A 47,470-nucleotide genomic window follows, 5' to 3' on the forward strand; every position below is an offset into this window, starting at 1 on the left:
TCGGCAGACTGCACGGCCTGACGCTGGTGGAGTTCTTGGTCGTGCTTGCCATCGTCTCCATTCTGGCGGCGATCGCAACCCCGTCGTTTTTGCGCCAGATCGAACGGTCCCGTCTGGAATCCGCCGCCGAGGCCATGTATCAAGTATTCCGCCAAGCGCGGGTTGCCAACGTTCGCCACTCACGCGACGTTTATGTGTTGGTGGACACCGGCACGAACTGGAAAGTATGGGTCAGCCCCGAATCGACGTGCGCCAATCGTGTCCCGACTGAGCCATGTTTGCTGGAAAACATCAAACTGACGTCAGACGACCATGCCAACCTGTCCCTCTCCGTCAGCCCCGGATCGCTTCAGACTGTCACGGTGGATTACCGAACAGGTCGGTATGTGGACAACGCGAACCCAACAAACACCCTTCCCCTGACCTTTACCCTGACCTCGGCGTCCGGTAGCCAGTTAACGGTTCAGGCAATGCCATCCGGACAGATCCGTCTTTGCGACCCCGGCGCGGGCACAACGACCCGATACCCGTCGTGCTAGGCAAAAAGGAGTGAAATGTGAACGGCCAACGTGGCCTCTCCCTGATTGAATTGATGGTGGCCATCACCATCGGGCTCATCATCGTCCTCGGCGCCGCGATGATGATTTTGCCCATCAACCAAACAACCACCTCGACTACACGTGCAAGCCGGATGAATACGGATGCTCGCGCCATGCTCGATTTGTTCACCAATGAGCTACAGCGCGCGGGGTATCAGAGTCCCGCTGCGGATAACCCATATATTCGCATCCAAGAAGACGGGAATTGCATAGTTTATGGCTACGCCGAAAATCCTGGCTCTGCAGTGCTGTGGCACGCCTTTCGCTTCAATGCAAACACCAGACAAATGCAGGCTGTCTACAATCGAGGCACTCCCCCCGCCGCATGTTCCGCCGCCGGACTTCCCTGGATGTCCTTAACCGAATCCAACGCTCTGCCGCTAAGAAGCGATGGATTTTCAGCCCAGTGCCCAAGTCCTGGGAACATATTACGAATCCAGCTTCGTTTCGAACCGCAGGACGGGAACTCTCTACCCGATCAGACCCTAGAAATTCAACCCAGAAACACCACCTGCACCGCGTCATGACACACGGAACTATGGATCAAAACCGGGGTGTCGCATCGCTTGTGACCACCGTCGCCTTGGTGCTCATCGCGAGCATCGGCATCTTCTATCTGTCGCGGAACGTCATCACGGAAACCCGCATCATCGGCAACTCCCTGGCTTCTCAGCGCGCGCTGCTCAATGCAGAACATGTCCTGACTTCAGAGTTTCAAGCTTACTTGAATTCAAACCAAACCCTGACCGCCTATTTTACCAATCGCCCGAATATCCGCGCATGCGCCGCGGATCCCTCGCCCCCCGCACACCCCAACCGGACCATTTTTGACACCACCAATGCGGCGGTGTGCCCGCCCCCAGTGAACGGAAGCCGCGCCTTGCTCGTTGCCCGTGGAACCGACCCGTCCGGCCAAGCGGAACGGTATGTCTCCATGGTCATCTTACCCGCTGGTGGCGGGGCGACCCGGACCCTGGCGCCGATGGTGGTTCAGGGCGCGACCGGCACCTTCGCTGGGAATGCAACCATTTACAACAACGACTCCAATTTTACCATTTGGTCCGGTCGTAGATTGACCGAGATCACCGGCAGCTTCGAGACTAGGATTCAGATCAATGGCATCAACGACCAGAAAAGCTCTGAAAAAACCGGAAATGACTATAACATCGGCCCGGACGTCGTCTTAAATGACTATAACCTGAGAAACCTGAGCGCCGACGAACTCGACCGGATCGCCCTGAACTCCACCCGCGCCGAATTTCGTGCAAGCGCCGAAACGACGATAGACCTGAAAACAGAAACACTTTCAAAACTAACCAGCGCCAACCCTCAACCCAAAACGGTTTATATATTCAATAGCACCCCGGGAGCGACAGTCAACGTCACTATCAACACATCGCTCGGAACGTTGAGTCAGCCCATCATTTTGGCCGTGGATGGCAACGTCAACTTCACCGGCAACCCCACCGTGTACGGGCGTGTTTACGCCACCGGTAACATCGACTTTCAAGGCTCCGGAACCGTCTACGGCTCCATCATCGCAAACAGCACGACGGGCGGATCCAGCGGCTCTGGCAACTTCACCATCCGCGCGAACAGTACCGTCACTACAAGAGTTGATGAAACGCTCAATCCCCCGCGTTTTATGCGCAGCAGTTGGCGCGATTGGTGATGTCATGATACCCAAGAAACCCCAAAAAGGCATCGGCCTTATTGAGTCCCTGATTTCTTTGCTTGTGCTGTCATTGGGTGTCGTCAGCGCTGCTCGAATCCAGTCGACTATACTCGACGCGCACTGCGTCGCCAAGCACAACGCCTTGGCAGCATCGCTCATTGATCGAATTAGATCAGCAGTTGTGGCCGCTGACACATGCCCACCTTCACAGACCCAAACATCCGACAACGTCACGGTCACAGCAACCCCGGTAAACACCCCCAATGTATCCCTGTACTGCGAATACAACTTAACCGTCACCAACAACCGTTGCGTCACAACCCAAAACTGGTCGCTCAATAATATCCGCATCCCACGAAGCCGAATGTATGTCGGCGGTGGCAGCGGTGACGCAGGCATCGAGGTTCCCGACCCCTCCATTGCCAGACGGATCAACGAAGCTGCCGTGGCCACGCCGGTCGGAACGAACCAAAGCAGTCCGACCGACAACGAAATTGGCATTCGTATTACCCGCGACAACACCACGGGAGAGTTTCGACTTTATCGACAGCACGGCACCAACTGGAAGGAAGCCATCCGATCCACCGCTGCTTTTGTTCGCATTTCCGGGGTCGTGGCCTCAACGGATGCGACCATCTCTTCGCTCCGATCGACGTCCGGGAGCAAGCCACCCGGAATGACCATCATTACCACTGGCGTGGGCCAGTGCGAATTTCCGCTGAGTTATTCAAACGCCAATGATGTCAGCACTTACCGTCAAACCGCCCCCCCTGACACCGCCAAAGCGGCGGCTTATGTCTGCTACGTGCCCGAGGGATGGGCAGGCAATGTCGCCGTCGATTTCTCAAATTGGCCCAACAAAACCCACGTTTGTCCAGATTTGAGTCCAAATAACCCTCCTGATCTCCGAGGTGGGTGGCGCTCGCACAAAACCATCTACAGCGACACCATCCCCCCAACCAGCGAGACTCAAATCACCGGACAAACCGGCGTTCGGGTTAGCGACGAGCCGCTTCTTCAAAATCTTCACTTCCTCATTTACGGAAGCAATCAACAGCAACGATGCAACACCGTCGTCTTTGGCTCTGGCGGCGCTGGAGTGACCGTGAGCGGTACGACGACGCCCGTGGTTAGCTTCCGATCACAGGGGTATGGCGAACTTCAGCAGTTTCAAAATATCGTCGGAGCTGGTGCAGACGCGGGTTTGGAGGGCATCACCTGTCGGACAAAAGATACCTGCTTGAAACCCTCCGATTACTGGATTCGGATCGACCGGGCGGGAACCTTGACGGGCACCCTGCAACGATGGGCAGGCAGCAGCTTCAATTGGAACAATATCGCGCTCACGGTCAGCTACAGCAGCGGGAGCAGGGCCTGTGTTCTGGAGCCTGTTGTCAGCGATACACGCAGGTTTGTTTGCCTTGCGTCGCTACCTGGGACATCGACGCTCGCGGTAAGCAGCAGTTCCGGGTCGGTCAGTATCCACTCCGCAACGCCCAATCCGCCCTATCAGCCACCCGTCTCAGGCATCACAATCACGGTTCGCGACGGACCCTGACGCCCATCGCGGCGATATGCTAGCCTGGGCGGGTGCGATTGCGCCACAAGCTGCCCATCGGCATCCAGCCCCTGCGCGACATCCGCGAGGGCGGGCGGCTACGACCTCGTCGACCAGACGCCGCTGATCGCGCGGTTGGTGGACAGCGGCAAGCACCACTTTCTCTCGCGCCCGCACCGCCGATGCCCACAGCCGCCCAGGCCGTGGTGCTGGTCGATGAATACGACAAACCCATCCTCGACGACCTCGAGGCCCCCAACATCGCCCGCGCGATGCGCAAGGGCTTGCGCAACCTTTACAGCGTCATCGAGGGGCGCGATGCCGGACTGCGCTTCGTGCTGCTGACGGGTGCTTCCAAGTTCAGCAACGTCTCCATCTTCTCCGGCCTCAGCAACCTCAACGACATCATCCTGGACGCGCGCTACGGCACGACCTGCGGCTACACCGACGCGGACATCGACACCGTCTTCGCGCCGGAACTACGGGCGGCTGCCACCGAGGGCCAGCCGCCGGATCGGCAGGAGATCCGCTGCCGGCACAACGGCTAGCGCTGGGGCCCCACCAGCGCTTACAACCCGTTCGACGTGTTGCTGCTGTTGGACAAGCGCCAGTTCCGCACGCACTGGTTCGAGACCGGCACGCCCATCACGTCCCCTGACTAATCTTAATCGTCGGAAACTTGCTCGAATAATCCTTGGCCTTCGCAGCCACGGCAATCGCCACCTGCCGCGCCACGGCCTTGTACAGCGCGGCAATTTCGCCATCCGGGTCGGCCACCACCGTCGGGCGACCCGCGTCGGCTTGTTCGCGGATGCTGCGGTTCAGCGGCAGCGCGCCCAGGTAGGCCACCTCCAGCTCGGCCGCCATGCGCTTGCCGCCGTCGGCGCCAAAGATGTGCTCCGCGTGGCCGCAGTGGGGGCAGACGTGCACGGCCATGTTTTCCACGATGCCCAGGATGGGCACCCCCACCTTCTGGAACATGGTGATGCCCTTGCGCGCGTCCAGCAGCGCAATGTCCTGCGGCGTGGTCACGATCACCGCGCCGGTGATGGGCACGCGCTGCGACAGGGTCAGTTGTATGTCCCCGGTCCCCGGGGGCATGTCCACCACCAGGTAGTCCAGGTCCTTCCAGTTGGTCTGGCGCAGCAGTTGTTCCAGCGCCTGCGTGGCCATGGGGCCGCGCCAGATCATGGCCTCGTCCTTGTCCACCAAAAAGCCGATGGACATGACCTGCAGGCCATAGTTTTCCAACGGCTCCATGGTTTTGCCGTCCAGGCTTGCGGGCCGGCCTTCGATGCCCATCATCATGGGCTGGCTGGGGCCGTAGATGTCGGCATCCAGCACGCCCACGCGCGCGCCCTCGGCCGCCAAGGCCAGCGCCAGGTTGGCGGCCGTCGTGCTTTTGCCCACCCCGCCCTTGCCGGAGGCGACGGCGATGATGTTTTTGACCTGCGGCAGCAGTTGCACCCCGCGCTGCACCGCATGCGCCAGGACGCGGGTGTTGATCTGCACGGACACGTTGTCCACCCCGGGCACGCAGCGGGCGGCGGCCACCAGCGCGCGGCGCAGATCGGCCAGCTGGCTTTTGGCGGGGTAGCCAAGCTCCACCTCAAAGGCCACGTCGCCCCCGGCGATTTGCAGGTTTTTCAGGGCACGGGTGGTGACGAAATCCTTGCCCGTGTTGGGATCGACGACGGTTTGCAGCGCTTGCAGCAGCGCCTGTTGGTCTACGCTCATGGGGGTGCAGTCTCCGAAGGTTGGGCCACTGTGGGGCCGCGTTGGGGCCATGTCCGATGGCGCGAGTCTAGCGGCTCGCTCACGGAGCGCTCACCCAGGTGTACGCAGTGTCCTCATTAGAATCCTTGACTTGTCCGCCGATACAGGACTGTTACAGGACCCTTCCATGCCCGCGCGCCGTTTCTTCGTCACCACCGCCTTGCCCTACGCCAACGGCCACTTCCACATCGGCCACATCATGGAGTACATCCAGGCCGACGTATGGGTGCGCACGCAGCGGCTGCTCGGGCACGAGGTGCACTTCGTCGGCGCCGACGACGCGCACGGCGCGCCGATCATGATCGCGGCGGAGAAGGCCGGCAAGACCCCGCAGCAGTTCGTCGCCGACATTGCCGCCGGCCGCGCGGCCTATCTGGACGGCTTTCACATCCGCTTCGACAACTGGCACAGCACCGACGCACCGGAAAACCACGAACTGGCACAGGCCATCTACCGGGCGCTGAAGGCCGGCGGGCTGATCGAGCGGCGCACCATCGAGCAGTTCTACGACCCGGTCAAGGGCATGTTCCTGCCCGACCGCTACATCAAGGGCCAGTGCCCGCGCTGTGGCGCGGCCGACCAGTACGGCGACTCGTGCGAGGCCTGCGGAGCCGTCTACACCCCCACCGAGCTGAAGAACCCCTACTCGGCGCTGTCGGGGGCGACGCCGCAGCTGCGCCAGTCGGAGCACTTCTTCTTCCGGCTGTCCGACCCGCGCTGCGTGCAGTTCCTGGAGGAGTGGACCTCCGAGCCCGGCCGCCTGCAACCGGAGGTGGTCAACAAGATCCGCGAATGGTTCGCCAAGGACGAGGACGGCCGCGGCGGCCTGGGCGACTGGGACATCAGCCGCGACGCGCCGTACTTTGGCATCGAGATCCCGGACGCGCCGGGCAAGTACTTCTACGTCTGGCTGGACGCGCCGATCGGGTATCTCGCCAGCCTGAAGAACCACTTCGACAGGGGTCAGGCCGCCAACCACTGGCACGCGCCGTCGCGCACGACGCAGACGTTCGACGAATTTATCGCCGACCCGGCGGTGGAGCAGATCCACTTCATCGGCAAGGACATCACCTACTTCCACACGCTGTTCTGGCCGGCGATGCTGCACTTCTCCGGCCGCAAGACGCCAACGCACGTGTTCGTGCACGGCTTCATCACCGTCAGCGGCGAGAAGATGAGCAAGAGCCGCGGCACCGGCATCGACCCGCTGCGCTACCTGCGCCTGGGGCTCAACCCGGAGTGGCTGCGCTACTACCTGGCCGCCAAGCTCAATCCGCGCGTGGAAGACGTGGACTTCAACCCCGAGGACTTCGTCGCCCGCGTCAACAGCGACCTGATCGGTAAGTACGTCAACATCGCCTCGCGCGCGGCGGGCTTCATCGCCAAGCGCTTCGAGGGGCGGCTGGGCGCCATCGCGCCGGACGGCGAGGCGCTGCTGGATGCGCTGCAGACCGCGCTACCGGCGGTGGCCGAACTGTGGGCCGAGCGCGAGTACGGCAAGGCCGTGCGCGAGATCATGGCGCTGGCCGACCGCGTCAACGCCCACGTCGACCAGAACAAGCCGTGGGAGCTGGCCAAACAGCCCGAGCTGGCCGCGCGGCTGCACGACGTCTGCACCACCTGCATCGAGGCGTTCCGGGTGCTGACGGCGATGCTCAAACCTGTGCTACCCGCCACCGCCGAGCGGGTCGAGGCCTTCCTGCGCTGCGCGCCGCTGGACTTTGCCAACGCCGCGCGCCCGCTCGGCGCCGGACACGCCATCGCCCCCTACGAGCACCTGATGCAGCGCGTCGACCTCAAGCTGCTGGACGCCCTGTTCGAGCCCCCGGCCGCAGCCCCCGCCACGCCCGCCCCGGCCGCCGATGCCGCGCCCCTGCCCGGCGGCGAAGCCATCGCGCCGCCGATCTCGATCGACGACTTCGCCAAGGTGGACCTGCGCATCGCACGCATCGTCGCCTGCGAGCGCGTCGAAGGCTCCACCAAGCTGCTGCGGCTGACGCTGGACGTCGGCGAAGGCCGCACGCGCAACGTCTTTTCCGGCATCGCCTCGGCCTACGCGCCGCAGCAACTGGTCGGCAAGCTGACGGTGCTGGTGGCCAACCTCGCCCCTCGCAAAATGAAGTTTGGCCTCAGCGAAGGCATGGTGCTGGCCGCCAGCCACGCCGACGGGCAGGCGAACCCGGGTCTGTTCATCCTGGAGCCGCACGCAGGCGCCGAGCCGGGCATGCGCGTGCGGTGATGCGCGCGCTGCATCCGTTTCGCCCCCGTCTGCTCGATGACCTGCGCGCCTACGACCGGGCGCGCCTGATGCGCGACATTGGCGCCGGCATGACCGTCGGCGTCGTCGCCTTGCCGCTGGCCATGGCGTTTGCCATCGCCAGCGGCCTGCAACCCACCGCCGGCCTGTGGACCGCGATCAGCGCGGGTTTCATCATCGCAGCGCTCGGTGGCACATCGGTGCAAATCGGGGGGCCGGCCGGTGCCTTCATCGTCATCGTCTACGGCATTGTCGAGCGCCACGGCGTCGGCGGGCTGCTGGTGTCCACCTTCTGCGCAGGGCTGCTGCTGTTTGCCATGGGCTCGCTGCGCCTGGGGGGGCTGGTGCGCTTCGTGCCGGTCAGCGTCGTCATCGGCTTTACCAACGGCATCGCGGTGCTGATCGGGCTGTCGCAGTTGCGCGACGCGCTAGGGCTGCAAGTGGCCGAGATGCCGGCGGACTTTTTCGGCATCCTGCACACGGTGGGCAGGGCACTGTCCACCGTCAACCCGTACTCGGTGGCACTGGCGGGTCTGTGTGTGCTGGGGCTGTTCGTGTGGCCGCGGCTGTGGGCCACGGATTCGGCCTTTCGCCAGCGGCTGGATGCGCTGGAGGGGGTCGGCGCGCTGCGCGCCACCTCGCGCCTGCCGGCACCGGTGGTGGCCCTGGTCACCCTGTCCCTGCTGGCCTGGGCGCTGCAGTGGCCAGTGGACACGATCGGCAGCCGCTTTGGCAGCATCCCGCAAGGGCTGCCCGCGCTGGTGTGGCCCGACGTGTCCTGGCAGACGGTGCGCCAGCTCGTCACCCCGACGCTGACCATCGCCTTGCTGGGCGCCATCGAGTCGCTGCTGTGCGCGCGGGTGGCCGACCAGTTGCACGGCGGCCGCAAACACGACCCCAACCAGGAACTGATGGCGCAGGGCATCGCCAACGCGGTGGTGCCGTTCATCGGTGGCATGCCGGCCACGGGCACCATCGCGCGCACGGTCACCAACATCCGCAGCGGGGCCACCAGCGGCGTCGCGGGCATGGTGCACACGGCAACGCTGGCGGCCATCGTGCTGCTGGCTGCGCCGCTGGCGCGCCATGTGCCGCTGGCGGTGCTGGCTGGCATCCTGCTGTTCGTCGCATGGAACATGGGCGAGTGGCGCGAGTTTGCGCGCCTCAGGCACTTTAGCCACCACTACCGTCTGATGCTGCTGAGCACCTTTGCCGTGACGGTGATCTTCGATCTGACGGTGGCGGTGGAGCTGGGCTTGGTGCTGGCGGTGGTGCTGTTCGTGCGGCGGCAAAGAAGCCTGTTCCGCGTCACGCTGCACCGGGCCGATCCACAATGCATCGAGGCGCAGTTCTATGGCTCCCTGTTCTTTGGCGCCGTCACCAAACTGGATGCCTTGGTCCAGGCGGTGGAATCGGCCGATGCGGGTGTGCAGGTGCGTTTGGACGCCAGGCACCTGATGCTGTTGGACACCACGGGGCTGGATGCGCTGAGCAGCCTGCACGACGCCATCGAGCGGCGCGGCGGCCAATTGGTCATCGACCACCTGCATGAGCAGCCGCTGTCCCTGCTGCAGCGCACCGGCTTTCTGTCGCGGTTGGCCGGCTGGTCGCCCCTGCCCCCAGCGGCCTAAAATCGGCTGCTGACGCGACGCCCACGAGAACGCCCATGAATCCGCTTGGTCTGCCCGACTACGTCTCCGACGCCACCCAGTTCATCGAATCGCTCAAGCGCAGCAAGCCCGCGCTGGAGGCCGAGCAACGCGCCGGCCGCGCCCTGCTGTGGGACCGCCCGCAGGACCGCGACTTCTGGCGCGAGGCGCAGCGCGCGCGCGTCCCGCAAAAACCCTATGTCTACCAGACCGAGCCGTCGCTGAAGTGAGCGGCCCGCCGGCCGAGCTGCCCCCTGCGCCCGAGGCGGTGACCACGCAGCCCGAGGTCATCGATCGGGTGGCCATCGCGCGCCTGTACGGCGAGCCGCTGTTCGCGCTGCCGCAGGACCTCTACATCCCACCGGATGCGCTGGAGGTGTTCCTCGAGGCCTTCGAGGGGCCACTGGACCTGCTGCTCTACCTGATCCGGCGGCAGAACTTCAACATCCTCGACATCCCGATGGCCGAGGTCACGCGCCAGTATCTCGGCTACGTGGAGCAGGTGCGCGCGCGCAACCTGGAGCTGGCGGCCGAGTACCTGCTGATGGCAGCCATGCTGATCGAGATCAAGTCGCGCATGCTGCTGCCGCCCAAGCCCACGCTGGATGGCAGCGAGCCGGAGGACCCTCGCGCCGAGCTGGTGCGCCGGCTGCTGGAGTACGAGCAGATCAAGCTCGCCTCGCGCAGCCTGGACGCGCTGCCCCAACTGGGGCGCGACTTCTGGCGCGCGCAGGTGCACATCGAGCAGTCGCTGGCACCGCGCTGGCCGGACGTGTCGGTGGACGATTTGCGCGCCGCCTGGCGCGACATCCTGCGCCGCGCCCGCCTGGTGCAGCGCCACACCATCACGCGCGAGGCCCTGTCCGTGCGCGAGTACATGAGTCTGGTGCTGCGCACCCTGCAAGGCCGCCGTTTCGTGGAGTTTGGCGAGCTGTTCGATCCGGCGCGCGGCGTGCCGGTCGCCATCGTCACCTTCATTGCCATGCTCGAACTGGCCAAGGAGCACCTGATCGAGCTGACCCAGGCCGAGGCCTACGCCCCCATCTACGTCCGGCTCGCTTACGTGCCCTCCTGAGCCGCCCTGCCCCGGACCGCGCCATCGCCATGAATCCACCCCCCCCCACAGCCGCCTCGACCCACCACGTCTACGACGCGCTGATCATCGGCAGCGGCCTGGCCGGCCTGACCACCGCGCTGCTGCTGCCGCCGAGCTGGCGGGTTGCCATCGTCACCAAGCGCTTGATCACCGACGGCTCCAGCGGCTGGGCGCAGGGGGGCATCGCCGCGGTGCTGGCGGAGGACGACAGCTTCCAGGACCACATCGACGACACCATGGTCGCCGGGGCCGGCCTGTGCGAGCCTCAGGCGACGCGCTTCACAGTCGAACATGCGCCCGAGGCCATCGCCTGGCTGCGCGAGCTTGGCACGCCCTTCACCGTCGAGGGCGGCGGTCTGCACCTGACGCGCGAGGGCGGGCACAGCCACCGCCGCATCGTGCACGCCGCCGACGCCACCGGCGCGGCCGTACAGCAAACGCTGATCGAGCGCTTGCGCGCCGCCGCCCACATCGACGTGTTCGAAACCCACGCGCTGGTGGACCTGATCCTGAGCGACCGCCACGCCGAGCGCCGCGAGCTGCCCCGGCGCGTGCTGGGCGCCTACGTGCTGGACGTGGCGACCGATCAGGTGGAGGTGTTTGCGGCGCCGCACACCGTGCTGTGCACAGGCGGCGCGGGTAAGGTGTACCTCTACACCTCCAACCCCGACACCGCCACCGGCGACGGCATCGCCGCGGCCTGGCGCGCGGGCTGCCGGGTGGCCAACATGGAGTTCATCCAATTCCACCCGACCTGCCTGTATCACCCCAAGGCCAAGAGCTTTTTGATCAGCGAGGCGGTGCGCGGCGAAGGCGGCATCCTGAAGCTGCCGCCGCACCTCGGCAGCCGCCGCTTCATGCCGGACCACGATCCGCGTGCCGAACTCGCCCCGCGCGACATCGTCGCGCGCGCGATCGACTTCGAGATGAAGAAGCACGGCATCCCGTGCGTGTACCTGGACATCTCGCATCAACCGCCGGCCTTTTTGCACGAGCACTTCCCCAACATCCTCAAGCGCTGCGCGGAGCTGGGCATCGACATCACGCGCGAGCCGATCCCCGTGGTGCCGGCGGCGCACTACACCTGCGGCGGCGTGGTCACCGACCTGCGCGCGCGCACCGACCTGCCGGGCCTGTACTGCGTGGGCGAGGCCAGCTACACCGGTCTGCACGGCGCCAACCGGCTGGCCAGCAACTCACTGCTGGAGTGCATGGTGTTTGCGCGCGCGGCGGTGCGCGACATGGTGGCCCAACCCCGCCCCGCCCCCATCGCCGCACGCCCCTGGGACGACAGCCGGGTAATCGATGCGGACGAGCAGGTCGTCATCAGCCACAACTGGGACGAGCTGCGCCGCTTCATGTGGGACTACGTCGGCATCGTGCGCACCGACAAGCGGCTGGAACGCGCGGCCCACCGCATCGCGCTGCTGCAGGCCGAAATCCAGGAGTTCTATGCCCGCTTCCACGTCAGCAGCGACCTGCTGGAGCTGCGCAATCTGGTGCAGGTGGCGGACTTGATTGTGCGCTCGGCCCAGCAGCGCAAGGAAAGCCGCGGCCTGCACTACAGCCGCGACTACCCCTACACCCTGCCCGAGGCGCGCCCCACCATCCTGGTGCCCGACCCCCGATGACGCCCCCGCGCACCCCCTGGACGGCCTACGGCGCGCTGGCCACCAGCATGGCAATGGTGGGCAGCTATGTAGCCCTGTCCAAACCACTGGTCGCGGCCATGCCGGTGTTTCTGCTGGCGTGGCTGCGGTATTTGATCGGCGCCGCGGCCATGGCGCACTGGGTGCGCCGCCCCGCGCACGAGGCGCCCCCCGGCCGCCGCACGCACGCGCTGCTGTTTTTGCAGGGGCTGCTCGGCAACTTTTTGTTTTCCATTTGCATGCTATATGGCGTGAGCCTGACCACCGCCAGCGCGGCCGGGGTGATCATGGCGGCCATCCCGGCAGTGGTGGCGCTACAGTCCGCACTCTTTTTGCGCGAGCGTCTGGATGGCCGGGCGCTGGCCGCCATCGGGCTGGCGGCCGTGGGGATCGGGCTGTTCTCGCTGGACAAAGGGGCCGCCGCGCACACGGCAACAGCCACCGGCGGCACCTGGATGGGCGTGCCGCTCGCGGTGTGGGGCAACCTGCTGGTGCTGTGCGCCGTCTGCTGCGAGGCCGCCTATGTCGTGATCGGCAAGCGCCTGAGCGCTCAGGTGGGCCCAAAACGCATCGCGGCCCTCATCAACCTGTGGGGGCTGGTGTTGATGACGCCGCTGGGCCTGTGGGCCGCCCTGGACTACGACTGGGGCCGCATGGGTGCGCCGCTGTGGGTGCTGCTGGTGTTTTACGGCTTGGCGGCCAGCGTCTGGACCGTGTGGCTGTGGATGACGGGGCTACGCCACGTCTCCGCCGCGCGGGCCGGCGTGTTCACCGTGATGCTACCCATCAGCGCCGCGACCATCGGCGTGCTGTTCATGGGCGAGCGGCTAACGCTGCTGCAATGGCTGGCCTTTGGCGTCGCGCTGCTCGGTCTGATCGTGGCGACGTGGCCCACACGGGCCACGCAGCCCATCACGCGCACCACAGACCCGTCGGCTGGGTGATACCCATCCACAGCGCCCAGCCGGACGTGGCCGCCAGCGCCAGCCCGGCCAGGCGTATGCCCCACCCGCCGGAGCGGGCATCGCCTAGCCGCAGCAGCAGCCACGGCCCGGCAACCAGCGACACCATGGTCCCGACGGCAAAGGCCGCCATGATCGCCGCGCCTTCCAGCGCCGAGGCGGACAGCGACGCCACCAGCAGCGCCGAGTACAGCAGCCCGCAGGGCATCAGCGCCCAGCCCACGCCCAGCACCGCCGGGGCGCGGGCGCCCAACCGGCTCATCACGGGCCGGGCACGGCGCCAGACGGCCTGGGCCCAGCCGTCCAGAAAGGCCGGCTGACGGGCCTGCACCACCAGCAGCAACCCCAGCAGCAAAGCGGCGATGTGCATCATGGTCCACACCGGGCGCAGCACCACCGTCTGCTGGCCCAACCACCCCATGCCCTGCACCGTGCCCCCGGCCAGCGCGCCGAGCACCGAGTAGCCCACCAGGCGCCCCAGTTGCCACGTCCACAGCGCCTGGCGCGACCTGGGCGCGGCAGCCCGGGCGATCCCGGCGCACGCCGCCCCGCACATGGCCACGCAATGCGGCCCCCCCACAAGCCCCATTACCAGGGCCGACAGCGTCATGGAAGCGAGCATGGGCACATGCTATCAGCCCCGCACGGGCACGGAGCGGGACGGGGGATCAGATGATTTTGGAGAAACGCGCGCGGTCCTGATCGACCTGCAGATAGCGGTCGAACACCATCGCAATCGCCCGCACCAGATACCACCCCGTCGCGGTGACCTCCAGGTGCGCATCGTCCACGCGCACCAGCCCGTCGCGCTCCAGGGCGCGCAATTGCTCCAGCTCCCGCGCAAAGTGCGAACGAAAATCCACCAGATGCGCCAGGTTGATGGACTCGAAGTCCACCAAGCCCTGGCACATAATGGCCATGATGACGCTGCGGCGCAGCAGGTCCTCGCGCGTCAGCGCCAGTCCGCGCACGATGGGCAGCCGCCCCTGGTCGAGCGCGTCGTAGTATTCGTCCAGCGTCTTGGCGTTTTGGCTGTAGGTGGCGCCGATGCGGCCGATGGCCGACACCCCCAGCGCGATCAGATCGCAGTCGGGCTGGGTGCTGTAGCCCTGAAAGTTGCGGTGCAGCCGTCCCTGCCGCTTGGCCACCGCCAGCGCGTCGTTGGGCAGGGCAAAGTGGTCCATGCCCACATACGCATAGCCCGCTGCGCTCAGGTGGTCCAGCGACAGCGACAGCATCGCCAGCTTGTCGGCCGGGCTGGGCAACTCGGCCACGACAATGCGCCGCTGCGGCTTGAAGCGCGCCGGCAGATGCGCATAGGCATACAGCGCAATGCGGTCCGGCCGCAGGCATTCCACCTGCTCCAGGGTGTGATGGAAGGACTCCGGTGTCTGCTGGGGCAGGCCGTAGATCAGATCGACGTTGATGGACTCAAAACCCAGATTCCGCGCCGCGGCGACCAGGGCAAACACTTGCTCGGCCGGCTGGATACGGTGCACGGCCTTTTGCACGGTGGGATCGAAATCCTGCACGCCAAAGCTCAGCCGATTGAAGCCCAGTTGGTGCAAGTGCGCCAGGCGCTCGGGCGTCACCGTGCGGGGATCGACTTCGACCGAATACTCGCCCCCCGGCACCAGCTCGAAGTGGCGGCGGATCATGGCCATCAGGTCGGCCAATTCGGCATCGCTCAGGAAGGTGGGTGTGCCGCCCCCCAGGTGCAACTGACTGACCCGGTGACCACGGCCAAAGTGGTCGGTCTGCAGCTCCAGCTCGCGCGAAAGGTAGCGCAGATACTCCGCCGCTTTGCCGTGGTGCTTGGTGATCACCTTGTTGCAGGCGCAGTAGTAACACAGCGACTCGCAAAACGGGATGTGCACATAGACCGACAGCGGCAGCGCCAGCGAGCCGGCGCGGCGCTGCTCGAGCGCCTGGATGTAATCGCGCTCGGTAAACGCCTCGACGAAGCGGTCCGCCGTTGGGTAGGACGTGTAGCGCGGGCCGGGGATGTCGAACCGGCGCAGCAGGGCTTCATCGATGACGTGCTTCACGGGCATGGGCTCCATCGGGGAGCTAATGTGCCCCAGGACGCCCCCCCGGCCCTTGACGTGAGTCAAACCCCCTGCACGCCGCTGCCCGCAACGCCCGCCGGGACAAAGCCCTGCAGGCACGCCGACCGATTGTTATCATCGGTCGAATTTGGCAGTCCCCCGTTGGACAGTCCCCTTTCGGCCCCCGGGGTCGGCAACGCCACCGCACCCATGGATCTGCACAGCATCAAAGTCGCCTGCTCCAGCTGCAACCTGCGCGAGCTCTGCATTCCCGTCGGCCTCAACCCCGAGGAGTTGGAGCAGCTCGACAACCTGATCGCCAGCCGACGGCGCGTGCGGCGCGGCGCGGCGCTGTTCGCGGCGGGCGATGCGTTCACCTCGCTCTACGCGGTGCGCTCGGGCTTTTTCAAGACCAGCGTGACGACGGCGGACGGGCGCGACCAGGTCACGGGCTTTCAGATGGCGGGGGAGATCTTGGGCCTGGACGGCATCGTGCAGGACAAGCACTCCTGCTCCGCGATCGCGCTGGAGGACGCCGAGGTGTGCGTGCTGCCGTTCGACAAGCTGGAGCAGCTTTCGCGCGAATTCAGCGCGCTGCAGCACCATGTGCACCGCATCATGAGCCGCGAGATCGTGCGCGACCAAGGTGTCATGCTGCTGCTAGGCAGCATGCGCGCCGAGGAGCGGCTGGCGGCCTTTCTGCTGAATCTGGTGCAGCGCCTGCACGCGCGGGGGTTTTCCAAATCCGAGATGGTGCTGCGCATGACCCGCGAGGAAATCGGCAGCTACCTTGGCATGAAGCTGGAGACGGTCAGCCGCACCTTCTCGCGCTTTCAGGACGACGGGATCATCGAAGTCAAGCAGCGCTATGTGAGAATCCTGGATCCCGACGCGCTGGGCGCCATCGTCAACCACGCCTACTCGGGCGAGGACTGACGGCGCCGGCCAATCCCCTTGAGCGCAGTCCTATCGAGCGCAGCCAGCTCAAGCGCAGCCGCCGCAGCGTCCGCCGTCGCACGACGAGCGGGAATTGGCCCCCACCCCATCACCCCGGACACAGTCCGCGGGGCGCTGATCCGGCGGAACCGGGCACCGGTTCACCTCCCACGGCGACAGCGACAGCAGGGTCGTGAGCGCGCCGGCCGCCATGGTCAGGCCCCAGAAGACAAAGAACGCCAGGGTGTAGACGGTCTGCCGCGACCACCCGAGCGATTCCCCCGCCCAATGCAGTTCGCTGGGATCGACGAAGGCGAACACCACCATTTCCATCACCGCCGCCATCAGGAAAGCGGGCCAGGCGATCCACATCACGCGTTGGGCCAACATCATGCACTCCTCTCGGGTGTGGCCCCGGCGGGGCCTCAATCTTTTTCGGGCAATGCCGACGACACCGCATGATTGCGGCCCTGGTTGGCCGGCAGCAGCGCCTTTTCGGCCTGCAGCCGCTCCTCCGGGGTCAGCCGATCGGGTGCCACGACGGCGGGCGCCGGGGCAGCCTCGCGCGGCAGCACCGTATCCGCATTGCGCACCGCGATCATGACCGTCACGAGGGACGCCACCACCACGACCAGCGGCCCACCAATCACCATCCAGACGTACGGTTCACGGTACCACGGGCGCACGGGGGATGGACGGGCGGGTGAAGGGGCGGTCATCGTGGGCATAGTGTAGGCCTTGGTGTATCGATCTTGGGTTCGAAGCCCCCAGGGGGTTTTCCCGGGGGGGGGTGGCGTCAACGGGGCACCACGAAGGTGGTCTTCTCCCGGACATCGATCGCGCCATCCGGCGTGCGGAAGCCGAATGTGATGGGATGCGAGCCGGCCTGCAAACCTGCGGGCACCTGCACCCGCACAGCGACCGAGCGCACCTCGGTAGGCCGCAGATGCACGCTGCGTTCAGAAGTGACCTCGATGCCCGGCAGCCCCTCGACGGTCACGACCAGCTCGCGCTCGTGCTCCGAAGCGTTCATGAACTGGATGCGATAGACGTTTTCGATGCGCCCCATCTCCACCATGCGCGCCAGCGCACCGCGGTCGCGGATCACATCCACCTTCAGCGGCACGCGCAGCCACAGGCTGACCCCCAGCGCGGCGATGATGGCCAGCAGGATAGCGCTGTAGACCAGCACGCGCGGGCGCAGCGCTCGGCGGATCATCTGCGCGCGCGTCCAGCCGTTGGCCATGCCGTTTTGCGTCGAGTATTTGACCAGTCCCTTCGGGTAGCCCATCTTCTCCATCACCTCGTCGCAGACGTCGGCGCAGGCGCCGCAGCCAATGCACTCATACTGCAGGCCGTTGCGGATGTCGATACCGGTCGGACAGACCTGCACGCACAGCGTGCAGTCGATGCATTCGCCCAGACCCAGGGCCTTGGGGTCGGCGGACTTCTTGCGCGCGCCGCGCGGCTCGCCGCGCTTGGCGTCGTAGGTCACGATCATCGTGTCCTTGTCGAACATCGCGCTCTGGAAGCGCGCATACGGGCACATGTACTTGCAGACCTGCTCGCGCATGAAGCCCGCGTTGCCGTAGGTCGCAAAGCCGTAGAAGAAAACCCAGAAGGTTTGCCACGGCCCCAGGCTCCATGCCAAAAAGGCCGCGCCCAGGTCGCGAATCGGCGTGAAATAGCCGGCAAACGTGAAGCCGGTCCACAGACCAAATACGATCCACGCCAGTTGCTTGCCGCCCTTGCGTGCCACCTTGTTCGGGCTCCAGGGCTGCTGATCCAAGCGCATGCGCGCCGAGCGGTCGCCCTCGAAGAGCTTTTCCATCCACAGATAAATTTCGGTGTAGACGGTCTGCGGGCAGGCGTAACCGCACCACAGCCGCCCGGCAATCGCGGTGAACAAAAACAGCGACAACGCCGACACCACCAGAATCCCCGTCAGGTAAATGAAATCCTGCGGGTACAGCACCAGACCAAAAATGTAAAACCGCCGCGCTTCCAGATCGAACAGCACAGCCTGCCGGTCGTTCCAGGCCAGCCAGGGCAACCCGTAAAAAACGATCTGGGTCAGCCACACGAAGACCCAGCGCCACTTGGCAAACAACCCCGTCACCGCCCGCGGATAGATCTTCTTGCGGGCTGCGTACAAGGACACCTCGACCTCTTCATCCGACGGGGTCGGGCTTTGGGGCGTATTGGCTACGCTGGTACCCATGGAAGTATTCGGTGCGAATCAAAAAAACCGGGAGGCGGGCCACAGGTGCCCCCCCCCGGCGACGGGATCAGTTGGGATTCGCCAGCTTCCAGACGTAGCCCGTCAGCACATGGATTTGCGCATCTGTCAGCAGGGCATTTTGCGCCGGCATCGCGTTGGACTTGCCCTCGTTGATGATCTTGATGATCGTCTCCTCACCCCAACCGTGCAACCAGATCTGGTCGGTCAGGTTGGGCGCACCGGTGGCGTGCATGCCCTTGCCATCCGCGCCGTGGCAGGCCGCGCAGGCGCCCCACTTGGCGGCCCCTTGCGTGGCGCGCACACTGTCGTGGGGGCTGCCGGACAAGCTCAGCACATAGTGCGCCAGGTTGCGTACATCCTCGGGCGTGCCGACCGCCGCTGCCATCGGGGGCATGATGCCCTGACGGCCTTCGGCAATGGTCTTGTGGATGTAGGCCGGCTGCCCGTCGCCGCCCAGCCAGTCGGCATCGGTCAGGTTGGGGAAGCCCTTGCTGCCGCGGGCGTCCGAGCCGTGGCACTGGGCGCAGTAGTTCATGTACAGCCGCTCGCCGACCGCCATGGCCTGCTGGTCCTTCGCCAGATCCTTGGGATCCATGCCCTTGAACTTGGCGTACAGGGGCTCGACCGCCGCGAGGGCCTTGGCCCGCTCGGCTTCCCACTGGCTATGGGAACTCCAGCCCAGTTGGCCCTGCGCCTTGCCGAACATCGGATACATCAGGCCGTAGGCCAGGGCAAACACCACGGTGATGATGAACAGATACACCCACCAGCGCGGCAGCGGGTTATTCATCTCGCGCAGATCCTCGTCCCAGACGTGGCCGGTGGTGTTGTCCGCCGCGGCCATGACCTTGGTCTTGCCGCTGGCCCACAGGAAGAACGCGCAGACCAGGATACTGATCAAGGTCACGCCGGCAACGAAGAGGTGCCAGAAGTCACTGGTGAAATCGCTCATGATAATTCTCTCCTGACGGGCCTCACTCGTCGCGGAAGGGCAGTTGGGCCGCTTCCTCGAAACGCTCCCGGTTCTTGCGGGACCAGGCCCAGACCCAGATGCCGATGAAGGTCACGAAGCTCAGCAACGTGACGATGACGCGCAGATCGTTGACATCCATGATCGCGTCCCCTCACTGCGCCGCATCGGCCGCGGGCTGGCCCGTGGCGGACTGGGCGGTCTTGGTGGCCGGCTGCGCCAGCTTATCCCACGAGCGAACGGTCCCCAAGCCCTGCAGATAAGCGATGAGCGCCTCCAGCTCCGTCTTGCCCTTGACCTCTTCGGCGGCCTGGGCGATCTCTTCGTCCGAGTACGGCACACCCACCTTGCGCAGCGCGCGCATCTTGGCGGGCAGCGCGTCGGCGTCCACCGGGCGGCGCTCCAGCCACGGATAGGCGGGCATGTTGGATTCCGGCACCAGATCGCGCGGATTGATCAGGTGAATGCGGTGCCACTCGTCGGAGTAGCGGCCGCCGACGCGCGCCAAGTCCGGGCCGGTGCGCTTGGAGCCCCACTGGAACGGATGGTCATAGACGAACTCACCGGCCACCGAGTACGGGCCGTAGCGCAGCGTCTCGGCGTGGAAGGGGCGCACCATCTGCGAGTGACAGACGTAGCAACCCTCGCGGACGTATACATCCCGCCCGGCCAGTTGCAGCGCCGGATAGGGCTTGACACCCTCGATCGGCTTGGTGGTGGAGTGCTGGAAGAACAGCGGCACGATCTCGACCAGACCGCCTACCGCCACCACCAGGGTGATGAGGACGATCATCAGAAAGTTGTTGGTCTCGATGCGCTCGTGACCGCTTGGCTTGTGTTGTGCGTTGGCCATGGTGTCCTCCTCAGGCGTGCGCGGGGGCGGGGATGGCCACCGGGGTTACCTTGCCCTGGGCCGCGGTCTTCCACACGTTCCACGCCATCACGCCCATACCGACCAGATACATCACGCCGCCGAGCAGACGGATCACGTAGAACGGATAGGTGGCCTTGACGGACTCGACGAAGGTGTAGGTCAGCGAACCGTCCGGGTTGACCGCACGCCACATCAGGCCCTGCATCACACCGGCGATCCACATCGCAGCGATGTAGAGCACGATGCCGATGGTCGAAATCCAGAAGTGCAGCTCGATGGCCTTGACGCTGTACATCTGCTTCTGGCCGAACAGGCGTGGGATCAGGTAGTACATCGAGCCCATGGTCACCAGACCGACCCAGCCCAGCGCGCCGGAGTGCACGTGACCAATGGTCCAGTCGGTGTAGTGGCTCAGCGCGTTGACGGTCTTGATCGACATCATCGGACCTTCGAAGGTCGACATGCCGTAGAACGACAGCGACACGATCAGGAAGCGCAGGATCGGGTCATCACGCAGCTTGTGCCAGGCGCCCGACAGCGTCATGATGCCGTTGATCATGCCGCCCCAGCTCGGCGCCAGCAGGATCAGCGAGAACACCATGCCCAGCGACTGCGCCCAGTCCGGCAGCGCGGTGTAGTGCAGGTGGTGCGGGCCCGCCCACATGTAGGTGAAGATCAGCGCCCAGAAGTGCACGATCGACAGCCGGTAGGAGTACACCGGGCGCTCGGCCTGTTTGGGGATGAAGTAGTACATCATGCCGAGGAAGCCCGCGGTCAGGAAGAAGCCCACGGCGTTGTGGCCGTACCACCACTGCACCATGGCGTCCTGCACGCCGGCGTAGGCCGAGTACGACTTCCAGAAGCTGACCGGGATGGCCACGCTGTTGACGATGTGCAGCAGCGCCACGGCGATGATGAAGGCACCGTAGAACCAGTTGGCCACGTAGATGTGCCGCACCTTGCGGGTGCCCACCGTGCCGAAGAACACGATGGCAAAGGCCACCCACACCACGGCGATCAGCAAGTCGATAGGCCACTCGAGCTCGGCGTACTCCTTGCCGCTGGTAATGCCCAGGGGCAGGGTGACGGCTGCCAGCACGATGATGGCCTGCCAGCCCCAGAACGTGAACGAGGCCAGCGCCGGGGCGAACAGGGTGGTCTGACAGGTGCGCTGCACCACGTAATAGGCGGTCGCGAACAGCGCCGAGCCGCCAAAGGCGAAGATCACCGCGTTGGTGTGCAGCGGACGCAGCCGGCTGTACGTCAGGTACTCGATGCCGAAGTTGAGCTCCGGCCAGGCCAGTTGTGCGGCAATGATGACGCCGACCAGAAAGCCGACGATGCCCCACACCACGGTCATGATGGCGAACTGCCTCACGACCTTGTCGTTATAGACCCCCGTAGCGGGGGCCGCCGCGGTTGCAGACATAGGTAACACTCCTGTTGTGAAAATCACCCGAGCGCAGTATCCGGGAGCCCTCCCCCTGCGCCCTTGACATAGGTCAATCCTGGCGCAGGATGCGCTCCCCTTCGCGCTCGACGTTGTCGAACTGACCGGAGTGCAGCGCCCACCAGAACAGGCCGATGATCAGCAGCACCAGCACCACCGACAGCGGCACCAGTAGGTAAAGGATTTCCATCGTTCGATTCTCCCAGTCACGGGGGTAGGCGCCCATCAAGCCGGCGTGGGGGCTGCCGCCGGCGCCGGTGCGCCGTCCGCGGCCGGCGCACCGCGCCGCCCCAGCCGCAGCGCGTTGCCAATGACCAGCAGCGAGCTGGCCGCCATGCCGAGCCCCGCCGCCCACGGCGGCATGAGGCCGGCCACCGCCAGCGGCACCGCGAGCGCGTTGTAGCCGGCCGCCCAGGCCAGGTTCTGCCGCACGACGCGCAGCGTCGCGCGCGCCATCTCCGCCGTGCGCACGATGTCGGTCAGCCGCCCGCTCTGCACGACGAAGTCGGCGCGCGTCTGCGTCAGCGGCGCGCCGTGGCCGAGCGCGAACGAGACGTCCGCCGCGGCCAGTACCGGCCCGTCGTTGAGACCATCGCCTACCATCGCCACGCGCCGTCCCTCCGCCTGCCAGAGGTGCAGCGTGGCGAGTTTGTCCTCGGGGCTGGCGCCGGCGACGACCTGCTCGACGCCGAGCGGCCGCGCCACCCGCAGCGCGGCGCCGAGGCGGTCGCCCGACAGCAGCCGCACCTGCAGCCCGAGCGCGCGCAGCCGCTCGATCGCTTCGCGCGCCTCCGGGCGCACGCCCTCGTCGAGCACGAAAGTGGCCAGCCACCCCTGCCCATCACAAAGATACGCGCAAGGCACATCGGTCGGCGCGCGCCCGCTGGCCGCCAGCCCTGCCTCGTCCAGCCCGCAGTGCACGGCCGAGCCCAGCCGCCAGGTCTGACCGTCCGGGCCCTGCGCGGTCAGACCCCGGCCCGGGGTCTCGCGCACTTCCCACGCCGGGGCATCGGACTGCGCGCCAGCGGCGGCCACCAGCGCACGCGACACCGGGTGCAGCGAGGCGCGCGCCAGCGGCCAAGCCGCCGCCAGCGCCTGCTCGCGCGTCACGCCGGGGCGCGTCAGCACGTCGCGCACCACCACGCGGTCCTGCGTCAGCGTGCCGGTCTTGTCGAACACCACGGTGTCCACCGCAGCCAGCACTTCGAATGCCTGCAGCCGCCGCGTCAGGATGCCGCGGCGCGCCAGACCGCCCGCCGCGGCCAGCATCGCCGCCGGCGTGGCCAGCGACAGCGCGCACGGGCAGGTGACGATCAGCACCGCCACCGCCACCGCCAGCGCCCGGCTGGGGTCGAACTGCCACCAGTACAGCCCGGCCAGCCCTGCCGCCAGTAGCACCGCCACCAGGAACGGCGCGGCGATGCGATCCGCCAGCCGCGCTAGGCGCGGCTTGTCGGTGCTGGCCTGCTCCATCAGCGCCACGATCTGGGCAAAGCGCGTCTCGCGCCCGACGCGCTGCAGGCGCACGCGCACCGTGCCGCCCAGGTTGTGGCTGCCGGCCACCACGGCCTCGCCGCGGCGGCGCGTCACCGGATGCGACTCGCCGGTCAGCAAGGCCTCGTCCACCGTGGCAGCCTCCGACAGCACCTCGCCATCCCCCGGAAAGGCCTGTCCCGCCTGCACATGCACGACGTCGCCGGCTTGCAGGCGCTTGAGCGACACCGTCTCCAGCGCTCCGTCGGCACGCTCGCGCTGCACCACCTCCGGCAGCCGGTTCATCAGTGCATCCAGCGCACCGGCGGTGCGGTCGCGCAGCTTGTGCTCCAGGTAACGCCCGCCGAGCAAGAAGAACACGAACATCGTCAGCGAGTCGTACCAGATGTCGTGCCCCCATGGCCCGGTGGGGTCGAAGGTGGCCAGCGTGCTGACGACGAAGGTGATCAGGATGCCCAGCGACACCGGCACGTCCATGCCGATGCGGCCCTGGCGCAGGTCGCGCCAAGCGCTGCCGAAGAACGGCCCGCTGGCAAACAGCAGCACCGGCAGGCTCAGCACCCACGAGGCCCAGCGCAGCAACTGCAGCAAGTCGGGTGGAATTTGGCCCGGCTCGGTGACGTACTCGGGCCACGTGTACATCATCACCTGCATCATGCAGAAGCCCGCCACGAACAGCCGCCACAGCGCGCGGCGCGTCTCGCGCGTGCGCTCGCTGACCGCCAGGGCCTGCTGCATCGGCAGCAGCCGGTAGCCGACGCGGCCGACCGCCTCGGCCAGCTCGGACAGACGCGTGCGCGCCGGATCCCAGCGCAGCGCCAGGCGCCGCGTGGCGGCGTGCACCTGCGCCCCCAGCACGCCGCTGCGGCCCGCCAGCGTGGCCTCCACCGTATCGGCGCAGGCCGCGCAGTACATGCCCTGCACCACCAGCGTCGATTCGCAGACGGTGCGGCCGCCCTCCTCGCGCACCTCGGTGAAGTCGCGCTGCTCCAGCGGGTCATCCAGCACGCGGAAGTCGTCGTCCACCGTCAGCGAACCGCGGTGGCCGCCCCACACCCCGGCCAACAGCGCACCGTCCCCCACTGCAGGGACAGACGCCCCTGCAGCCGCTCGCGGTGGCGGGGCTGTTTCGCTCATTGTCGAACGGTACCCGATCGCCAGGCACGCAGGCTTGACCTAGGTCAAACCCCGACTCGGGGCACGTGTTACCGTGCCAAGATGACAGGCAGGTACGGGTGGGCCCCGCCGGCCAGCCGTGCTGCTTTGAGAGGAGACCCTGCATGTACCAGCGCATCCTGGTGACCACCGACGGCTCCCAGCTGTCGGAGCGTGCCGTGGAGCACGCCATCGCCCTGGCCGACCTGACGGGGGCCGAACTCGTCGCGTTGCGCGTCGTGCCGCGCTACCCGCAGACGTATTTCGAGGGGGGGGTGGCGCTTGGCACGCCCGAGGTGCGGCAGATCGAAAAGCAGTGGGAGGAGGAAGCACGCCAGACGGTGGTCGCCGTCAAGACGCTGGCTCAGGCGCGGCAGGTGAAGGTCAAGCCGATCACGGTCAAATCCGACCTGATTGCCGAGGCCATCATCGCCGCGGCCAAACGCCACAAATGCGACCTGATCGTGATGGCATCGCACGGGCGGCGGGGCATCAAGCGGCTGCTGCTGGGCAGCGAGACGCAGCAGGTGCTGACGCACTCGCACATTCCCGTGCTGGTGCTGCGCTGAAGCGAGCCGCACCGCCCGCCGTTCAGGCAGCGAAGCTGTCGCGATAGCGCTCGCGCAGGAGGTTTTTCTGCACCTTGCCCATGGCGTTGCGCGGCAGCTCGTCCACCACCACGCAGCGCTTGGGGACTTTGTAGTTGGCCAGGCGCGTGCGCAGCGTGGCCAGCACGGCGTCCGGATCGATACGGTGGCCGGGCTGCGCGATCACCAGGGCCACGCCCACCTCGCCAAAATCGGGGTGCGGCACGCCCACGACGGCACTTTCGGCCACGCCGGGCAGTTCGTTGATCGCGCCTTCCACCTCCGCCGGATAGACGTTGTAGCCCCCGCTGATGATGAGATCCTTGCTGCGGCCGACCAGCGTCAGGTAGCCGCGCTCGTCGATGACACCGACGTCGCCGGTGCGAAACCACCCGTCAGCGGTGAACTCGGCCCGGGTTTTGTCGGGCATGCGCCAGTAGCCCTGGAACACGCTGGGGCCGCGCACCTGCACACCGCCCACTTCGCCGGTCGGCAACGCCCGGTCGCCATCGCCGACGATGCGCAGCTCCACCCCCGGCAGCGGAAAACCCACGGTGCCACCACGGCGCTCGGCGTGCCCACCGTAGCGAGGGTCGGGCGTGCAGGGGTTGGAGGTGAGCATGATCGTCTCGCTCATGCCGTAGCGTTCCAGGATGGTGTGGCCGGTGCGCTGTTGCCAGGCGCGAAAGGTCTCGATCAGCAACGGCGCCGAGCCGCTTATGAACAGCCGCATGTGCGCGCAACGCTCGGCGGTCAGTTCCTCCTCGACCAGCAGCCGGGTGTAGAGCGTCGGCACCCCCATGAATACGGTGGCGCGCCGCAGCCAAGTCAGCACGGTGCGCGGGTCGAACTTGGCTGCCCACAGCATGGGGCTGCCATTGAGCAAAGCACCGTGCACCGCGACGAACAGCCCGTGCACGTGGAAGATGGGCAGCACATGGATGAGCACGTCGTCCGGGCGCCAGTCCCAGTAGCGGCGCAGCACCTCGGCATTGGCGTGCAGGTTGCCGTGCGTCAGCATCGCCCCCTTGCTGCGCCCGGTGGTGCCGCTGGTGTAGATGATGGAGGCCAGCGCCTGCGCCCCGACCGCAACCGGGATCTGCTGGTCCGAATGGTGCGCCGCACGGTCCAGCAGCGTGCCGCAGCGATCGGCCCCGAGTGTGAACACCGCGCGTGCGCCGCGCCGAAACGCCAGGGCGCTGACCCAGCCGAAGCGCTGCGGCGCACAAACGACGACGGCCGGCTCGGCGTCGTCGATGAAGTACTCGACCTCGGCCGCCGGATAGGCGGTGTTGAGCGGCACATAGACATGGCCCGCGCGCAGCGTGCCCAGGTAGAGCATCAGCGCCTCGACCGACTTGTCCACCTGCGCCACCACGCGGGAGGCAGGCGGCAGATCCAGCCCCGCGAGCAGGTTGGCGATCATCGCGCTGCCGCGCTCCAGGTCGCGCCAGGTGTAGATGAGGCCCTCGTCGGTCTCGATGGCGGGGCCATCCAGATCGGCGGGGAAGCCGGCGCGCAGCGCGGCGTACAGGTTGGTCACGGTTGCGGTGTCCATCGTCTGGGTCATCAAGCGGCGGCAGGCGTGCGGCGCGCCCACAGCCACAGGACCGCCCCCACCACGACCATCGGGAGGCTAAGCCACTGGCCCATGCTCAGGCCCAGCGACAACAGGCCCAAATGGGCATCGGGCTCACGGAAGTATTCGGCGACGAAGCGCATCACACCATAGCCGGTGAGGAACGCGGCCGACACCTCGCCGACGCGGCGGGGCCGGCGCGCAAACGCCCACAGGAGCACGAACAGCAGCAACCCCTCCAGCGCAAACTGGTAGAGCTGCGACGGATGGCGCGGCAGCGGCCCGGCAGCGGGAAACACCATGGCCCACGGCAGATCCGGCGGCGCCGGACGGCCCCACAGCTCGCCATTGATGAAGTTGCCGATGCGGCCCAGCGCCAGCCCCACGGGCACGCACGGCGCGACGAAGTCCATGACCTGCAGCCACGGCCGCTGCTGGCGGCGGGCCCACCACGCCAGCGCCAGCAGCACGCCCAGCAGCCCGCCGTGGAAGCTCATGCCCCCTTCCCAGACGGCGAATACCCGCCACGGCTCGGCCAGATAGGTGAGCGGCTTGTAAAACAGCACATACCCCACGCGCCCGCCCAGGATCACCCCCAGCACACCCCAAAACAGAATGTCCTCCACATCGCGCAGCGGCCAGCCGAGCGTTCGGTACGGCTCGTGGCGCAGGCGACGGCGCGCCAGCCAGACGAACATGGCAAAGGCGGCCAAATACATCAGGCCGTACCAGTGGACGGCCAGCGGCCCGATGCGGATGGCCACCGGGTCGAATTGGGGATGCATCAACATGCGCCGATGGTACGCGATGGCCACCGGCGGCAGCCCGTTATCATGGTGACAATCCGATGACAGAACACATGGCCGCACGAAGAAGGGACACCATGGAAGTCCGCACCGCCGACCAGCGCCGCTACCACCGGGTACGGGCGGTCTTCGAGGAAGCGTTCCAGCTCTGCCAGCCGCTGCTGGATCCCCACCAAGGCATTGCCGGGCACGCCCTCTACCACCACGTTCCGTTGCGGGTGCGGGAGCATTTTCCGGATTTGACGCAGGAAGAGGTCATGGTGCTGTCGGTCGCGCTGCGTGCCGCCTGGACACGCAGACGCGTGCGCTGCTGACCGGGCGATCAGTCGTCCAGGCGAGACAAATCCCGCACGGCGCCCCGGTCGGCGGACGTGGCCCAATGCGCATAGGCGCGCAGCGCGGCCGAGACCTTGCGTGCGCGCGGCTTGGCGGGCTTCCAGCCCAGGCGGTCCTGCTCGGCGCGGCGCGCGGCCAGCTCCTCGTCGCTGACCAGCAGCTCGATGCTGCGGCGGGTGACGTCGATGCGGATGCGGTCGCCGTCGCGCACCAGCCCGATCGTGCCGCCGGCGGCCGCCTCCGGCGAGACATGGCCGATCGACAGGCCCGAGGTGCCACCGGAGAAGCGCCCGTCGGTCAGCAGCGCGCAGACCTTGCCCAGACCCTTGGACTTGAGGTACGAGGTCGGGTAGAGCATTTCCTGCATACCGGGGCCGCCGCGCGGGCCCTCGTAGCGGATGACGACCACATCGCCGGGCTGGACCTGATCGCCCAGGATGCCGTCCACCGCCGCGTCCTGGCTCTCGAACACGCGCGCCGCCCCCTCGAAGACGCGCAGCACCGAGGTCGGCACGCTGGTGGTGTAGCGCAGCTGCTCGACCTCGAACATGCTCTCGTCGATGCCGGCGGTCTTGACGATGCAGCCGTCCTGCGCCAGGTTGCCGTACAGCACCGCCAGCCCGCCGTCGCGCGAGTAGGCGTGCTCGACCGAGCGGATGCAGCCCTCGCGGCGGTCCAGGTCCAGCGTCGGCCAGCACATGCTCTGGCTGAACGGCTGCTGCGTCGGGATGCCGGCCGGGCCGGCGCGGCAGAAGGTGCGCACCTCCTCCGACTCGGTGACCATGACGTCCCAGTGCGCCAGCGCCTCGGCCAGCGTGGCGCTGTGCACGGTGCGCGCATTCGTGTGCAGCAAGCCGGCGCGCGCCAGCTCGCCGAGGATGCCCATGATGCCGCCGGCGCGGTGCACGTCCTCAATGTGGTACTTGTTGGTGTTGGGCGCCACCTTGCACAGCGTCGGCACACGGCGCGACAGGCGGTCGATGTCGGCCATCGTGAACGGCACCTCGGCCTCGCGCGCGGTGGCCAGCAGATGCAGCACGGTGTTGGTCGAGCCCCCCATCGCGATGTCGAGCGACATCGCGTTCTCGAACGCCTCGAAGGTGGCGATGGAGCGCGGCAGCACCGACGCATCGTCCTGTTCGTAGTAGCGGCGCGCCAGCTCCACGATCAGCCGGCCGGCGCGGCGAAACAGCTGCTCGCGGTCGGCGTGTGTGGCGAGCACCGTGCCGTTGCCCGGCAGCGACAGGCCCAGCGCCTCGGTCAGGCAGTTCATCGAGTTGGCGGTGAACATGCCGGAGCACGAGCCACAGGTCGGGCAGGCCGAGCGTTCCACCTCGGCCACGGTGGCCTCATCGACATGGGGGTCGGCGGCCATCACCATCGCGTCGACCAGGTCCAGCTTTTTGATTTGCACGGTTTGCTCGCCCGGCACCGCCAGACGCACCTTGCCGGCCTCCATCGGCCCGCCGGAGACGAACACGGTCGGGATGTTCAGGCGCATCGCCGCCATCAGCATGCCAGGGGTAATCTTGTCGCAGTTGGAAATGCACACCAGCGCGTCGGCACAATGCGCGTTGACCATGTACTCGACGCTGTCGGCGATCAGCTCGCGACTGGGCAGCGAGTACAGCATGCCGTCGTGGCCCATCGCGATGCCGTCGTCCACGGCGATGGTGTTGAACTCCTTGGCCACGCCGCCGGCGGCCTCGATCTCGCGGCAGACGAGTTGACCCAGATCCTTCAGGTGCACATGGCCGGGCACGAACTGCGTAAACGAGTTGGCCACGGCGATGATGGGCTTGTCGAAGTCGCCGTCCTTCATGCCGGTGGCGCGCCACAGGGCGCGCGCGCCGGCCATGTTGCGACCTTGCGTGGTGGTGCGGGAGCGGTAGGTGGGCATGGATCGATGAGGGATGGGATCAGAGGATGGCGGCTGCACGGGCAACCACCGCTCGGGTCTGCCACGTCATTGTGCCAGCGCAGTCGCCGGCCCGCGACAAACGGGGTGGCACATCAGGGTCGGGGCTTGGGGGGTCGCAAGCTGGCGCGAGCTTTCTCGAGGCGGGCCGCCTTGCGCGCCTCGTCGCGGCGCATCGCGCGGCGCTTGGTGTAGCCCGACCAGTCCGCCCACCACCACCACAACGCGGCCAGGGCAAACGGCGCGAGCACCCAGGTCCATGACCACTGCGCCACCGGGCCGATGGCCGCCCACTTGAGAATCAGCAAGACCACGCCCAGCACGAGAAAACCCATGGCCGCACTCCTGAAACCGAGCGGCGAAATCCCTGTGAAACCCCAGGAATCGCCCGCGGACGTATCGTTTGCAACAAGCTGTAAAGACGGATTGTGCCCGACAGGCGTCCCGCTAGAATGGCTTCCGTGTGCCGCTCCTTCCTCAACCTTCACGGGAAAGACACCATGAAACGCGCTCTGCTCATCCTGGCCGCCACCGCCGTCGTCTCCGCGCCCGCCCTGGCCGACGAAGCCCTGGCCAAGGCCAAAAACTGCATGGCCTGCCACGCGGTGGACAAAAAACTCGTCGGGCCGTCGTACAAGGACATCGCCAAGAAATACGCAGGCGACGCCAAGGCCGTCGATTCGCTGGCCACCAAGATCCAAAAAGGCGGCTCGGGGGTCTGGGGCGCCGTGCCGATGCCGGCCAATCCGCAGGTCAACGACGCCGAGGCCAAAAAGCTGTCCGCCTGGGTGCTGAGCCTGAAGTGACACGCCGGCCCGCGCGGCCGCCGTGGTCGGCCGGCGCTCGATGCACGGCCACGAACATGCAAAAAGCCTCGCCGCGTGCGAGGCTTTTTTGTTGATTCGTCGGCCGCCAGCAATGCGACGGGCTGCGGCGGCCGCCCGGGTGGCCGCCGCGACGCCGGCATCCTCAATTGGTCTTGGCCAACTGCTCCAGGATGTGGGGATTCTCCAGCGTCGAGACGTCCTGCGTGATCGCCTCGCCCTTGGCAATCGCCCGCAGCAGGCGGCGCATGATCTTGCCGGAGCGGGTCTTGGGCAGGTTTTCGCCGAAGCGGATGTCCTTCGGCTTGGCGATCGGGCCGATTTCCTTGGCCACCCAGTTGCGCAGCTCGTTGGCGATCTGCTTGGCCTCCTCGCCCTGCGGCAGCGGGCGCTTGAGCACGACGAAGGCGACGATGGCCTCGCCGGTCAGGTCGTCTGGGCGGCCGACCACCGCGGCCTCGGCCACGAGGTCGGTCTTGGCCACCAGCGCCGACTCGATTTCCATCGTACCCATGCGGTGGCCGCTGACGTTGAGCACGTCGTCGATGCGGCCGGTGATGCGGAAGTAGCCGCGGTCCTCGGAGCGCACGGCGCCGTCGCCGGCCAGGTAGTAGCCCTTGAGCTCCTCGGGGAAGTAGCTCTTCTTGAAGCGCTCCGGGTCGCCCCAGATGGTGCGGATCATCGACGGCCACGGCTTCTTGACGACCAGGATGCCGCCCTGGCCGTTGGGCATGTCGTTGCCCTGCTCATCGACGATGGCGGCGAAGATGCCGGGCAGCGGCAGCGTGCACGAGCCCGGCACCAGCGGCGTGGCGCCCGGCAGCGGCGTGATCATGTGGCCGCCGGTCTCGGTCTGCCAGAAGGTGTCGACGATCGGGCAGCGCTCGCCGCCGACGTGCTTGTAGTACCACATCCAGGCCTCGGGGTTGATCGGCTCGCCGACCGAACCCAGGACGCGCAGCGTCGACAGGTCCCAGTTGCGCGGGTGCACCTTTTCGTCGGTGTCGCTGGCCTTGATCAGCGAGCGGATCGCGGTGGGCGCGGTGTAGAAGATAGTGGCCTTGTGGCGCTCGATCATCTGCCAGAAGCGCCCGGCGTTGGGGTAGGTCGGCACGCCCTCGAAGACGATCTGCGTGGCGCCGGCGGCCAGCGGTCCGTAGGCCACGTAGGTGTGGCCGGTGATCCAGCCGATGTCGGCGGTGCACCAGAAGACGTCGCTGTCCTTCAGGTCGAAGGTCCACAGCATGGTCTGCTTGGCCCACAGCAGGTAGCCGCCAGTGGAGTGCTGCACGCCCTTGGGCTTGCCGGTGGAGCCGGATGTGTAGAGCACGAACAGCGGGTGCTCCGCCCCGACCCACTCGGGGGCGCATTCGGTGGGCTGACCCGCCAGCGCCTCATGCATCCACACATCGCGGCCGGGGACCATGGCGCAGGCGGTGGCGGTGCGCTGGAACACCACGACGTGGCGCACCGACTCGCACCCGCCCATGGCGATGCCTTCGTCCACGATGGCCTTCAGGGGCAGCTCCTTGCCGCCGCGCATCTGGTAGTTGGCGGTGATGACGGCCACCGCGCCGGCGTCCTGGATGCGCTCCTGCAGCGCCTTGGCCGAAAAGCCCCCGAACACCACGCTGTGCGTGGCGCCGATGCGCGCGCAGGCCTGCATCGCCACCACGCCCTCGATGGTCATGGGCATGTAGATGACGACGCGGTCGCCTTTCTTGACGCCCAGACCCTTGAGGGCGTTGGCAAACTGGCTGACGCGCGCGAGCAGTTCCTTGTAGGTGACTCGGGTGACCGCCCCATCGTCGGCCTCGAAGACGATGGCCGTCTTGTTCTCGACGGGGGTGCCCATGTGGCGGTCCAGGCAGTTGTACGAGGCGTTGAGCTCACCATCAGCGAACCACCTATAGAACGGCTTGTTGGACTCGTCCAGCACCTGGGTAAACGGCTTGTGCCAGACCAGCAGCTCGCGCGCGCGGCGGGCCCAGAATCCGTCGAAATCGGCCTCGGCCTCGGCACACAGGGCACGGTAGGCGTCCATGCCGGACACGCGCGCCTGGGCCGCCAGCGACGGATGGGGATCGAAAACACGGTTTTCCACCAGCATCGAAGCGATGGCAGAGGTCGATTCAGCCATGTCGGGGGTCTCCTCAGGACATTTGGAATGGGGACAACGACAGACGGCAACTGTGCAGCGGGTCTCTGACGAGGCCCTTACGCAAAGGCGCAGCCCGCCAGCACGTCACACCCCGCCACTACAATTGGCGCGCCAGATCCGTTACCGAGCGCTTCATGACCCAGCTAAACAAGCCGATCCCGCCGCTGCCGAAACTGATCTTCGCGAGCCGCTGGCTTCAGCTGCCACTGTACATCGGCCTGATCGTGGCGCAAGCGGTGTATGTGTACCACTTTTGGGTGGAACTGGTGCACCTGATCGAGGCGGCGTTTGGCAACGAAGCGGCGCTGGACAAGCTGGTCACGAGCATCGGTTACGTCACCTCGGCCAAGCTGGACGGACTCAACGAAACCATCATCATGCTGGTGGTGCTGGCCCTCATCGACGTGGTGATGATCAGCAACCTGCTGATCATGGTCATCGTCGGCGGTTACGAGACGTTCGTCAGCCGCCTGCGGCTGGAGGGCCACCCGGACCAGCCGGAGTGGCTCAACCACGTCAACGCCGGGGTGCTCAAGGTCAAGCTCGCGACGGCCATCATCGGCATCAGCTCGATCCACCTGCTCAAGACCTTCATCAACGCGGCCAACTACACCGACAAGGTGCTGCTGTGGCAGACCGTGATCCATGCGGTGTTCCTGCTGAGCGCGCTGGCCATCGCGTTGACCGAGAGGCTGATCCACCACCCGGGCGACGACGACCACTGACGCCCCCGCCCCCGTCGCGCCGTGCCGGGGATGGCGTGGCGCGCTGCCGTTACGTCAAGGGAACCCACCATGACCGCCATCCGCCAAGAAGACCTGATCCAGTCCATCGCCGACGCGTTCCAGTACATCAGCTTCTACCACCCGCTGGACTACATCCAGGCCCTCGGCCAAGCCTACGAGCGCGAACAAAGCCCAGCCGCCAAGGACGCCATCGCGCAGATCCTGACCAACAGCCGCCTGAGCGCCGAGGGCCACCGGCCCATCTGCCAGGACACCGGCATCGCGGTCGTGTTTCTAAAAGTCGGCATGAACGTGACCTGGCCCGACGCCACGATGAGCGTGCAGGACATGATCAACGAGGGCGTGCGCCGCGCCTACCTCAACCCGGACAACCCGCTGCGCGCCTCGGTGCTGGCGGATCCGGCCGGCGCGCGCAAGAACACCAAGGACAACACCCCCGCCGTGGTGCACTACGAGATCGTGCCCGGCGACCAGGTGGAAGTGATCTGCGCGGCCAAGGGCGGCGGCTCGGAAAACAAGACCAAGATGGTCATGCTCAATCCGTCGGACTCCATCTTGGACTGGGTGCTAAAGACAGTGCCCACCATGGGCGCGGGCTGGTGCCCGCCGGGCATCCTCGGCATCGGCATCGGCGGCACGCCGGAGAAGGCCATGTTGTTGGCCAAGGAGGCCCTGATGGCGCCAGTGGACATCCACGAGCTGATCGACAAAAAGCGGTCCGGCGCCACGCTCACCCGCGTGGAGGAACTGCGGCTGGAGCTATACGAGAAGGTCAACGCGCTGGGCATCGGCGCACAGGGGCTGGGGGGCCTGACGACCGTGGTGGACGTCAAGATCCTGGACTACCCCACCCACGCGGCCAGCCTGCCGGTGGCGATGATCCCCAACTGCGCGGCCACGCGCCATGTGCATTTCCACCTGGACGGCAGCGGCCCGGCCCAGTTGGAGGCGCCGAAGCTGGAAGACTGGCCCGCCGTGACCTGGACGCCCGACACGAAGAGCGCCACCCGCGTCAACCTGGACACCCTGACCAAGGAGGAAGTGGCGTCCTGGAAGGCGGGACAAAAGCTGCTGCTCAACGGCAAGATGCTGACCGGCCGTGACGCCGCGCACAAGCGCATTGCCGACATGCTGGCCAAGGGCGAGAAGCTGCCGGTCGACTTCACCAACCGAGTGATCTACTACGTGGGCCCGGTGGACCCGGTGCGCAACGAGGTGGTCGGCCCCGCCGGCCCCACCACCGCCACCCGCATGGACAAGTTCACGCGCATGATGCTGGAGAAGACCGGGCTGATTTCCATGATCGGCAAGAGCGAACGCGGCCCGGTGGCCATCGAGGCCATCCGCGACAACCGCAGCGCCTACCTGATGGCCGTGGGCGGCGCGGCCTATCTGGTGGCCAAGGCCATCAAGGCGGCGCGCGTGGTGGGCTTCGAGGACCTGGGCATGGAGGCCATCTACGAGTTCGAAGTGCAGGACATGCCCGTGACCGTGGCCGTGGACGCCACCGGCAACAGCGTGCACCAAAGCGGCCCGGCCGAGTGGAGCCAGCGCATCGCCAGCGGCGAGTTCAAGGGCATCGCCGTGACGGCGGGTTGATCCATCAGTGCAGGTGCCGCGGCTTGCGCGGGCCACCGTGCCCGCCGCCGGGGCTTGCGCCGCGCGGAGGACGGCCGAGCTGCAGCGAGTTCACCATGGCGTCGAAGCGGCTGGAGAACAGGCGGTCGATGGCCTCGACCACGCCGCCCAGCTCGGAGGCATCGAAATGCCGCTCCATGAGCTGCACGACATCCTGCACCAGCAGATCGCGCTGCACCTGCATGATGGCTGCCGGCGTCGGGCCAACGAAACACATCAGAAAATCGTCGCGCGCCTCGGCATCGGGCGGGGCATCTTCCTCGTCGAAATCGAGGTCGTAGAACGACACTTCGATCGCGGCGCCGGTGGCCGAGATCTCGTTGAGACCCATGCAGGCCTCCTCGATGGCCAGCCGAAAATCGTCGTCGCCTTCGATGGTCCAGCACATCTGCAGGACATGCTCCTGCGGGTCGAAGCGGATGCCCGGTTCCTCTTCATAGGAACTGGCCGCGGCATCGATCAGCGAGCGCGCGCCGACATAATTCCACAACGGCCGCAGCGCCTCCTGGATATGGGTGTAGTCCACGTCGTCACGCAGGCGGATGTCGCCATGCACGTGGATCTCGAACGGAGGGTTGTCTTGGCTCATGGTCGCCACCGCTGGGTCAAAGCTGCGATTGTACGGCGGGGTGGGCAGCGGGCGCGGCGCCCGCTCCCCTGGCCCCCAGGCTGCGCCGATAGAATCCCGCCCAGCGGCCGCGGGTGTGATGGAATCGGTAGACATACAGGACTTAAAATCCTGAGGCTGTAAGGCCGTGCGGGTTCGAGTCCCGCCACCCGTACCAACCTCTAGGCGGTCGAGAACGTGGTTGGCCTTGGCCACGCCATCGAACTCGGCGTTTTGGCCGCAGAGCGCCTCCAAGTCTTGCTCTGTACCCTCGGTCAGCAGGACCTCGTAGCGCGTCGGCCTGCCCACCATCAGGCCGGGGCCCGTTTTGCACGCAGGCGCGCCACCACCTCGGCAGCGTTCGCCCTCGGGCAGCTGATGGGCTTGGCTTGCGACAAGCAACGCATGGCCGCTTTCGTCTGACCACTTCAACCACGCCGCTGCCACGCGACGGCAAAAAAACCGTCCGTGCCGTGTCGGTGCGGCCACAGGCGCAGGGCGCCGCCTTCCACCACCGACGCCGGGTCGTCCACGCGGGCATCCGCCAGCAGCGCCTGCGCATCCAACCGCACGAAGTCGCCGCGCAGAGCGGTGGTGAAGGCATCGGCCGCGGCCTCGTTTTCCTCCGCCAACAGGCTGCAGGTGGCGTAGACCAGACGACCACCGGGGCGCACGAGTGCCGCAGCAGCGGCCAGAATGCGCTGCTGCAGGGCGGCCAGCTTGGCGACGGTGGCGGGGGTGTGACGCCACATCAGCTCCGGATGGCGCCGCAGGGTGCCCAGTCCGCTGCAGGGCGCGTCCACCAGCACGCGGTCGATTTTGCCGGCCAAGCGCTGCAAACGCTCATCGCGCTCGTGCGCGATGGCCATGGGGTGCACCTGGGTCAGCCCGGCCCGCCGGGCGCGCGCTGGCAAGGCGTCCAGGCGGCAGACCACGGTGTCGAAGGCGTACAGGCGGCCGGTGTCGCGCATGTCCGCCCCCAGGGCCAGGGTTTTGCCGCCGCCACCGGCGCAAAAGTCGGCCACGGTTTCGCCACGGCGGGCGCCTACCAGCGCCGCGATGAGTTGCGAGCCTTCGTCCTGGACTTCGATGGCGCCACGGGCATAGACCGCCAGTCCCTGCAGGGGCACGCGAGCGGGCAAGCGGATGCCCCACGGCGCATGCGGCGTGGCTTCGGCAGGCAAACCCGCCGCTTGCAGCTCCGCCAGCACGGCGGGACGCTTGGCCCGCAGCGCATTGACACGCAGGTCCAACGAGGCAGGATGACGCAGAGCGGCGGCCAGGGCATCGATCTCGGGCCCGACGGCGCTGCGCAGGCGCTCGATCAGCCAATCGGGCAGACCCAGGCGTACCGTATCGGGGATGGGCGTTATGTCCACCGCGCGAGCGCGCGCCTGCCAGTCGCCGACTTCGGCGGCGGCGGACGCATCGGCCTCGGCCAACGCCGGCAGGGCCGCGACTGGCCAGGCCAGCCGGATGACGCTGTCGCACCAGTCGGGTTGGGTCCGGCAGCGCGCCACATCCAGCGGCGCACCGCCCTGCCCCTGTAGGACCGTGGTCAAGGCATGCCAGCGGGGCAAATCGCGCAGCGCGGCGTAGAGGGCATCGCCCACCGCCTGGCGCAGACGCGGGCCGACCCGCTGGGGGCCGCGAAAGGCGTCGGAGAGCAGCGCATCGGGCGGCTGCTGAAAGCGCAGCGTCTCCTGCAACAGTCGGGTGGCCAAGACCAGGGGCGCCACCGCGGAGGGTCGGCGCGCCGGCGGACGGGTGGAACGGAACATGGGGCGATTGTCGCCGACGGCCCGCGGGCACGGTGCACGGGGCGCGGGGGTGCTCCGGGGCTGCGGGATAATCGCGCCCCATGCCAGACCTCGCCTCCGAGGTGCGCCGCCGGCGCACCTTCGCCATCATCTCGCACCCCGACGCGGGCAAGACCACGCTGACCGAAAAGCTGCTGCTGTTTTCGGGCGCCATCCACATCGCCGGCAGCGTCAAGGCGCGCAAGGCTGCACGCCACGCCACCAGCGACTGGATGGAGATCGAGAAGCAGCGCGGCATCTCGGTGGCCAGCTCGGTGATGCAGATGGAATACCGCGGCTGCGTCATCAACCTGCTGGACACGCCGGGGCACCAGGATTTCAGCGAGGACACTTACCGCGTGCTGACCGCCGTGGACGCGGCGCTGATGGTGATCGACGCCGGCAACGGCGTGGAGCCGCAGACGCGGCGGCTGCTGCAGGTCTGCCGCGCGCGCCACACGCCGATCCTGACCTTCATCAACAAGATGGACCGCGAGGTCAAGGCGCCGCTGGACCTGCTGGATGAGATCGAGCGCGAGCTGGGCATGACGGTGTTGCCGTTCACCTGGCCGGTCGGCATGGGCAAGCTGTTCCACGGCGTGTGGGACCGCCGCGCCGAGCAGATGCGCGTCTTCGCCCCCGGCGAGGACCGCCGCGGCGGCGACGAGGAAATCCTGGCCGGGCGCGACAACCCCTCCATCGAGCAGCGCTTCGGCACCGAGTGGCAGCAGGCGCAGGAGGAATTGGAGCTGGTGGAAGGCGCCACCCCGCCGTTCGAGCACGCGGCGTTTCTGGCCGGCACGCAGACGCCGATGTTTTTCGGCTCGGCGATCAACAACTTCGGCGTCAAGGAGGTGCTGGACGCGCTGGTCGATCTGGCCCCGCCGCCGGGGCCAAAGCCCGCACTGCAGCGCGAGGTGGCCCCGACCGAGCCCAAATTCAGCGGCGTGGTGTTCAAGATCCAGGCCAACATGGACCCTGCGCACCGCGACCGCGTGGCCTTCGTGCGCGTGGCCAGCGGCCGCTTCGAGCGCGGCATGAAGCTGCGCATCACCCGCACCGGCAAAGAGTTCAAGCCGAATACGGTGGTGTCGTTTCTGTCGCAGCGGCGCGAGCTGCTGGAGGAGGCTTACGCCGGCGACATCATCGGCATTCCGAACCACGGGCTGCTGCAATTGGGCGACACGCTGACCGAAGGCGAGGCCCTGCAGTTCACCGGGCTGCCATTCTTCGCGCCGGAGATCATCCGCAGCGTCGAGGTGGCCGACCCGCTGCGCACCAAGCAGTTGCGCGCCGGCCTGCAGCAGCTCGGCGAGGAAGGCGCGATCCAGGTCTTTCGGCCGATGGCGGGCTCGGTGCTGCTGCTGGGGGCGGTGGGGCAACTGCAGTTCGAGGTGGTGCAACACCGGCTGGAGACCGAATACGGCGTCAAGGCGCGCATCGCCGCCAGCCCCTACCACGTCGTGCGCTGGGTGACCTGCCCGCCGGAAAACGGCGGCGAGGCGGAACTGAAGCGCTTCATCGACGCCAACCTGCACCGCATGGCCTGGGACGCGGTGGATGCGCCGGCCATCCTGCTCGACCACCCCGCCACACTGCGCGCGGTGGAGGGCAACTGGCCCAAGATCCGCTTCCACACGATGCGCGAGCACGCGGGGCTGGTGTTCCACCACGCCTGAGACGGGAGCCGCCGCGATGCGCCTGTTCGCCCCGCTCTACGACCGCGCCCTGCAGTGGGCGCGCCACCCACGCGCGCCGCGCTACCTGGGGGCGCTGAGCTTTGCCGAGTCGTCGTTCTTTCCGGTGCCGCCGGACGTGATGCTGGCGCCGATGGCGCTGGCGCAGCCGCAACGCGCCTGGTCGCTGGCGTGGCTGACCACCTGGACCTCGGTGCTGGGGGGGCTGGCCGGGTATCTCATCGGCTGGCTGGCGTTTGCGGCCCTCGAGCCCTGGCTGCGCGCCAGCAGCTACTGGCCGGCCTACCAGCAGGCGGTGGCGTGGTTCGAGGCCTGGGGTGCCTGGGCGGTGTTCGTCGCCGGCTTTTCGCCGATTCCGTACAAGGTCTTCACCCTCGCCGCCGGGGCGCTGGCGATGCCGCTGCTGCCGTTTGTGCTGGCTTCGCTCGTCGGGCGGGGGCCGCGCTTTTTCCTCGTCGCGGCGTTGATGCGCTGGGGCGGCGCGCGCATGGAGCCGCTGCTGCGCCGCCACATCGACCGCATCGGCTGGGCGGTGGTGGCGCTGGTGGCGGCCGGCGGCGCCCTCTGGGCGCTGCGTTGAAGCGGCGGCTGCCCGGCGGTGGGACGTCGACCACCGCGCCGCAGGCGGGCTCAGTCCGCCATCTTACGCAGCCAGCGCTCGATGGCGCGCGGGTAGATCAGGTGCTCCTGCGTCAACACGCGCGCGGCCAGCGTCTCGGGCGTGTCACCGGGCAGGATCGGCACCACCGCCTGCTCCAGGATCGGGCCGTGGTCCAGCTCGGCCGTCACCAGGTGCACGGTGGCACCGGCGAAGCGGCAGCCCGCCTCGATGGCGCGCCGGTGCGTGTGCAGCCCCGCAAAGGCCGGCAGCAGCGACGGGTGGATGTTGAGGAGCCGCCCGGCGAAGCGCTCGACGAAGCCGGGCGTGAGGATGCGCATGAAGCCAGCCAGCACCACGAGCGCCTGCCCGTCGGGGTCGAAGCGCGCGATCGCCTCTGCGAGGGCCGCATCGAACGCCTCGCGGCTGGGGTGGGCCTTGTGGTCCACCACCGCGGTCGGCAGGCCCTCCCCAGCCGCCCAGGCCAGCCCCTGGGCGTCCGGCCGGTTGCTGATGACGGCGGCGACGAACGCCCCATGGCGCTCGCGCCAGCGCTGCGCCTGCGCCGCGCGCACGATGGCCTGCATGTTGCTACCGGTGCCGGAGATCAGAATCACCAGCGGGCGGGGGGTCGGTCGGGGGGCTGCGCTCATGGCCCGGCAGTGTAGCGGCTGGCGCTGTCGCGCCCCCGACAGCGCAAAACCGAACGACCATGCATAAACAGGGATTCGACCGACGAGGAGACGATGCATGGATCTGGCATTCACGCCCGAGGAACTGGCCTTTCGCGACGAGGTGCGGGCCTGGATCGCATCGCACCTGGCACCCGATCTGGCCGCCAAGGTGCACGCGGGTCTGCGCCTGAGCAAAGACGATATCCAGGGGTGGGCACGCATCCTGGGCCGCCAGGGCTGGCTGGCCTACCGCTGGCCCGTGTCCTTCGGCGGGCCGGGCTGGACACCGGTGCAGCAGCATCTGTTCGACGAGGCCCTGGCCGAAGCGGGCGCCCCGCCGATCCTGCCGTTCGGCCCGGTGATGGTGGCGCCCGTCATCATGGCGTTTGGCACGCCGGAGCAGCACCGGCGCTTTCTGCCTGGCATCGCCAGCGGCGAGGTCTGGTGGTGCCAGGGCTACAGCGAGCCGGGCTCGGGCTCGGACTTGGCCAGCCTGCGCACCCGCGCGGAGCGCGACGGCGACCACTACATCGTCAATGGGCAAAAGACCTGGACCACGCTGGGCCAGCACGCCGACTGGATTTTCTGTCTGGTGCGCACCAGCACCGAGGGCAAGCCGCAGACGGGCATCAGCTTTTTGCTCATCGACATGAAGTCGCCCGGCATCACCGTGCGGCCCATCCGGCTGCTGGACGGTGAGTGCGAGGTCAACGAAGTCTGGTTCGACAACGTGCGCGTGCCGGCAGACAACCTGATCGGCGAAGAAAACAAGGGCTGGACCTACGCCAAGTACCTGCTGTCGCACGAGCGCGCCAACATCGCCGACGTCAACCGTGCCAAGCGCGAGCTCAAGCGCCTCAAGCGCCTGGCGCAGGCCGAGGGCGTGTGGGACGATCCGCGCCTGCGCGACCAGATCGCGCTGTTGGAAGTGGACATCGTCGCGCTGGAAATGCTGGTGCTGCGCGTGCTCGCGGCGGAAAAGAGCGGCAAGCCCGCGCTGGACATCGCCGCGCTGCTCAAGATCCGCGGCAGCGAGATCCAGCAGCGCACCACCGAACTGATGATGCTGGTCGCCGGCCCGATGGCCCTGCCCTACTTGGAGCAGGCACTGGAGGGGCACGCCGCGGCCGACGCTCTGGGGGGCGACCCCGCGCTGGCCCCCCTGGCGCCGCGCTACTTCAACATGCGCAAGACCACCATCTACGGCGGCAGCAACGAGGTGCAGCGCAACATCGTCGCCCAGACGCTGCTGGGCTGATCCCCGATCCCGGAGACCGTCATGGATTTCGATTTCACCGACGAGCAAATCCAACTGCGCGATGCCGTGCGACGCTGGGCCGACAAAGGCTATGACTTCGAGCGCCGTCGCCGCATCGTCGCGGCGGGGGGGTTCGACGCGGATGCCTGGCGCGAGCTGGCCGATCTGGGCCTGACCGGACTGACCGTGCCCGAGGCGCACGGGGGGCTGGGCCTGGGCCCGGTAGAGGCCTTGGTCGTCATGGAAGCGCTGGGTTACGGCCTGGTGATAGAGCCTCTGGCGCAGACGCTGCTGGCCACCGCCGTGCTGCAGCGCCATGCCGACGCCGCGCTGCAGACCGACTGGCTGCCGCGCCTGGCCGCGGGCGACCGGATGGTGCTGGCACACACGGAGCGGCGGGGCCGGCACCGGCTAGACCACTGCACCACCACCGCCACGGCCGACGGGACGGGCTGGCGGCTGGCGGGCACCAAGCATGTGGTGCCGGCTGGCGACCGCGCCGACGCCTGGCTGGTGCCCGCGCGGCTGGATGGCACGCTGGGGCTGTTTTGTGTAGAACGGGGAGCTTCCGACGCCACCGCCACCGGCTACGCCACCCAAGACGGCAGTCGGGCCGCGGATCTGGTGCTGGACGGCGCGCCAGCCCGGCTGGTCAGCCGCGACGGCGACACCGCGCTGGCCTGGGCCGTGGATGTGGGCATTGCGCTGGCCTGCGCGCAAGCCGTGGGCGTGATGGACCGCACCCTGGCGCTGACGATGGAGTACCTAAACACGCGCAAGCAGTTTGGCGTGCCGATCGGCAGTTTCCAGGCGCTGCGCCACCGCGCAGCCGACATGAAGATGGAACTCGAGCTGGCGCGCAGCATGAGCTACTACGCCACGCTCAAGCTCGGCGAGCCCGACCCGCAACGCCGCCAGGCGCTGGCGCGGGCCAAGGTGCAGCTCGGGCGATCGATGCGCTTCGTGGGCCAGCAGGCGGTGCAACTGCACGGCGGCATCGGCGTCACGGACGAGTACGTCGTCAGCCACTGCTTCAAGACGCTGACGCAGCTGGAGCTGACCTTTGGCGACACGCTGCACCACCTGGGCGAAGTCGCCGCCCGCATGACGGACGAGGCCGGCGTGGCGGCCTGAGCGCCCTGCCCCATGGGCGTCGGGCGGCTGGTGATGCAAGCCGCTGCCGCGCAGCTCACCCCCGTGACGCTGGAGTTGGGCGGCAAATCCCCGGCCATCGTGGGCCCGGGCGCCGATCTAGCCCAGGCGGCCGACCGCATCGCCACCGCCAAGGGCTGGAACGCCGGGCAAACCTGCATCGCGCCGGACTATTGTCTGGTGCCACGTGCGCGGCAGGCCGACTTCGTCGCCGCCCTGCACCAGAGTGTGCGGCGGCGCTGGCCGCTGGGCGAGGCGGACCCGGACTACACCGCGCTGATTTCCACCGCCGCCTGGGCACGCATGCAACGGCTGGCGGAAGAAGCCACTGCGGGCGGTGCCACGCTGGTGCCACTCATGAGTCGGACCCGGGATGCCGGGCCTACCGGCGCGCGCTGCATGGGGCCGGTCGCCGTGCTGGACCCGCCGGCCGACTGTGCGCTGATGCGCGAGGAAATTTTTGGCCCGCTGCCGCCCATCGTTCCCTACGACGGCGGCGTGGAGTCGGCCATGGCCGCGGTCAACGACTGCACGCTGCACCAGCCCCAGCACGGCCTGCCGTTTGGCGGCATCGGGCCGAGCGGCATGGGGGTCTACCACGGCCGGCATGGATTCGACCGGTTCTCGCACCTGAAAGGGGTGTACCTGCAGCACCCGCTGGTGGGCGCGGTCTTCGACCGCTGGGTGCGGCCGCCCTACGGTGCCTTCAGCGCGCGGTTGTTGCGCTGGATGCTGCGGCGCTAGGGTTTCACCCTCCCCACCAGCCGGCGCGCCACCCCCACACACCCACGGCCAACGCCGCCAGCAGCGGCACCAGCCAGCGCCAGGGCGAGGGCGTATCGGCATCCGGATCGGCCCCGCCGCGCTGGGCACCGGGGGCAACGCCGCCAGCGCGGTCAGCCGCACGCCAAAGGGGATGCTGATGCGGGCACGAATGTTCACGGCCCAGCCGTTGGCGTCCAGCAGGGGACCGATGTTGCGCTGCCTCAGCTTGAGCCACGCCAGCAACACCGACGGTCCCGAGATCAGCACCATCAACCCCAGCACCACGAGCGGCATCTGCCACCACGCCAGTTGCAAAAAGCCCGTGACCACGGCGGCGAGCGCCGTGCCGATCGCCCCCAGCGCCAGGCCGATGGCGGCAAAGATACCAGCAAAGCGCGCAATGTCGAAAGCGTGCTGCCCCGCGGGCTTGGCCTCGGCCCGCTGCACGGCCTCGGCCCCCGCGCCGACGCGCTCGGCCGCCTGGGCCTGCACCGCCTGCTCGCGGGCTGCGGCGAACTTGCGCACCTGCTCGCCGATCAGCCGCGCGACCCGTTTGTAGGGGACCCAGAAGGCCTCGCGCACGCTGATCGGGTTTTCCACCACGCGCACGACGCGCGCGTTCCAGTCCCGCCCCCGGCGATCGACGAATACCCCGTTGCACCCCGGGACCATGAAGTCCGGCGCATCGCCGGCGGTCAGGGCGGCGACGATGGTCATTGGCGGCTCGCCGGCGCGCTCGCACTGGCAGTACAGCAGATACAGCCCGCTGTAGGCGGCGAGCTGCGCATGTGCGGCCGCATCGGCCACGGGTAGGCACAACCGGCATTCGCGCTGGTCGATGAACAGCGTGCCGGCCTGGAAGGCGGCCGGCTGCGCCCCACCGTAAAAATCCGCAAAGTTGACGACGTTGCGCAACAGGACGCCCAGATCGCGGCGCCACAGCAGCAGGCGCTGCAGCGCATCCAGGCGATCCGCCAGCGCGGCGGCCTCGCGATCGCGCGCCATCAGGGCCCGCAGACGCGCGGGCACATCGGCGGTGCGCCACTGGGCCAGGGCATCGGCATCCCAATCGGCAACCGGTGTATCCGGGCGCGCCACCGCCCACGCGCGCCAGGCGCCCAGGCGCTCGCACAGCCGCGACCAGCCGTCGGCCTCCAAGGTGTCGCGCTTGCCCAGCAACGGGGCGACGGCCTGCTCGTGCAGTGCGGCGATGGCCGCCGCCCAGGCGGGGTTGATGCCATCGCGCAGCGGCAGCACGGCCGACGGCTGCACATGGGCCAACGGCAAGGCGGCGAGTTCGGGCCGATCCGGGCTGAGCGCCTGATCGGCCAGGGCCTGCACCTGCTCGGGCGTCCAATCGAGGGCGGCCGCGGCCCGGGGGTCGAACGCGGCCAGCCGACAGCGGGTGAAGTGATCCTCCACCTTGGCCGCCACGGCATCCACCGCGTGCAGCGCCGCGGCCATCGCCTGCGCGTCGCCGGGCGGCCGGGCTGCCTGCCACGCCAGCACCGCGGCCACGTCGGCCTCGCACGCGGCCAGCGCCTCGGCGTCGATGCCGGGCTGGCCGCTGCGGTCGGGCGTCGCCCCGCGTGCGGCGGCGATCCGCTCCACCCAGTCCGCCAGGCCCGCGTCCTCCGCACGGGCCAGATCGGCCGGCACGACCCCGTCGCCGTTCGGCAACGCCGGGGGGAAGACCTGCGCCGGGTCCGCCATGTCCGACGCCTGCAGCGCCTCGGCGCCCGGGCGGCCTGCGCGCACCAGCAGTTCGCGCGCGGCGGCCTGCAGCGCCACCCCTTCTTCGTCCTCGGTCAGCGCCGCCAGCGGCAAGGCATCGCCGGGCAAGAAGATGAGCGCCGGATCGCGCAGCCGCTGGCCCAGCCAGCGCACGGCGTCGCGCACCTCGGGCAGCCGCACGCGACCGTCGCTGTCGCTGTCGAGCGCCGCCAGCGTCTGCGGCGCAATGGCCAGTCCTGCGGTCGGGCAGGCCAGCGCTGCCCACAGCTTGGGGTCCAGCTCTCCCAGGCCCCACAGGTCGGCGGCATGGTCCAGCCGCACCTGCTCCACGCCGCCGGCGCGGAAAAAGCGCCAGCGGTGGGCGTCTGCGACAGCGGTGGCACAGGCGTCCGGTATGGGGAGCTCCTTCGCGGCGGATGGGGATGGTAGGGGCGGCGCGGTGGAGCCATCGTAACCGGCTTTTCCGCGCCATGGGCGCTGGCGTGCGGCGCCGGGGACCCGCCCCAACCTGGGGGTATGCCTCGAGTCGTGGGTTCAGGCACGCAGGCGGGAATGCCGCGGCAGGTGCGCCAGCAGAAACTCCATCTGGTCCGCCAGGATGCGGCGGTTACGCAGGATGAAGTCCTCCCACAGGCTAGGCACATAGGGCGCGTAGAGCAGGGACATGTGCGCCTGCTCGGGCGTGCGGTTGCCCTTGCGGTGGTTGCAGGCGCGACAGGCGGTCACCACATTCATCCAGTGGTCGCGCCCACCTTGCGCGAGCGGCCGGATGTGCTCGCGCGTCAGCAGGGCTTCGTCGAAGCGTTCCCCGCAGTAGGCGCACACATGCCGGTCGCGGGCGAACAGCTTAGCGTTGGACAGCGACGGCACGATGTCGAACGGGTTGATCGCCGTCTGGCCCCGGGTGCCGATGATGGAGTGCACCGCCACCACCGATTGCCGGCCGGTGCGCGCGTTGTGCCCGCCGCGAAACGTGGCAATTTGCGCCCCCGCCACCCAGCGCACATCGCCGGCAGCGTAGTGCAGCACGGCCTCCTCCAGCGTCAACCACGCCTGCGGCAGGCCTTGCCCGGTCAACTTCAGCACCCTCATGGCTGTGTCATAGTAACGCGCTTTGGCGACGTTCGCGTGACAGCCGCCCGCCCACCATGAAGATCACCTACGGCTTGCACAACCTGCGCCAGCGTCCCGCCTCGTCGCGGGCGCTGACCATTGGCAACTTCGACGGGGTACACCGCGGTCACCAGGCGATGCTGGCGTTGCTCATCAACGAGGCGCGGCACCGCGGCGTGCCGTCGTGCGCCGTCACCTTCGAGCCGCATCCGCGGGATTTTTTCGCCGCCCGCCACCGCCGTCCGGAACTGGCACCCGCGCGCATCGCCACGCTGCGCGACAAGCTCGCCGAGCTGCGCCGCTGCGGGATCGACGAATGCGTGATCCTGCCGTTCGACGACGCGCTGGCCGGGCTGTCGGCCGATGCGTTCGTGGACGAGGTGCTGGTCGGCGCCCTGGGCGCGCGGTATGTGCTGGTGGGCGACGACTTTCGGTTCGGCGCGCAGCGCCGCGGCGACTACGCGCTGCTCGACGCGGCGGGCGAGGCCCGGGGCTTCGACGTCGCGCGCATGATGAGCTACGAGGTGCACGGGCTGCGCGTGTCCAGCTCGGCCGTGCGCGAGGCGCTCACCGCCGGCGACATGGCGCGCGCCGCCGCCCTGCTGGGGCGCCCCTACGCCATCAGTGGGCATGTGGTACACGGGCGCAAACTGGGCCGCGCCCTCGGCGAGTCGGCCTCCGGTCACGGGGACGGCTTTCGCACCCTCAACCTGCGCTTCGACCACTGGAAGCCGGCCGCCAGCGGCATTTTCGTCGTGCAGGTGCATGGGCTGGATCCGGCGCCCGACGCCGCCCCGCTGCCCGGAGTGGCCAACCTGGGCGTGCGCCCCTCGCTGGACCCCAACGACGTCAACGGTGGCCGCGTGCTGCTGGAAACCCACTGTCTGGACTGGCCCGAGCGGGTGCGCGCCGCCCTGGCGCACGCCCCGGTGCCGGGAGAGGCCTACGGTAGAATCATCCGCGTCGAATTGCTGCACAAGCTGCACGACGAACGCCGGTATGACAGCCTGGATGCCCTGACCGCCGGCATCGCACAGGATTGCGCCGATGCCCGCGCCTGGTTTGCCGCGCACGGCCCCACGCCCGCC

General features: G+C 67.7%; 44 protein-coding genes and 1 tRNA gene. 24 read left to right on the plus strand and 21 right to left on the minus strand.

Features of this window, described 5'->3' with window-relative positions; translation table 11 throughout:
* The 5 genes from V7026_RS02190 to V7026_RS02210 form a co-directional block, all read left to right on the plus strand.
* Window positions 1-539 (plus strand): prepilin-type N-terminal cleavage/methylation domain-containing protein (locus V7026_RS02190; RefSeq protein ID WP_334153609.1); only part of this gene is annotated, 539 nt, incomplete at its 5' end.
* Window positions 540-556: 17 nt separating this feature from the next.
* A complete protein-coding gene (locus V7026_RS02195; RefSeq protein WP_334153610.1) occupies window positions 557-1,126 on the plus strand; it encodes a PilW family protein in 570 nt (189 codons plus the stop codon).
* 41 nt (window positions 1,127-1,167) lie between these two features.
* Window positions 1,168-2,271, plus strand: coding sequence for a hypothetical protein (locus V7026_RS02200; protein ID WP_334153611.1), 1,104 nt, complete (start codon window positions 1,168-1,170; stop codon window positions 2,269-2,271).
* Complete coding sequence (locus tag V7026_RS02205) at window positions 2,219-3,832, plus strand: hypothetical protein (protein ID WP_334153612.1); 1,614 nt, start codon at window positions 2,219-2,221, stop codon at window positions 3,830-3,832. The genes V7026_RS02200 and V7026_RS02205 overlap by 53 nt, the downstream gene beginning before the upstream one ends.
* A 182-nt stretch (window positions 3,833-4,014) precedes the next feature.
* Window positions 4,015-4,380, plus strand: a complete 366-nt coding sequence (locus V7026_RS02210) for an AAA family ATPase (RefSeq protein ID WP_334153613.1) — start codon at window positions 4,015-4,017, stop codon at window positions 4,378-4,380.
* Between the two features lie 97 nt (window positions 4,381-4,477).
* Here the strand turns inward: V7026_RS02210 and apbC are convergent, their stop codons facing one another.
* Window positions 4,478-5,569 carry an iron-sulfur cluster carrier protein ApbC gene (apbC, locus tag V7026_RS02215; protein ID WP_334153614.1) on the minus strand — a complete coding sequence of 364 codons (1,092 nt, stop codon included), beginning with the start codon at window positions 5,567-5,569 and terminating at the stop codon, window positions 4,478-4,480.
* Between the two features lie 166 nt (window positions 5,570-5,735).
* On the opposite strand from apbC, the gene metG reads away from it, so the two are divergent.
* From metG to V7026_RS02245, 6 genes are read left to right on the plus strand one after another with little or no spacing between them, the layout of a single operon-like run.
* A complete protein-coding gene (metG, locus tag V7026_RS02220; RefSeq protein ID WP_334153615.1) occupies window positions 5,736-7,847 on the plus strand; it encodes a methionine--tRNA ligase in 2,112 nt (703 codons plus the stop codon).
* Window positions 7,847-9,496: a SulP family inorganic anion transporter gene (locus V7026_RS02225; RefSeq protein ID WP_334153616.1), complete on the plus strand. Its 1,650-nt coding sequence runs from the start codon at window positions 7,847-7,849 to the stop codon at window positions 9,494-9,496. Before metG ends, V7026_RS02225 begins: the two co-directional genes overlap by 1 nt.
* Before the next feature lie 35 nt (window positions 9,497-9,531).
* Entirely contained in the window at window positions 9,532-9,744 is a 213-nt protein-coding gene (locus tag V7026_RS02230; RefSeq protein ID WP_068608639.1) for a DUF3460 family protein, read from the plus strand.
* Window positions 9,741-10,589 carry a segregation and condensation protein A gene (locus V7026_RS02235; protein ID WP_334153617.1) on the plus strand — a complete coding sequence of 283 codons (849 nt, stop codon included), beginning with the start codon at window positions 9,741-9,743 and terminating at the stop codon, window positions 10,587-10,589. The genes V7026_RS02230 and V7026_RS02235 overlap by 4 nt, the downstream gene beginning before the upstream one ends.
* A gap of 29 nt (window positions 10,590-10,618) precedes the next feature.
* Complete coding sequence (gene nadB / locus V7026_RS02240; RefSeq protein ID WP_334153618.1) at window positions 10,619-12,241, plus strand: L-aspartate oxidase; 1,623 nt, start codon at window positions 10,619-10,621, stop codon at window positions 12,239-12,241.
* A complete protein-coding gene (locus V7026_RS02245) occupies window positions 12,238-13,203 on the plus strand; it encodes a DMT family transporter (protein ID WP_334153619.1) in 966 nt (321 codons plus the stop codon). Before nadB ends, V7026_RS02245 begins: the two co-directional genes overlap by 4 nt.
* Here V7026_RS02245 and V7026_RS02250 read toward each other — a convergent pair.
* Both V7026_RS02250 and hemN read right to left on the minus strand, forming a co-directional pair.
* Window positions 13,172-13,843 (minus strand): sulfite exporter TauE/SafE family protein, encoded by a 672-nt coding sequence (locus tag V7026_RS02250; RefSeq protein ID WP_334153620.1) that lies wholly within the window; start codon window positions 13,841-13,843, stop codon window positions 13,172-13,174. The two genes, V7026_RS02245 and V7026_RS02250, sit on opposite strands and share 32 nt — an antisense overlap.
* A gap of 46 nt (window positions 13,844-13,889) precedes the next feature.
* Window positions 13,890-15,275 (minus strand): oxygen-independent coproporphyrinogen III oxidase, encoded by a 1,386-nt coding sequence (hemN, locus tag V7026_RS02255; protein WP_334165939.1) that lies wholly within the window; start codon window positions 15,273-15,275, stop codon window positions 13,890-13,892.
* Between the two features lie 204 nt (window positions 15,276-15,479).
* On the opposite strand from hemN, the gene fnr reads away from it, so the two are divergent.
* The gene (gene fnr / locus V7026_RS02260; RefSeq protein ID WP_334153622.1) at window positions 15,480-16,205 is read left to right on the plus strand and encodes a fumarate/nitrate reduction transcriptional regulator Fnr; all 726 of its coding nucleotides are present in this window, start codon (window positions 15,480-15,482) and stop codon (window positions 16,203-16,205) included.
* Between the two features lie 48 nt (window positions 16,206-16,253).
* Here the strand turns inward: fnr and V7026_RS02265 are convergent, their stop codons facing one another.
* The 9 genes from V7026_RS02265 to V7026_RS02305 form a co-directional block, all read right to left on the minus strand.
* Window positions 16,254-16,595: a hypothetical protein gene (locus V7026_RS02265; protein WP_334153623.1), complete on the minus strand. Its 342-nt coding sequence runs from the start codon at window positions 16,593-16,595 to the stop codon at window positions 16,254-16,256.
* A gap of 35 nt (window positions 16,596-16,630) precedes the next feature.
* Window positions 16,631-16,924, minus strand: coding sequence for a nitrogen fixation protein FixH (locus V7026_RS02270; protein ID WP_334153624.1), 294 nt, complete (start codon window positions 16,922-16,924; stop codon window positions 16,631-16,633).
* Between the two features lie 77 nt (window positions 16,925-17,001).
* Window positions 17,002-18,426, minus strand: coding sequence for a cytochrome c oxidase accessory protein CcoG (gene ccoG, locus V7026_RS02275; RefSeq protein ID WP_334153625.1), 1,425 nt, complete (start codon window positions 18,424-18,426; stop codon window positions 17,002-17,004).
* 67 nt (window positions 18,427-18,493) lie between these two features.
* Entirely contained in the window at window positions 18,494-19,399 is a 906-nt protein-coding gene (gene ccoP / locus V7026_RS02280) for a cytochrome-c oxidase, cbb3-type subunit III (RefSeq protein ID WP_334153626.1), read from the minus strand.
* A gap of 22 nt (window positions 19,400-19,421) precedes the next feature.
* Entirely contained in the window at window positions 19,422-19,559 is a 138-nt protein-coding gene (locus V7026_RS02285) for a cbb3-type cytochrome oxidase subunit 3 (protein WP_334153627.1), read from the minus strand.
* 12 nt (window positions 19,560-19,571) lie between these two features.
* Window positions 19,572-20,270 (minus strand): cytochrome-c oxidase, cbb3-type subunit II, encoded by a 699-nt coding sequence (gene ccoO / locus V7026_RS02290; protein WP_334153628.1) that lies wholly within the window; start codon window positions 20,268-20,270, stop codon window positions 19,572-19,574.
* Window positions 20,271-20,280: 10 nt separating this feature from the next.
* Window positions 20,281-21,720 carry a cytochrome-c oxidase, cbb3-type subunit I gene (gene ccoN, locus V7026_RS02295; RefSeq protein WP_334153629.1) on the minus strand — a complete coding sequence of 480 codons (1,440 nt, stop codon included), beginning with the start codon at window positions 21,718-21,720 and terminating at the stop codon, window positions 20,281-20,283.
* Window positions 21,721-21,793: 73 nt separating this feature from the next.
* Entirely contained in the window at window positions 21,794-21,931 is a 138-nt protein-coding gene (ccoS, locus tag V7026_RS02300) for a cbb3-type cytochrome oxidase assembly protein CcoS (RefSeq protein WP_143968237.1), read from the minus strand.
* 35 nt (window positions 21,932-21,966) lie between these two features.
* Entirely contained in the window at window positions 21,967-24,372 is a 2,406-nt protein-coding gene (locus V7026_RS02305) for a heavy metal translocating P-type ATPase (RefSeq protein WP_334153630.1), read from the minus strand.
* 143 nt (window positions 24,373-24,515) lie between these two features.
* On the opposite strand from V7026_RS02305, the gene V7026_RS02310 reads away from it, so the two are divergent.
* Window positions 24,516-24,959, plus strand: coding sequence for a universal stress protein (locus tag V7026_RS02310; RefSeq protein WP_334153631.1), 444 nt, complete (start codon window positions 24,516-24,518; stop codon window positions 24,957-24,959).
* A 22-nt stretch (window positions 24,960-24,981) separates the two neighbouring features.
* Here V7026_RS02310 and V7026_RS02315 read toward each other — a convergent pair whose 3' ends face one another.
* The gene (locus tag V7026_RS02315) at window positions 24,982-26,535 is read right to left on the minus strand and encodes a malonate--CoA ligase (RefSeq protein WP_334153632.1); all 1,554 of its coding nucleotides are present in this window, start codon (window positions 26,533-26,535) and stop codon (window positions 24,982-24,984) included.
* 11 nt (window positions 26,536-26,546) lie between these two features.
* Window positions 26,547-27,347 carry a prolipoprotein diacylglyceryl transferase gene (lgt, locus tag V7026_RS02320; protein WP_334153633.1) on the minus strand — a complete coding sequence of 267 codons (801 nt, stop codon included), beginning with the start codon at window positions 27,345-27,347 and terminating at the stop codon, window positions 26,547-26,549.
* Window positions 27,348-27,439: 92 nt separating this feature from the next.
* Here lgt and V7026_RS02325 point away from each other — a divergent pair, with 92 nt between their 5' ends.
* Window positions 27,440-27,676 (plus strand): hypothetical protein, encoded by a 237-nt coding sequence (locus V7026_RS02325; protein WP_334153634.1) that lies wholly within the window; start codon window positions 27,440-27,442, stop codon window positions 27,674-27,676.
* 8 nt (window positions 27,677-27,684) lie between these two features.
* Here V7026_RS02325 and ilvD read toward each other — a convergent pair whose 3' ends face one another.
* The gene (gene ilvD / locus V7026_RS02330) at window positions 27,685-29,598 is read right to left on the minus strand and encodes a dihydroxy-acid dehydratase (protein WP_334153635.1); all 1,914 of its coding nucleotides are present in this window, start codon (window positions 29,596-29,598) and stop codon (window positions 27,685-27,687) included.
* Between the two features lie 113 nt (window positions 29,599-29,711).
* Window positions 29,712-29,951, minus strand: coding sequence for a TIGR04438 family Trp-rich protein (locus V7026_RS02335; RefSeq protein ID WP_334153636.1), 240 nt, complete (start codon window positions 29,949-29,951; stop codon window positions 29,712-29,714).
* 165 nt (window positions 29,952-30,116) lie between these two features.
* Here V7026_RS02335 and V7026_RS02340 point away from each other — a divergent pair, with 165 nt between their 5' ends.
* Complete coding sequence (locus tag V7026_RS02340) at window positions 30,117-30,422, plus strand: c-type cytochrome (protein WP_334153637.1); 306 nt, start codon at window positions 30,117-30,119, stop codon at window positions 30,420-30,422.
* 163 nt (window positions 30,423-30,585) lie between these two features.
* Here V7026_RS02340 and acs read toward each other — a convergent pair whose 3' ends face one another.
* Window positions 30,586-32,580: an acetate--CoA ligase gene (gene acs, locus V7026_RS02345; RefSeq protein ID WP_334153638.1), complete on the minus strand. Its 1,995-nt coding sequence runs from the start codon at window positions 32,578-32,580 to the stop codon at window positions 30,586-30,588.
* Between the two features lie 155 nt (window positions 32,581-32,735).
* Here acs and V7026_RS02350 point away from each other — a divergent pair, with 155 nt between their 5' ends.
* Window positions 32,736-33,326 (plus strand): TIGR00645 family protein, encoded by a 591-nt coding sequence (locus V7026_RS02350; RefSeq protein ID WP_334153639.1) that lies wholly within the window; start codon window positions 32,736-32,738, stop codon window positions 33,324-33,326.
* Window positions 33,327-33,395: 69 nt separating this feature from the next.
* Window positions 33,396-34,946, plus strand: a complete 1,551-nt coding sequence (locus V7026_RS02355; protein ID WP_334153640.1) for a fumarate hydratase — start codon at window positions 33,396-33,398, stop codon at window positions 34,944-34,946.
* Between the two features lie 4 nt (window positions 34,947-34,950).
* On the opposite strand, the gene V7026_RS02360 is transcribed toward V7026_RS02355, so the two are convergent.
* Complete coding sequence (locus V7026_RS02360; protein ID WP_334153641.1) at window positions 34,951-35,574, minus strand: DUF6806 family protein; 624 nt, start codon at window positions 35,572-35,574, stop codon at window positions 34,951-34,953.
* 109 nt (window positions 35,575-35,683) lie between these two features.
* Between V7026_RS02360 and V7026_RS02365 the strand changes: the two genes are divergently transcribed.
* Window positions 35,684-35,770: transfer RNA gene (locus tag V7026_RS02365), tRNA-Leu, on the plus strand.
* 250 nt (window positions 35,771-36,020) lie between these two features.
* On the opposite strand, the gene V7026_RS02370 is transcribed toward V7026_RS02365, so the two are convergent.
* Window positions 36,021-37,373 carry an RsmB/NOP family class I SAM-dependent RNA methyltransferase gene (locus tag V7026_RS02370; protein ID WP_334153642.1) on the minus strand — a complete coding sequence of 451 codons (1,353 nt, stop codon included), beginning with the start codon at window positions 37,371-37,373 and terminating at the stop codon, window positions 36,021-36,023.
* Window positions 37,374-37,453: 80 nt separating this feature from the next.
* Between V7026_RS02370 and V7026_RS02375 the strand changes: the two genes are divergently transcribed.
* Both V7026_RS02375 and V7026_RS02380 read left to right on the plus strand, forming a co-directional pair.
* Entirely contained in the window at window positions 37,454-39,070 is a 1,617-nt protein-coding gene (locus V7026_RS02375; RefSeq protein ID WP_334153643.1) for a peptide chain release factor 3, read from the plus strand.
* Window positions 39,071-39,086: 16 nt separating this feature from the next.
* A complete protein-coding gene (locus V7026_RS02380) occupies window positions 39,087-39,668 on the plus strand; it encodes a YqaA family protein (RefSeq protein WP_334153644.1) in 582 nt (193 codons plus the stop codon).
* A gap of 50 nt (window positions 39,669-39,718) precedes the next feature.
* On the opposite strand, the gene purN is transcribed toward V7026_RS02380, so the two are convergent.
* Entirely contained in the window at window positions 39,719-40,339 is a 621-nt protein-coding gene (purN, locus tag V7026_RS02385) for a phosphoribosylglycinamide formyltransferase (protein ID WP_334153645.1), read from the minus strand.
* Window positions 40,340-40,436: 97 nt separating this feature from the next.
* On the opposite strand from purN, the gene V7026_RS02390 reads away from it, so the two are divergent.
* From V7026_RS02390 to V7026_RS11420, 3 genes are read left to right on the plus strand one after another with little or no spacing between them, the layout of a single operon-like run.
* Complete coding sequence (locus tag V7026_RS02390; RefSeq protein ID WP_334153646.1) at window positions 40,437-41,618, plus strand: acyl-CoA dehydrogenase family protein; 1,182 nt, start codon at window positions 40,437-40,439, stop codon at window positions 41,616-41,618.
* Between the two features lie 21 nt (window positions 41,619-41,639).
* On the plus strand, window positions 41,640-42,752 hold the full coding sequence (locus V7026_RS02395; protein WP_334153647.1) for an acyl-CoA dehydrogenase family protein: 1,113 nt from the start codon (window positions 41,640-41,642) through the stop codon (window positions 42,750-42,752).
* 33 nt (window positions 42,753-42,785) lie between these two features.
* Complete coding sequence (locus tag V7026_RS11420) at window positions 42,786-43,514, plus strand: aldehyde dehydrogenase family protein (protein WP_443082302.1); 729 nt, start codon at window positions 42,786-42,788, stop codon at window positions 43,512-43,514.
* Window positions 43,515-45,803: 2,289 nt separating this feature from the next.
* On the opposite strand, the gene V7026_RS02405 is transcribed toward V7026_RS11420, so the two are convergent.
* Window positions 45,804-46,361, minus strand: a complete 558-nt coding sequence (locus V7026_RS02405; RefSeq protein WP_334153649.1) for an HNH endonuclease — start codon at window positions 46,359-46,361, stop codon at window positions 45,804-45,806.
* Window positions 46,362-46,417: 56 nt separating this feature from the next.
* Between V7026_RS02405 and V7026_RS02410 the strand changes: the two genes are divergently transcribed.
* Window positions 46,418-47,470, plus strand: a 1,053-nt coding sequence (locus V7026_RS02410) for a bifunctional riboflavin kinase/FAD synthetase (protein ID WP_334153650.1), incomplete at its 3' end; no start/stop codon positions are given.

It is taken from the genome of Tepidimonas sp. (genome assembly GCF_036825565.1).
Lineage (GTDB): Bacteria > Pseudomonadota > Gammaproteobacteria > Burkholderiales > Burkholderiaceae_C > Tepidimonas.

What these genes read in the sequence shown, in the direction of transcription:
- V7026_RS02360 (WP_334153641.1), bottom strand. Translation starts at nt 35,574, where the DNA reads ATGAGCCAAGACAACCCTCCGTTCGAGATCCACGTGCATGGCGACATC.
- V7026_RS02355 (WP_334153640.1), top strand. Translation starts at nt 33,396, where the DNA reads ATGACCGCCATCCGCCAAGAAGACCTGATCCAGTCCATCGCCGACGCG.
- V7026_RS02245 (WP_334153619.1), top strand. Translation starts at nt 12,238, where the DNA reads ATGACGCCCCCGCGCACCCCCTGGACGGCCTACGGCGCGCTGGCCACC.
- V7026_RS02380 (WP_334153644.1), top strand. Translation starts at nt 39,087, where the DNA reads ATGCGCCTGTTCGCCCCGCTCTACGACCGCGCCCTGCAGTGGGCGCGC.
- ccoG (WP_334153625.1), bottom strand. Translation starts at nt 18,426, where the DNA reads ATGGGTACCAGCGTAGCCAATACGCCCCAAAGCCCGACCCCGTCGGAT.
- metG (WP_334153615.1), top strand. Translation starts at nt 5,736, where the DNA reads ATGCCCGCGCGCCGTTTCTTCGTCACCACCGCCTTGCCCTACGCCAAC.
- lgt (WP_334153633.1), bottom strand. Translation starts at nt 27,347, where the DNA reads ATGTTGATGCATCCCCAATTCGACCCGGTGGCCATCCGCATCGGGCCG.
- purN (WP_334153645.1), bottom strand. Translation starts at nt 40,339, where the DNA reads ATGAGCGCAGCCCCCCGACCGACCCCCCGCCCGCTGGTGATTCTGATC.
- V7026_RS02225 (WP_334153616.1), top strand. Translation starts at nt 7,847, where the DNA reads ATGCGCGCGCTGCATCCGTTTCGCCCCCGTCTGCTCGATGACCTGCGC.
- hemN (WP_334165939.1), bottom strand. Translation starts at nt 15,275, where the DNA reads ATGCCCGTGAAGCACGTCATCGATGAAGCCCTGCTGCGCCGGTTCGAC.
- V7026_RS02285 (WP_334153627.1), bottom strand. Translation starts at nt 19,559, where the DNA reads ATGGATGTCAACGATCTGCGCGTCATCGTCACGTTGCTGAGCTTCGTG.
- V7026_RS02230 (WP_068608639.1), top strand. Translation starts at nt 9,532, where the DNA reads ATGAATCCGCTTGGTCTGCCCGACTACGTCTCCGACGCCACCCAGTTC.
- V7026_RS02210 (WP_334153613.1), top strand. Translation starts at nt 4,015, where the DNA reads ATGCCCACAGCCGCCCAGGCCGTGGTGCTGGTCGATGAATACGACAAA.
- V7026_RS02205 (WP_334153612.1), top strand. Translation starts at nt 2,219, where the DNA reads ATGAAACGCTCAATCCCCCGCGTTTTATGCGCAGCAGTTGGCGCGATT.
- V7026_RS02325 (WP_334153634.1), top strand. Translation starts at nt 27,440, where the DNA reads ATGGAAGTCCGCACCGCCGACCAGCGCCGCTACCACCGGGTACGGGCG.
- ccoN (WP_334153629.1), bottom strand. Translation starts at nt 21,720, where the DNA reads ATGTCTGCAACCGCGGCGGCCCCCGCTACGGGGGTCTATAACGACAAG.
- V7026_RS02370 (WP_334153642.1), bottom strand. Translation starts at nt 37,373, where the DNA reads ATGTTCCGTTCCACCCGTCCGCCGGCGCGCCGACCCTCCGCGGTGGCG.
- V7026_RS11420 (WP_443082302.1), top strand. Translation starts at nt 42,786, where the DNA reads ATGCAAGCCGCTGCCGCGCAGCTCACCCCCGTGACGCTGGAGTTGGGC.
- acs (WP_334153638.1), bottom strand. Translation starts at nt 32,580, where the DNA reads ATGGCTGAATCGACCTCTGCCATCGCTTCGATGCTGGTGGAAAACCGT.
- V7026_RS02405 (WP_334153649.1), bottom strand. Translation starts at nt 46,361, where the DNA reads ATGAGGGTGCTGAAGTTGACCGGGCAAGGCCTGCCGCAGGCGTGGTTG.
- ilvD (WP_334153635.1), bottom strand. Translation starts at nt 29,598, where the DNA reads ATGCCCACCTACCGCTCCCGCACCACCACGCAAGGTCGCAACATGGCC.
- ccoO (WP_334153628.1), bottom strand. Translation starts at nt 20,270, where the DNA reads ATGGCCAACGCACAACACAAGCCAAGCGGTCACGAGCGCATCGAGACC.
- ccoS (WP_143968237.1), bottom strand. Translation starts at nt 21,931, where the DNA reads ATGGAAATCCTTTACCTACTGGTGCCGCTGTCGGTGGTGCTGGTGCTG.
- V7026_RS02265 (WP_334153623.1), bottom strand. Translation starts at nt 16,595, where the DNA reads ATGTTGGCCCAACGCGTGATGTGGATCGCCTGGCCCGCTTTCCTGATG.
- V7026_RS02350 (WP_334153639.1), top strand. Translation starts at nt 32,736, where the DNA reads ATGACCCAGCTAAACAAGCCGATCCCGCCGCTGCCGAAACTGATCTTC.
- nadB (WP_334153618.1), top strand. Translation starts at nt 10,619, where the DNA reads ATGAATCCACCCCCCCCCACAGCCGCCTCGACCCACCACGTCTACGAC.
- V7026_RS02390 (WP_334153646.1), top strand. Translation starts at nt 40,437, where the DNA reads ATGGATCTGGCATTCACGCCCGAGGAACTGGCCTTTCGCGACGAGGTG.
- ccoP (WP_334153626.1), bottom strand. Translation starts at nt 19,399, where the DNA reads ATGAGCGATTTCACCAGTGACTTCTGGCACCTCTTCGTTGCCGGCGTG.
- V7026_RS02310 (WP_334153631.1), top strand. Translation starts at nt 24,516, where the DNA reads ATGTACCAGCGCATCCTGGTGACCACCGACGGCTCCCAGCTGTCGGAG.
- apbC (WP_334153614.1), bottom strand. Translation starts at nt 5,569, where the DNA reads ATGAGCGTAGACCAACAGGCGCTGCTGCAAGCGCTGCAAACCGTCGTC.
- V7026_RS02250 (WP_334153620.1), bottom strand. Translation starts at nt 13,843, where the DNA reads ATGCTCGCTTCCATGACGCTGTCGGCCCTGGTAATGGGGCTTGTGGGG.
- V7026_RS02315 (WP_334153632.1), bottom strand. Translation starts at nt 26,535, where the DNA reads ATGGACACCGCAACCGTGACCAACCTGTACGCCGCGCTGCGCGCCGGC.
- V7026_RS02305 (WP_334153630.1), bottom strand. Translation starts at nt 24,372, where the DNA reads ATGAGCGAAACAGCCCCGCCACCGCGAGCGGCTGCAGGGGCGTCTGTC.
- V7026_RS02395 (WP_334153647.1), top strand. Translation starts at nt 41,640, where the DNA reads ATGGATTTCGATTTCACCGACGAGCAAATCCAACTGCGCGATGCCGTG.
- V7026_RS02270 (WP_334153624.1), bottom strand. Translation starts at nt 16,924, where the DNA reads ATGACCGCCCCTTCACCCGCCCGTCCATCCCCCGTGCGCCCGTGGTAC.
- V7026_RS02375 (WP_334153643.1), top strand. Translation starts at nt 37,454, where the DNA reads ATGCCAGACCTCGCCTCCGAGGTGCGCCGCCGGCGCACCTTCGCCATC.
- V7026_RS02340 (WP_334153637.1), top strand. Translation starts at nt 30,117, where the DNA reads ATGAAACGCGCTCTGCTCATCCTGGCCGCCACCGCCGTCGTCTCCGCG.
- V7026_RS02335 (WP_334153636.1), bottom strand. Translation starts at nt 29,951, where the DNA reads ATGGGTTTTCTCGTGCTGGGCGTGGTCTTGCTGATTCTCAAGTGGGCG.
- fnr (WP_334153622.1), top strand. Translation starts at nt 15,480, where the DNA reads ATGGATCTGCACAGCATCAAAGTCGCCTGCTCCAGCTGCAACCTGCGC.